The sequence below is a fragment of the Companilactobacillus halodurans genome, assembly GCF_009600985.1.
In the GTDB taxonomy this organism is placed as follows: Bacteria; Bacillota; Bacilli; order Lactobacillales; family Lactobacillaceae; genus Companilactobacillus; species Companilactobacillus halodurans.
Genome location: NZ_VDFP01000006.1, coordinates 57,672 through 111,319 on the forward strand (window position 1 = coordinate 57,672; position 53,648 = coordinate 111,319).

At 35.7% G+C, this 53,648-nt stretch carries 70 protein-coding genes, 3 tRNA genes, 1 rRNA gene and 1 riboswitch (1 of these 75 only partly in view); of the genes, 13 read left to right on the forward strand and 61 right to left on the reverse strand.

Translation table 11 applies throughout. The annotated features are described in order from the left end of the window. The 8 genes from FHL06_RS04335 to lysA form a co-directional block, all read right to left on the reverse strand. Positions 1-994, reverse strand: the 5' portion of a protein-coding gene (locus FHL06_RS04335) for a hypothetical protein (RefSeq protein WP_153385015.1). It extends 317 nt beyond the left edge of the window; only the first 994 of its 1,311 coding nucleotides appear in the window; it begins with the start codon at positions 992-994; its stop codon lies off the left edge, out of view. Positions 995-1,153: 159 nt separating this feature from the next. After that, the gene (locus tag FHL06_RS04340; RefSeq protein ID WP_153385016.1) at positions 1,154-2,215 is read right to left on the reverse strand and encodes an aspartate-semialdehyde dehydrogenase; all 1,062 of its coding nucleotides are present in this window, start codon (positions 2,213-2,215) and stop codon (positions 1,154-1,156) included. Positions 2,216-2,240: 25 nt separating this feature from the next. Beyond that, entirely contained in the window at positions 2,241-3,425 is a 1,185-nt protein-coding gene (locus tag FHL06_RS04345) for an aminotransferase class I/II-fold pyridoxal phosphate-dependent enzyme (protein ID WP_153385017.1), read from the reverse strand. Positions 3,426-3,515: 90 nt separating this feature from the next. Continuing rightward, the gene (gene dapB / locus FHL06_RS04350) at positions 3,516-4,289 is read right to left on the reverse strand and encodes a 4-hydroxy-tetrahydrodipicolinate reductase (protein ID WP_153385018.1); all 774 of its coding nucleotides are present in this window, start codon (positions 4,287-4,289) and stop codon (positions 3,516-3,518) included. 10 nt (positions 4,290-4,299) lie between these two features. Beyond that, entirely contained in the window at positions 4,300-5,169 is an 870-nt protein-coding gene (gene dapA / locus FHL06_RS04355; RefSeq protein ID WP_153385019.1) for a 4-hydroxy-tetrahydrodipicolinate synthase, read from the reverse strand. After that, positions 5,170-6,327, reverse strand: a complete 1,158-nt coding sequence (locus FHL06_RS04360; protein WP_153385020.1) for an N-acetyldiaminopimelate deacetylase — start codon at positions 6,325-6,327, stop codon at positions 5,170-5,172. Positions 6,328-6,329: 2 nt separating this feature from the next. Then, complete coding sequence (gene dapD / locus FHL06_RS04365) at positions 6,330-7,034, reverse strand: 2,3,4,5-tetrahydropyridine-2,6-dicarboxylate N-acetyltransferase (RefSeq protein ID WP_153385021.1); 705 nt, start codon at positions 7,032-7,034, stop codon at positions 6,330-6,332. A 15-nt stretch (positions 7,035-7,049) separates the two neighbouring features. Continuing rightward, the gene (gene lysA, locus FHL06_RS04370; RefSeq protein WP_153385022.1) at positions 7,050-8,333 is read right to left on the reverse strand and encodes a diaminopimelate decarboxylase; all 1,284 of its coding nucleotides are present in this window, start codon (positions 8,331-8,333) and stop codon (positions 7,050-7,052) included. Between the two features lie 78 nt (positions 8,334-8,411). Beyond that, positions 8,412-8,595: riboswitch (Lysine riboswitch) on the reverse strand. Positions 8,596-8,741: 146 nt separating this feature from the next. On the opposite strand from lysA, the gene FHL06_RS04375 reads away from it, so the two are divergent. Both FHL06_RS04375 and dapF read left to right on the forward strand, forming a co-directional pair. Further along, positions 8,742-10,100 carry an aspartate kinase gene (locus tag FHL06_RS04375; RefSeq protein ID WP_153385023.1) on the forward strand — a complete coding sequence of 453 codons (1,359 nt, stop codon included), beginning with the start codon at positions 8,742-8,744 and terminating at the stop codon, positions 10,098-10,100. A 14-nt stretch (positions 10,101-10,114) separates the two neighbouring features. Next, the gene (gene dapF / locus FHL06_RS04380; RefSeq protein WP_153385024.1) at positions 10,115-11,086 is read left to right on the forward strand and encodes a diaminopimelate epimerase; all 972 of its coding nucleotides are present in this window, start codon (positions 10,115-10,117) and stop codon (positions 11,084-11,086) included. 52 nt (positions 11,087-11,138) lie between these two features. Here dapF and FHL06_RS04385 read toward each other — a convergent pair. The 48 genes from FHL06_RS04385 to FHL06_RS04610 form a co-directional block, all read right to left on the reverse strand. After that, positions 11,139-11,212, reverse strand: a tRNA-Arg gene (locus tag FHL06_RS04385). 1,199 nt (positions 11,213-12,411) lie between these two features. Next, entirely contained in the window at positions 12,412-13,440 is a 1,029-nt protein-coding gene (locus FHL06_RS04390; RefSeq protein ID WP_153385025.1) for a GH25 family lysozyme, read from the reverse strand. Position 13,441: 1 nt separating this feature from the next. Beyond that, a complete protein-coding gene (locus FHL06_RS04395; protein WP_162000143.1) occupies positions 13,442-13,720 on the reverse strand; it encodes a phage holin in 279 nt (92 codons plus the stop codon). Continuing rightward, positions 13,710-14,024 (reverse strand): hypothetical protein, encoded by a 315-nt coding sequence (locus FHL06_RS04400; RefSeq protein WP_162000144.1) that lies wholly within the window; start codon positions 14,022-14,024, stop codon positions 13,710-13,712. The genes FHL06_RS04395 and FHL06_RS04400 overlap by 11 nt, the downstream gene beginning before the upstream one ends. Positions 14,025-14,064: 40 nt before the next feature. Beyond that, positions 14,065-14,205 (reverse strand): XkdX family protein, encoded by a 141-nt coding sequence (locus tag FHL06_RS04405; protein WP_153385028.1) that lies wholly within the window; start codon positions 14,203-14,205, stop codon positions 14,065-14,067. Then, the gene (locus FHL06_RS04410; RefSeq protein ID WP_153385029.1) at positions 14,205-14,597 is read right to left on the reverse strand and encodes a hypothetical protein; all 393 of its coding nucleotides are present in this window, start codon (positions 14,595-14,597) and stop codon (positions 14,205-14,207) included. The genes FHL06_RS04405 and FHL06_RS04410 overlap by 1 nt, the downstream gene beginning before the upstream one ends. Positions 14,598-14,608: 11 nt before the next feature. Beyond that, positions 14,609-15,844 carry a hypothetical protein gene (locus FHL06_RS04415; protein ID WP_153385030.1) on the reverse strand — a complete coding sequence of 412 codons (1,236 nt, stop codon included), beginning with the start codon at positions 15,842-15,844 and terminating at the stop codon, positions 14,609-14,611. Positions 15,845-15,858: 14 nt separating this feature from the next. Continuing rightward, entirely contained in the window at positions 15,859-16,149 is a 291-nt protein-coding gene (locus FHL06_RS04420) for a hypothetical protein (RefSeq protein WP_153385031.1), read from the reverse strand. Beyond that, complete coding sequence (locus FHL06_RS04425; RefSeq protein ID WP_153385032.1) at positions 16,136-17,182, reverse strand: BppU family phage baseplate upper protein; 1,047 nt, start codon at positions 17,180-17,182, stop codon at positions 16,136-16,138. Before FHL06_RS04425 ends, FHL06_RS04420 begins: the two co-directional genes overlap by 14 nt. Further along, the gene (locus FHL06_RS04430) at positions 17,183-17,902 is read right to left on the reverse strand and encodes a hypothetical protein (RefSeq protein ID WP_153385033.1); all 720 of its coding nucleotides are present in this window, start codon (positions 17,900-17,902) and stop codon (positions 17,183-17,185) included. Then, positions 17,902-19,686 (reverse strand): prophage endopeptidase tail family protein, encoded by a 1,785-nt coding sequence (locus FHL06_RS04435; protein ID WP_153385034.1) that lies wholly within the window; start codon positions 19,684-19,686, stop codon positions 17,902-17,904. The genes FHL06_RS04430 and FHL06_RS04435 overlap by 1 nt, the downstream gene beginning before the upstream one ends. Further along, positions 19,686-20,609, reverse strand: coding sequence for a phage tail domain-containing protein (locus FHL06_RS04440; protein WP_153385035.1), 924 nt, complete (start codon positions 20,607-20,609; stop codon positions 19,686-19,688). Before FHL06_RS04440 ends, FHL06_RS04435 begins: the two co-directional genes overlap by 1 nt. Further along, positions 20,609-25,201: a tape measure protein gene (locus FHL06_RS04445; protein WP_153385036.1), complete on the reverse strand. Its 4,593-nt coding sequence runs from the start codon at positions 25,199-25,201 to the stop codon at positions 20,609-20,611. Before FHL06_RS04445 ends, FHL06_RS04440 begins: the two co-directional genes overlap by 1 nt. Further along, the gene (locus FHL06_RS04450) at positions 25,202-25,381 is read right to left on the reverse strand and encodes a hypothetical protein (protein WP_153385037.1); all 180 of its coding nucleotides are present in this window, start codon (positions 25,379-25,381) and stop codon (positions 25,202-25,204) included. A 164-nt stretch (positions 25,382-25,545) separates the two neighbouring features. Further along, positions 25,546-26,013 (reverse strand): hypothetical protein, encoded by a 468-nt coding sequence (locus FHL06_RS04455; RefSeq protein ID WP_153385038.1) that lies wholly within the window; start codon positions 26,011-26,013, stop codon positions 25,546-25,548. Positions 26,014-26,084: 71 nt separating this feature from the next. Continuing rightward, positions 26,085-26,363: a hypothetical protein gene (locus FHL06_RS04460; protein WP_153385039.1), complete on the reverse strand. Its 279-nt coding sequence runs from the start codon at positions 26,361-26,363 to the stop codon at positions 26,085-26,087. A 26-nt stretch (positions 26,364-26,389) separates the two neighbouring features. Then, entirely contained in the window at positions 26,390-27,178 is a 789-nt protein-coding gene (locus FHL06_RS04465; protein ID WP_153385040.1) for a hypothetical protein, read from the reverse strand. A gap of 60 nt (positions 27,179-27,238) precedes the next feature. Then, on the reverse strand, positions 27,239-27,643 hold the full coding sequence (locus tag FHL06_RS04470; protein WP_153385041.1) for a hypothetical protein: 405 nt from the start codon (positions 27,641-27,643) through the stop codon (positions 27,239-27,241). 8 nt (positions 27,644-27,651) lie between these two features. After that, positions 27,652-28,131: a hypothetical protein gene (locus FHL06_RS04475; RefSeq protein ID WP_153385042.1), complete on the reverse strand. Its 480-nt coding sequence runs from the start codon at positions 28,129-28,131 to the stop codon at positions 27,652-27,654. Further along, the gene (locus FHL06_RS04480) at positions 28,131-28,454 is read right to left on the reverse strand and encodes a hypothetical protein (RefSeq protein WP_153521769.1); all 324 of its coding nucleotides are present in this window, start codon (positions 28,452-28,454) and stop codon (positions 28,131-28,133) included. Before FHL06_RS04480 ends, FHL06_RS04475 begins: the two co-directional genes overlap by 1 nt. Next, a complete protein-coding gene (locus FHL06_RS04485; RefSeq protein WP_153385044.1) occupies positions 28,451-28,807 on the reverse strand; it encodes a phage head-tail connector protein in 357 nt (118 codons plus the stop codon). Before FHL06_RS04485 ends, FHL06_RS04480 begins: the two co-directional genes overlap by 4 nt. Before the next feature lie 112 nt (positions 28,808-28,919). Further along, positions 28,920-29,948 (reverse strand): major capsid protein, encoded by a 1,029-nt coding sequence (locus FHL06_RS04490; protein ID WP_153385045.1) that lies wholly within the window; start codon positions 29,946-29,948, stop codon positions 28,920-28,922. A 4-nt stretch (positions 29,949-29,952) separates the two neighbouring features. Next, positions 29,953-30,270 (reverse strand): hypothetical protein, encoded by a 318-nt coding sequence (locus tag FHL06_RS04495; protein WP_010019148.1) that lies wholly within the window; start codon positions 30,268-30,270, stop codon positions 29,953-29,955. Positions 30,271-30,281: 11 nt separating this feature from the next. Further along, positions 30,282-30,953 (reverse strand): DUF4355 domain-containing protein, encoded by a 672-nt coding sequence (locus FHL06_RS04500; protein ID WP_153385046.1) that lies wholly within the window; start codon positions 30,951-30,953, stop codon positions 30,282-30,284. A 153-nt stretch (positions 30,954-31,106) separates the two neighbouring features. Further along, positions 31,107-32,078, reverse strand: a complete 972-nt coding sequence (locus FHL06_RS04505; protein WP_153385047.1) for a minor capsid protein — start codon at positions 32,076-32,078, stop codon at positions 31,107-31,109. Then, a complete protein-coding gene (locus tag FHL06_RS04510) occupies positions 32,078-33,733 on the reverse strand; it encodes a phage portal protein (RefSeq protein WP_153385048.1) in 1,656 nt (551 codons plus the stop codon). Before FHL06_RS04510 ends, FHL06_RS04505 begins: the two co-directional genes overlap by 1 nt. Before the next feature lie 16 nt (positions 33,734-33,749). Next, positions 33,750-35,189, reverse strand: coding sequence for a phage terminase large subunit (terL, locus tag FHL06_RS04515; protein WP_153385049.1), 1,440 nt, complete (start codon positions 35,187-35,189; stop codon positions 33,750-33,752). Next, on the reverse strand, positions 35,176-35,760 hold the full coding sequence (locus FHL06_RS04520; protein ID WP_153385076.1) for a helix-turn-helix domain-containing protein: 585 nt from the start codon (positions 35,758-35,760) through the stop codon (positions 35,176-35,178). The genes terL and FHL06_RS04520 overlap by 14 nt, the downstream gene beginning before the upstream one ends. A gap of 635 nt (positions 35,761-36,395) precedes the next feature. Next, positions 36,396-36,848 (reverse strand): ArpU family phage packaging/lysis transcriptional regulator, encoded by a 453-nt coding sequence (locus FHL06_RS04525; protein WP_010019135.1) that lies wholly within the window; start codon positions 36,846-36,848, stop codon positions 36,396-36,398. A gap of 86 nt (positions 36,849-36,934) precedes the next feature. Then, a complete protein-coding gene (locus FHL06_RS04530) occupies positions 36,935-37,117 on the reverse strand; it encodes a hypothetical protein (RefSeq protein ID WP_059074304.1) in 183 nt (60 codons plus the stop codon). Continuing rightward, a complete protein-coding gene (locus FHL06_RS04535) occupies positions 37,104-37,325 on the reverse strand; it encodes a hypothetical protein (protein WP_152999975.1) in 222 nt (73 codons plus the stop codon). The genes FHL06_RS04530 and FHL06_RS04535 overlap by 14 nt, the downstream gene beginning before the upstream one ends. 9 nt (positions 37,326-37,334) lie before the next feature. Further along, positions 37,335-37,520: a hypothetical protein gene (locus tag FHL06_RS04540; RefSeq protein WP_153385050.1), complete on the reverse strand. Its 186-nt coding sequence runs from the start codon at positions 37,518-37,520 to the stop codon at positions 37,335-37,337. A gap of 102 nt (positions 37,521-37,622) precedes the next feature. Beyond that, positions 37,623-37,751 carry a hypothetical protein gene (locus tag FHL06_RS14905; protein ID WP_272950445.1) on the reverse strand — a complete coding sequence of 43 codons (129 nt, stop codon included), beginning with the start codon at positions 37,749-37,751 and terminating at the stop codon, positions 37,623-37,625. A gap of 128 nt (positions 37,752-37,879) precedes the next feature. Beyond that, on the reverse strand, positions 37,880-38,332 hold the full coding sequence (locus tag FHL06_RS04545; protein ID WP_153385051.1) for a replication terminator protein: 453 nt from the start codon (positions 38,330-38,332) through the stop codon (positions 37,880-37,882). Positions 38,333-38,600: 268 nt separating this feature from the next. Then, the gene (gene ssb, locus FHL06_RS04550) at positions 38,601-39,101 is read right to left on the reverse strand and encodes a single-stranded DNA-binding protein (protein ID WP_153385052.1); all 501 of its coding nucleotides are present in this window, start codon (positions 39,099-39,101) and stop codon (positions 38,601-38,603) included. Continuing rightward, positions 39,091-39,300 (reverse strand): helix-turn-helix transcriptional regulator, encoded by a 210-nt coding sequence (locus tag FHL06_RS04555; RefSeq protein ID WP_010019121.1) that lies wholly within the window; start codon positions 39,298-39,300, stop codon positions 39,091-39,093. The genes ssb and FHL06_RS04555 overlap by 11 nt, the downstream gene beginning before the upstream one ends. Before the next feature lie 55 nt (positions 39,301-39,355). Continuing rightward, a complete protein-coding gene (locus tag FHL06_RS04560) occupies positions 39,356-39,514 on the reverse strand; it encodes a hypothetical protein (RefSeq protein WP_153385053.1) in 159 nt (52 codons plus the stop codon). Further along, a complete protein-coding gene (locus tag FHL06_RS04565; protein ID WP_153385054.1) occupies positions 39,511-40,248 on the reverse strand; it encodes a Rha family transcriptional regulator in 738 nt (245 codons plus the stop codon). The genes FHL06_RS04560 and FHL06_RS04565 overlap by 4 nt, the downstream gene beginning before the upstream one ends. Beyond that, positions 40,205-40,675 carry a RusA family crossover junction endodeoxyribonuclease gene (locus tag FHL06_RS04570; RefSeq protein WP_153385055.1) on the reverse strand — a complete coding sequence of 157 codons (471 nt, stop codon included), beginning with the start codon at positions 40,673-40,675 and terminating at the stop codon, positions 40,205-40,207. The genes FHL06_RS04565 and FHL06_RS04570 overlap by 44 nt, the downstream gene beginning before the upstream one ends. Then, a complete protein-coding gene (locus FHL06_RS15100; RefSeq protein WP_153385056.1) occupies positions 40,668-40,946 on the reverse strand; it encodes a helix-turn-helix domain-containing protein in 279 nt (92 codons plus the stop codon). The genes FHL06_RS04570 and FHL06_RS15100 overlap by 8 nt, the downstream gene beginning before the upstream one ends. A gap of 191 nt (positions 40,947-41,137) precedes the next feature. Then, positions 41,138-42,034, reverse strand: coding sequence for a DnaD domain protein (locus FHL06_RS04580; protein WP_153385057.1), 897 nt, complete (start codon positions 42,032-42,034; stop codon positions 41,138-41,140). 11 nt (positions 42,035-42,045) lie between these two features. Further along, entirely contained in the window at positions 42,046-42,948 is a 903-nt protein-coding gene (locus FHL06_RS04585) for a PD-(D/E)XK nuclease-like domain-containing protein (protein ID WP_238333962.1), read from the reverse strand. Next, entirely contained in the window at positions 42,872-43,789 is a 918-nt protein-coding gene (gene bet / locus FHL06_RS04590; protein WP_153385058.1) for a phage recombination protein Bet, read from the reverse strand. The genes FHL06_RS04585 and bet overlap by 77 nt, the downstream gene beginning before the upstream one ends. 2 nt (positions 43,790-43,791) lie before the next feature. Beyond that, the gene (locus FHL06_RS14910; protein WP_272950446.1) at positions 43,792-43,914 is read right to left on the reverse strand and encodes a hypothetical protein; all 123 of its coding nucleotides are present in this window, start codon (positions 43,912-43,914) and stop codon (positions 43,792-43,794) included. Positions 43,915-43,975: 61 nt separating this feature from the next. Further along, on the reverse strand, positions 43,976-44,227 hold the full coding sequence (locus FHL06_RS04595) for a hypothetical protein (protein ID WP_153385059.1): 252 nt from the start codon (positions 44,225-44,227) through the stop codon (positions 43,976-43,978). A 12-nt stretch (positions 44,228-44,239) separates the two neighbouring features. Then, positions 44,240-44,473 (reverse strand): hypothetical protein, encoded by a 234-nt coding sequence (locus tag FHL06_RS04600; protein WP_010019102.1) that lies wholly within the window; start codon positions 44,471-44,473, stop codon positions 44,240-44,242. Positions 44,474-44,485: 12 nt separating this feature from the next. Beyond that, entirely contained in the window at positions 44,486-44,668 is a 183-nt protein-coding gene (locus tag FHL06_RS04605) for a helix-turn-helix domain-containing protein (RefSeq protein ID WP_010019101.1), read from the reverse strand. Continuing rightward, a complete protein-coding gene (locus FHL06_RS04610) occupies positions 44,668-45,147 on the reverse strand; it encodes a hypothetical protein (RefSeq protein ID WP_153385060.1) in 480 nt (159 codons plus the stop codon). Before FHL06_RS04610 ends, FHL06_RS04605 begins: the two co-directional genes overlap by 1 nt. Positions 45,148-45,277: 130 nt before the next feature. On the opposite strand from FHL06_RS04610, the gene FHL06_RS04615 reads away from it, so the two are divergent. Continuing rightward, on the forward strand, positions 45,278-45,907 hold the full coding sequence (locus FHL06_RS04615) for a hypothetical protein (RefSeq protein WP_153385061.1): 630 nt from the start codon (positions 45,278-45,280) through the stop codon (positions 45,905-45,907). 202 nt (positions 45,908-46,109) lie between these two features. On the opposite strand, the gene FHL06_RS04620 is transcribed toward FHL06_RS04615, so the two are convergent. Both FHL06_RS04620 and FHL06_RS04625 read right to left on the reverse strand, forming a co-directional pair. Continuing rightward, the gene (locus FHL06_RS04620; RefSeq protein WP_152999977.1) at positions 46,110-46,337 is read right to left on the reverse strand and encodes a hypothetical protein; all 228 of its coding nucleotides are present in this window, start codon (positions 46,335-46,337) and stop codon (positions 46,110-46,112) included. A 129-nt stretch (positions 46,338-46,466) separates the two neighbouring features. Further along, positions 46,467-46,679 (reverse strand): helix-turn-helix transcriptional regulator, encoded by a 213-nt coding sequence (locus FHL06_RS04625; protein ID WP_153385062.1) that lies wholly within the window; start codon positions 46,677-46,679, stop codon positions 46,467-46,469. A gap of 145 nt (positions 46,680-46,824) precedes the next feature. On the opposite strand from FHL06_RS04625, the gene FHL06_RS04630 reads away from it, so the two are divergent. The 10 genes from FHL06_RS04630 to FHL06_RS04670 all read left to right on the forward strand — a co-directional run bounded on the left by FHL06_RS04630 (position 46,825) and on the right by FHL06_RS04670 (position 53,157). After that, positions 46,825-47,223 carry a helix-turn-helix domain-containing protein gene (locus FHL06_RS04630; RefSeq protein ID WP_153385063.1) on the forward strand — a complete coding sequence of 133 codons (399 nt, stop codon included), beginning with the start codon at positions 46,825-46,827 and terminating at the stop codon, positions 47,221-47,223. Further along, complete coding sequence (locus FHL06_RS04635) at positions 47,207-47,629, forward strand: ImmA/IrrE family metallo-endopeptidase (RefSeq protein WP_153385064.1); 423 nt, start codon at positions 47,207-47,209, stop codon at positions 47,627-47,629. Before FHL06_RS04630 ends, FHL06_RS04635 begins: the two co-directional genes overlap by 17 nt. 57 nt (positions 47,630-47,686) lie before the next feature. Then, entirely contained in the window at positions 47,687-48,055 is a 369-nt protein-coding gene (locus tag FHL06_RS04640; RefSeq protein WP_010019093.1) for a hypothetical protein, read from the forward strand. A gap of 1 nt (position 48,056) precedes the next feature. Beyond that, positions 48,057-48,728, forward strand: coding sequence for a hypothetical protein (locus FHL06_RS04645; RefSeq protein WP_153385065.1), 672 nt, complete (start codon positions 48,057-48,059; stop codon positions 48,726-48,728). A 113-nt stretch (positions 48,729-48,841) separates the two neighbouring features. Next, on the forward strand, positions 48,842-50,215 hold the full coding sequence (locus FHL06_RS04650; RefSeq protein ID WP_153385066.1) for an SNIPE associated domain-containing protein: 1,374 nt from the start codon (positions 48,842-48,844) through the stop codon (positions 50,213-50,215). An 85-nt stretch (positions 50,216-50,300) separates the two neighbouring features. Beyond that, positions 50,301-50,621, forward strand: coding sequence for a hypothetical protein (locus tag FHL06_RS04655; RefSeq protein ID WP_153385067.1), 321 nt, complete (start codon positions 50,301-50,303; stop codon positions 50,619-50,621). Positions 50,622-50,759: 138 nt separating this feature from the next. Continuing rightward, positions 50,760-50,882: a hypothetical protein gene (locus FHL06_RS14915; protein WP_272950448.1), complete on the forward strand. Its 123-nt coding sequence runs from the start codon at positions 50,760-50,762 to the stop codon at positions 50,880-50,882. Between the two features lie 101 nt (positions 50,883-50,983). Beyond that, positions 50,984-51,475, forward strand: a complete 492-nt coding sequence (locus tag FHL06_RS04660; RefSeq protein ID WP_153385068.1) for a hypothetical protein — start codon at positions 50,984-50,986, stop codon at positions 51,473-51,475. Further along, positions 51,476-51,814, forward strand: coding sequence for a hypothetical protein (locus FHL06_RS04665; RefSeq protein WP_153385069.1), 339 nt, complete (start codon positions 51,476-51,478; stop codon positions 51,812-51,814). A gap of 164 nt (positions 51,815-51,978) precedes the next feature. Beyond that, positions 51,979-53,157 (forward strand): tyrosine-type recombinase/integrase, encoded by a 1,179-nt coding sequence (locus tag FHL06_RS04670; RefSeq protein ID WP_153385070.1) that lies wholly within the window; start codon positions 51,979-51,981, stop codon positions 53,155-53,157. A 177-nt stretch (positions 53,158-53,334) separates the two neighbouring features. On the opposite strand, the gene FHL06_RS04675 is transcribed toward FHL06_RS04670, so the two are convergent. The 3 genes from FHL06_RS04675 to rrf all read right to left on the reverse strand — a co-directional run bounded on the left by FHL06_RS04675 (position 53,335) and on the right by rrf (position 53,638). Further along, positions 53,335-53,425, reverse strand: a tRNA-Ser gene (locus FHL06_RS04675). 14 nt (positions 53,426-53,439) lie between these two features. Next, a tRNA-Asn gene (locus tag FHL06_RS04680) sits at positions 53,440-53,512 on the reverse strand. Positions 53,513-53,521: 9 nt separating this feature from the next. Further along, positions 53,522-53,638: ribosomal RNA gene (rrf, locus tag FHL06_RS04685) — 5S ribosomal RNA — on the reverse strand. Positions 53,639-53,648 lie beyond the last annotated feature (10 nt).

Genomic DNA, 53,648 nt, shown 5'->3' on the forward strand with positions numbered 1-53,648 from the left:
AGAACAGGCCGATAAAGTACGTATAATCAAATAGCGCCAAAATTAATCCCAGCAATAACAGAGGATAACGCAATGATTGAAATTTTTTAAGAAAGATAGGTCCTAACTGAAAACCTACTAAATAAATCGTATAAATTAAGATCAAACTATTGAATCCAAAGCGAATCGTACTATCAAAAATTGCATACAACATCACGTAATTCATCACGACGCCACGATTAATGGCAACTAAACTCACTGGAAATATTTTTCTGTGAATATCTATTTGATAATAGGCTAAAAATAAGAATAAGACGATGGCTGCTAAACTAATTAATAAATCAATCGAATTAGAAACAGCTTTTAAGCGAGTATAACGAATAATAAAAATCAACATAACTAAACTGGCTAAAAGTATCAATTTGAAAAGTGAATTAACCTTGAATTTAGGTTTTCGTTCAATCCCTTGATAAAAAGTCAATCGATGAGTTACTTGTAAGCCTCCAACCATGGAAGCAAAGAACAAGAAGGCTAATAAGATAAATGACAGATTCAAAAATTTCGTCTTTGAGGCAATCAATTGTACGATCAACAACAAAATAACTGTTAAAACAACTGACAAGGTGTGCATTCGATTGAACTTAAATTCTTTATCCATCTGACCTCTTGACCTTACTGTCAAATAATATGGCCAAATCCAACTCGAAGCTAGACCTAAGAATATTCCTCCAAGAATACCAAAAACAGGATGACTGGCTCCTAAAATAAAAAGAGAACCAATGACTCCCAATAAACTAGACATTGCCAACATGGTTGAAGCAGGCAACGTTATGAATGTCGTTACAAGCATCCCTAAAGCTCTAAATGTATAAAGCATTAGGAAAGGCAAAGCATAGGCAAATACACTCTTATTTTGATTATATAAGGTCAAACAGAAAAAATATGGTATTGCAACTCCAGCGTTGGCCAAAAGGTCCAAAACGCCTTCGTTAAATATACTCGTTATTCGCTTCATTATTTTTTTCACCTAGAATTAATGTCTTTAAATATTTTAACAGATATAAGGAAAAAATGATTCCAGAGACATCAGTTTTTTCATTAATTCCTCTACTTGGTAACAAATAATATCAAAAAAAGCTTCACTAATTCAAAAAAGAATTAATGAAACTTCATATTATTTAACGTGAACTAAATTATCAGCAACTAAACGTTCAGCAATTTGAACCGTGTTCCAAGCTGCACCCTTAAGCAAGTTGTCAGAAACAACCCACATATTAAAAGCACCGTCATTTTCCAAATCTGGACGAATCCGTCCTACAAAAGTATCACGACTATTAACTGCATTGATTGGTTGTGGATAAACCTGATGCTTAGGATCATCTTGTAAGACTGCTCCTGGAGCTTCTTTAATCAACTGTTGAATTTTTTCAGTCGTAGCTGATTTATCTTCAACTTCAATATAAATAGATTCACCGTGACTGATAGGAACTGGAACTCTGACACAAGTAGCTGTAACTTTGATTTTTGGTGAATTCATATCGCCCAACATAATCTTCTTAGTTTCATGAATCATTTTCCATTCTTCATGAGAATAAAGATTATCTTCCAAGACGTCGATTTGTGGCAATAGGTTGAAAGCTAAAGGATAATGTTCCTTATCGCCCTTAGTTGGAAAAATGTCTGCTTTCATGTCTTTACCATCAAGGTAATCTTGGGCCTGAGTATACAATTCATTCAAAGCACTTTGCCCTGCGCCACTGGCAGCTTGATAAGTTGAAACAATGATTTGCTTCAAGCCAAAGGCTTTTCTGATTGGTTCTAGAGCCACCATCATCTGAATCGTGGAACAATTAGGATTGGCAATTATTCCATGATGATTATATAAAGCAGCTTCATTAACTTCAGGTACAACTAATGGTACATCTTTTTCCATTCGAAAAGCACTCGTATTATCAACACAAACGGCTCCGCGTTTTACAGCTTCGGGTAAAAACTTTTTAGAAACAGCTCCACCTGCTGAAGCTAAGACCAAATCGACTCCATCAAAGGACTCTGGTTTAGCTTCTTCAACGGTGACTTCTTGTCCCTTAAATTGTAATTTTTTACCAGCTGAACGATACGAAGCTAGTAACTTAACTTGTTTAACTGGAATAGTCGACTGTTCCAATTGTTGAATCAAACGTGTCCCAACAGCTCCTGTGGCACCTAAAATTGCTACTGTATATTCATCACTCATAAATAACTCATCCCTTAATTCAAATTTATAAACTCTCTGTAAACTTTCTTAAACGTTTCATAGCTTCTTTAATATCTTCCATGGATGAAGCATAGGAAATTCTGAAATGACCTTCGCCACCCTCACCAAAGGCAACTCCTGGAGTAACTCCAACGAGACCCTCTGTTGCCAATTTATCGGCAAATTCAATTGAAGTTAAATGGAATTTTTCTGGAATCTTTGAAAAGGTATAAAAAGCACCCTCAGGGGTTTTTGTTTCATACCCCAAATTGTTTAATTGCTCAACTAAGTAATCACGACGTTCTTGGTAAACTTTCTTCATTGCAACTGGATCGTCGATTCCATTTTCCAAAGCTTCTTGTGCAGCGAACTGAGCCGGGTTAGAAGGTGCTGTAACCGTAAAGGCATGCATCTTTCCAGCTTGGGTAATGAAATCTTTAGGACCGGCTACGTAACCGATACGATACCCTGTCATTGCATGTGATTTTGATAGACCATTAATCAAAAGTGTTTTTCCAGGTAATAATTTGGCTAAAGAAATATGTTTATGACCATAAGTCAATTCGGCATAGATTTCATCAGAAATAACGAACATATTCTTATCCTTAACGACATCAACTAGTTCTTGCAATTGAGCTTGCGAATAAACAAATCCTGTTGGATTACCAGGGAAATTAAGCATTAGGGCTTTGACCTTATCAGGTCCTTCTTCTTCAATAACTTCTTCTAATTTTTTACCTGTTAAACGAAAACCATCAGCTGTGGTATTAACTTGGACGGGAATTCCACCAAGAATCTTTACGATAGGAATGTAAAGAGCAAATGTTGGTGTAGGAATAATTACCTTATCGCCAGGATTAATAATGGCAGCAAGTGAATCAAAGATTGCTTCAGTAGCACCAATTGTCACTATAATTTCAGTTGCCGGATCATATTGTAAGTCGAATTGCTTATCCAAATACCCAGAAATAGCTTTACGTAAACTTAGAAAGCCCGTTTGGTCAGAATAATGCGATTTATTCTCTTTAATACTTTCAATGGCGGCATTTTTTACATGTTCTGGAACATTGAAATCTGGTTCGCCTAAAGTCAATTTAATCAAACCAGGGATTTTTGCAAATTTTTCAGCAAAGATTCTAATTTGTGATCTTCCCATTGGGGCAAGGGTCTCATTTACTACATTTTTTACTGATGAATCTAATTCTGGCATTGTGCAACACTCCTTAAAATTAATAATAATCTAATTCTATAACAAACTCCGTCAAATTATTAGAGCTTTTGTAATTTTTTTAAATAATTTCTAAATGATTTGTTCTAAACCAATTACTAGTTGGTTTCGTTTCATAACTTCATGGATTGCTAATTTAACGCCAGTCATAAATGATTCACGGTCGCTTGTACTTTGAGAAATCGTCAATGTTTCACCGACGCCGCCAAAGATGACCTCTTCATCGGCTACAAAACCTGGCAAGCGAAGTGCATGAATCTTAGTTCCATGATAATCTCCACCTCTTGTATGAAGTGGATCTTCACTACTATGTTGTTCTTGATCTTTACCTCGAGCTTGATAAATCAAGCGAGCCGTATTCATGGCCGTACCAGAAGGTGCATCGATTTTATCTTCATGATGCTTTTCAACAATTTCTGATTCCGAGAAATATTTTGCAGCTACCTGCGCAAATTTCATCATTAAAACAGCTGAAAGTCCAAAGTTTGAAGCAATAATTCCACCTAATTCTTTTGAATCAGCCAATTTTTTTAATTCAGAAGTTTGATCTTCACTCATTCCACTAGTTCCAATCACAGGTCGAATCCCCTGTTCGATTGCAAATTTAGTATTTTCAAAAACAGCACTTGGAACTGAAAAGTCAATCCAAATATCAGCTTCAATATTAATATCAGCTAATTTATTAAACACTTTGACATCATCCGATAATCCATAGGTTTTCGGATCAAGATCAGTAATAATTGAATTATATCCAGCAACTAGTTGCATATCAGACGCTGAATTGACCATATTGACAGCCTTTTGACCCATTGAACCATTGAAACCAGAAATAATAACTTTTATCATACGAAAGCTCCTATAAATCTAATTTTTTGAATAAAATATTTTTTTCTTCATCATTCAAAGAAACAATTGGCAAACGACAGCCACCAACTTCATAACCCAACTGGTTCAAAGCTGCCTTAACAGGCGATGGTGATGGATACATAAATAAAGCACTCATTTTAGGAGTTAATTGACGTTGAATCTTGCCAGCAATTTGATAATTTCCTTCATCAAGATCCTTATACATCTCTGTCATTTCGTTTCCATAAATATGAGAAGCTACAGAAACAACGCCATTAGCACCAATCACCTTAGCAAACAAAGCTTGAGCATCTTCACCACTGTAAACTGCAAAATCTTTATCGGTATGTTCAACAATGTATTCCAAATCTTCCAGGGTATTGCACTGCTTAACTCCAGAAATATTGCTATTTTGAGCTAATTTAACGACGGTTTCTTTTTCCATCAAGACGCCTGTTCGACCAGGAATGTTATAAATCATAATTGGTAAAGGTGAATTCTTGGCAACTGTTTCAAAATGGGCAATCATCCCTCGTTGATTAGGCTTGTTGTAATAAGGAACTACTACTAAAGCCATATCAATACCATCAATTTTTGACAATTTATTAATAAAATCAATCGTCTGTTCTGTATTATTACTGCCGGCACCCGCAACTATTGGAACTCGGTGATCTACAATCTTAACGAACTCTTGATATAAGTCTAATTTTTCTTTTTCAGTTAAAGTAGGAGTTTCACCAGTCGTTCCACCAATGACGAATCCTTGGCTTCCTGTAGCCAATAAATGCTCTGTCAATTTCTTTAGAGCTTTATAATCTACTTCTCCATTTTGTGCAAATGGCGTAATAATAGCCGTCATCAAATCAACATCGTTAAACATTTATTTCTCCTCCAAATTCATTCGATAATTTAAAAAGCCAACCATTGCTTTGACTCCTTGTTCAATCGCCTCTTCGTGAGGCAAAAAGTCAGCTGAATGTAAAGCACCAGGGCTTTCCACCCCTAGCCAAAACATTGTTCCGGGAATTTTATTCAACAAATATCCAAAATCTTCACCTGTCATAGCTGGAGCTGTCTCTTCAAAATCAACAGCTTTATTTTGTTGCATATATTCGATAAAACGTTTAGTCAAAACTGGATCGTTTTCAACTGGGTAATAACCGCCCTGATTGAAATTGATTTTGATTGAACAATTAAATGACTTCTCCAAGCCTTCAGCAATTTCGGAAATCCTTAAACGCAAGTATTCAATCATACTTTGCGTCAAACCTCGAATCGTTCCTTCTAAATGAACTTTACCAGCGATAACATTTCTAATTACACCGGCTTCAATTTTTCCAAAAGTAATTACTCCACAACGAGTTGGATCAATATTTCGTGAAATAATAGTTTGAACTTGCTCAATGAAATTAGCAGCAATAACAATCGAATCATTAGCTAGCTGTGGATATGCAGCGTGACCGCTTTTTCCTTTAATATCAACATTTACTTCCGTTGTCCCGGCAAACAAAGTACCGTTACGACAACCTATAACGCCAGTTTTTAATTGGGCATTATCGTGCAATCCATAAAATTCATCGACCTGGAAACGTTTAGAAAAAGCTCCCAAATCATAAGCTTTTCTACCGCCGCTTTGACTTTCTTCGGCTGGTTGAAAGAAGAATATCAAATTATCCTTTGGTTGATGCTCAGCATAATAACTTAGAATGCCTAAAGCCACGGTCATATGAATATCGTGTCCACAGGCATGCATCACACCCTTTGTTTGAGATGCATATTTTAAGCCGTTTGTTTCGTTAACAGGCAACGCATCCATATCACAGCGATAACCGATATTTCTCTTAGGATTGCTCCCTTTTATCAACACCAACAGAGCAGTTGGAAGTTCTGGTAGCTCTTTAATTTCCATATTGACTTGAGAAAATTTACTTATCACTTGTTTGAGGTAGTCATGCGTTTTGAATTCTTCTAATGAAAGTTCTGGAATCGTATGTAAATGACGTCTAATATCAATTAATTCAGTTTCACTTAAGACCATGATTATAACTTCCTTAAAGTACTCTCTATTTTTGTCTTATCAGTTGTTTTTTGATCTTTTTCTTTAAGAATCTTAGCAGGAACACCAGCAACGACGGTTCCACTGGCAACATCTTTGGTAACGACGGAACCAGCACCGATAACAGCATCATCGCCAACTTGAATTCCCTCTAGAACAACTGCATTGGCACCAACTACAACATTGTTGCCGATTCTAACTGGTTGAGCTGAAGCTGGTTCAACGACACCGGCTAAAACGGCATTAGCACCAATATGTGAATTTGTTCCAACGATTGCACGACCACCGAGAACAGCTCCCATATCAATCATTGAGTCATTTCCAATTTCAGCACCGATATTGATAACAGCACCCATCATGATAACTGCTCCATCACCAATTTCAACTTGATCTCTAATGATTGCACCTGGTTCAATTCGTGCATTGATGTTCTTGATATCAAGCATCGGTACGGCTGAATTTTGGGCTATTGTTTCAACATAATAATCGGTTAATTTATTTTGCTCTAAAATAGGATAGATTTTTTTAAAATCACCAATAATAATTGCTAAATCATTGCTTTTAAAAACATTTACTTCTGAAGGAAAACTTATTTTAGTAACATCCCCTTGTAAATAAACTTTGACTGGGGTCGTTTTTTTTGAATTTCCAATAAAATTAATAATTTCTTCTGCACTCATTTTTGACATCTAATTTTCCTCCAATTAATAATCACAATCTAAACTAATTAAATCTTGATAAGTTTCGCGCTTAACCACTAACTTGGACTGACCATTTTCAACAAAGACAACTGCGGGTCTAGGATTGCGATTATAATTCATCGCCATTGAATATCCGTAAGCCCCAGTATCTAAAATTGCTAAGATATCGCCAGGTTTTGTCTTTGGCAAAGCTTGCTTATCAATTAAGATATCACCAGACTCACAATATTTGCCAGCGATATGAGCAGTTTCTACATCTTTTTCATCCATCTTATTGGCAACGACTGCTTCATATTTAGCTTGATATAAGGCTGGACGAATATTATCTCCCATGCCGCCGTCGACTGAGACATATGGTAGATGCTGAGGAATATCTTTTCTAGAGCCTATCGTATAAAGCGTGTAGCCACTAGCACCAACAATCGAGCGTCCAGGTTCAATCCAAATCTCTGGAACATTTTCATCAGATTTTTTTAATTCAGCAGCAATTTTAGAAATAAACTCTGAAGCTGAAATTGGGTCGTCATCTTGGTTGTAGCTGATTCCAAAACCACCGCCTAAGTTAATAACTTGAGGCCAATAATTAAATTCTTCCTTTAATTGTTTAGCGATTTCCATCATCTTCTTGGCCAACATAATGAAGCCTTCAGTACCAAAAATCTGTGAACCAATATGAGCATGGATTCCTAATAAATTCATCTGCTTATTATTTAAAACCGCCTTAGCAGCTTGACTAGCTTGACCAGATTCAACATCAAAGCCGAATTTACTATCGGTCTGACCAGTTTGATCGTATTTATGCGTGTGAGCTGAAATACCAGGGGTCAAACGCAGCATCACATTTACGGACGCATTATTACTTTGTAAAACATCTGACAATAATTCTATTTCGTGAAAGTTATCTAGAATAATTACACCGATATGATTTTTCACAGCCATTTCCAACTCGGCATAGGACTTATTGTTACCATGAAAACTTATCTTATCGCTTGGAAAGCCTGCTTCAAGAGCGGTGAATAACTCGCCTCCAGAAACTACATCGATATGAGCATTTTCCTGTTTCATAACTTGGTAAATGGCTTTAACTGCGAAAGCCTTGCTAGCATAGCTGATTTGATAATTTAAATCATTTTCTTCAAAAGCAGCTTTAAATTTTCTTATTTGGCTACGAATCATTTCAATATCAAATACATAAAGCGGCGTACCATATTTTTTGGCTAAGTCAACGCTATCCACGCCGCCAATAATCAAATGTCCATTTTTGCTGGTCAATTCATTTCTTATCATCTCAACTACTCCTTTTTACCAAATAAAAAAGGATCTCTTTGCATATAACAAAGAGATCCACACGATATCTGCATCAATTTTGTCATAAGCTCAACGTGACTGACAGTTTAGCCACGACAGTCCGTATTCTTTTGTTAATACGTCCCAGCTCGCTAAATTCTGTAAAATTTAGTGCTTCGGCAATCTTCCCTTTCAAATAAGTTCTTAGCTCTTACAGAAGCTCCCTCATTTACTGATGTTGATTGCGACCTCTTTTATTGGTATTAAGATTATAACAACACTCATTATTCGTCAAGCCAAATTAGTAATATTCTCATATTTCTAATATTTTAATTTTTTTTCTTGTCATGACAGCAAAAAATGGTACACTCATCATTAAAATCTATTTAATTTTTAGAGGTGTATTTTATGAAGGTCATCAAGTTTGGGGGCAGTTCTCTTGCAACCGGTGAACAATTTGACAAGGTCATTAAGATTATTAATGAAGATTTTGAAAGAAAAGTTATCGTTACATCGGCTCCAGGTAAACGCTTCGCAGGTGATACAAAAGTTACCGATCTTTTGATCGACTATGCAAAAACAGTTATCGCCCACGAAGATTATACAAACTATATAAAAGAAATTATCTCAAGATATCATGAAATCAGTGACCACTTTCAACTTGACGATAAAGTTATTCAGAAATTAAAGAAAAAACTGACTGACCTAGCAAAAGCCAAATATTCAGATGAAGAACACCTAATGGCCACATTTAAAGCTCACGGGGAATTTTTAAATGCCATTTTACTAAGTGAAATTTTAAATAAAGAAGGAATCAAAGCTAAATTTGTTGACCCTAAAGATGCAGGTATTATCGTTCATGGTCAACCTAATGACGCCGATATTTCACCAGAAACATATTTAAATCTAGACAAACTGTCTCTTCCTAAAGATAGTCGTTTAGTCTTTCCAGGCTTTTTCTGTTACAACCAAAAAGGAGAAATTTATACTTTCTCAAGGGGCGGCTCAGATATCACTGGAGCAATGCTCAGCAAAGGATTGCATGCCGATATGTACGAAAACTTCACTGATGTCGATGCAATTTATGCAGCCAATAACCACGTAGTTAAAAATCCCCAGGCAATCAAAAAAATGTCTTATCAAGAAATGCGTGAATTATCATATGCCGGCTTTTCGGTTTTCCAAGACGAAGCCATTATCCCAGCTATTCAAGGTCAGGTACCTGTTAACGTTAAAAATACTAACAATCCTGCAGCTGATGGTACCTTGATCGTTCCGGAACAATTTTTATTCAACCCATCCAATCAAATTACCGGAATCGCTTGTTCAAAAAGATTTTCAGCTTTATACTTACATCGTTATTTGCTAAATAAGGAAGTGGGCTTTACTCTTAAACTACTGAAAATTTTTTATAAGTACGGCATTTCTTATGAACACATGCCATCTGGAATTGACGATTTGACTGTCATTTTTGACCGGTCTAAGCTTAACAAGACTACCATTGAGCATTTATGTCACGATGTCAAAGAAGTCTTACAACCCGATTATTTGGAATGGATTGATGATTATGCAATTATTATGGTGGTAGGCGAAAGTATCGCTCATAATGTTAATACTCTTGGTGAAATCATTGATTCCTTAACTCAAAATAATATTGCAATTCATATGATTAACCAAGGCGCTTCACGGATTTCAATCATGATTGGTGTTCAAGAAGCTGATGCAGATGATGCTGTCAGACAGATTTATAAAACTTTTTTTAATTAACTGAGGTGATCAAATTGGTAAAACTACTCAAGGTCCATGGTTCTGAAAATAAATTTTTTATCCTCGACCAAACTTTACTGGAAAAAGCTTTGAATGATGAAGAACTAAAAAGATTAGCAATCAACTTGTGCCAGGATGTCTTAGATGGTGCTGATGGTCTTTTGGTAATCGACACTAGTGAAAATTGCTTAGGCAAAATGCGAGTTATTAATGCTGACGGCAGTGAAGCTAAGATGTGTGGCAATGGATTGAGGACTGTCAGTCGTTATCTTTGCGAAAAATATCACTTGGAAGATTTCAAAGTTGAAACGATGTCGGCAGATTTAAGCGTGTCTAAAGCTGACGATTTTTATGAAAACGTTCCAGCCTTTAGCGTTGAAATTTCGCCAATTAGTTTCCAAAAAGATACATTACCATTCGCCTATAAAGATTTAGATCAAATGATTGATGAACACGTACCAGAATTTCTACCTGACCAAAGTTTTTCTGCCGTTGCTGTTCCTAATCCGCACTTGATTAGCTTCGTTCCTGAAGTTAGTCAATTAGAATTGGGTGATTTGGGACAAAGATTGAATCGGAAAAATCCTTATTTCCCAGAAGGTGTCAACGTCAGTTTTGCACAGATTTTGAACACCAATAAATTATTTGTACAAACTTACGAACGTGGCGTTGGTTTTACTAATGCTTGTGGCACCGGGATGTCAGCAACTAGTTTGATGTTTGCAATGCTTCACTCTGACCAATTTGACCCTGAAAAAGATATTGAGGTTTATAATCCTGGTGGAATGGTCAAAACTCATATTACTTTGGAAAGTCAGCCAGAAAACAGTCAAATCAGATTGATCGGTAACGCTACCTTTACTCACGAATTGGAAGTTCCTGAAGATGAACTTCATCAAAATAAATTACAAACGATTCAAGTAACCATTACTGGCGAAGAAGATAATTATCGACAATTTGTTAACAGTATCAATAATAAAAATTAGATATAAAAAAAAGACTTTCGAGAACTTAATCTCAAAAGTCTTTTTTATTTGATGCGCCTAGTAGGAGTCGAACCTACAACCTTCTGATTCGTAGTCAGACACTCTATCCAATTGCGCTATAGGCGCATAGCACTAATAAATCAACAAAAATAATTATAGCATACACTCTGTATATATGTATATGTTTTAATAAAAAATATTAAATATATTACAAAGATAATTCAATTTGATTCTCATTGTGGTTCTAAACTATAAAAAATATCCTTATTTGCTCAAAGGAAACTGCTTACGAATTACAATGTATTAAATTATACCGTATCTTTATTACTGTAACAACATCAAAAGACATATTAACTTATTTTATAGAAATAGTAACTCACCATATTTATTGGAAAAATAATTTCTTTGTTACTAAATAACTATCTTTGTTCTTCAAAATGAAGTTGTTGAGAATATTTATTTGAATTTTTGGACGTAAAAAAACCTCCATTATTCAGGACTTACCTGCCACAAAAGTGGGAATGGAGGGATTGACTTCTACAAATGAAACTCTATCATGCATTCTGTTTTTTATCAAATTTTTCATATACATTTTTTGATTTTATGGCCGTATATTATATATATTTTACATTAGTTGTATTTAAAAAGTTTTCTTTCTATCCTGTATAATAATATTATTCTTCGTTTCATCACTAATCATCACTAATAACTATAGCAACTTTAAAATAAACAGAGTTGATCCAAGCTTTTATTTGGAAAAACTAAACTATTAAATAAAAAATATTTAATTTATAAAATAATACTGATAATAATCAAATGATTACTGCACAAAAATCCATATGGTGAAAGACCAAAACTATATGGTAACTAAATAATATGTTTTAATAAAAGTTTGTGAAATTAAAGGTAATAAAAAAGACTGCCATATCATTGATATAACAGTCTTTTTATATGTTCAGAAATTAAAATGAACAATCATGAATTTATCAAAGCGGAGAGTAAGGGTCTCCACAAGAAATGCCCAACGGCTTACTGCAACAACTAGTATAGCGTACTTTTATTCTCGTGACAACACCAATGACAACAAAAGGCTATTTTTTGTTTGTTTCTTCCTATTATATTGTGTTTTTCATTTTTCTAAGTGAAATATCTTAATTTCATTCATTCTAACATTTAGACTTCAATCAATCCATTATCATCTTTAACAAATAGATAATAAGTAGTTCCAAAATAAAAAAAGCTCTCACCCAATATTGAGTGAGAGCTAATTGTTCTGAATCTTGATTATTATTTACTTTATGCATTAGTGTATACATTAATTCTATCTAGCCTTTAAAACCAGATCCAGAAGTGTACTCGAACGGAATGTATTCATCCGTAGCTATTCTAGCCATCGGAATGCCGTTAATAATCTTGAATCCATCAATTTTAAAAGATTTGGTAGTGCTGACAGACGCATTCTGTACACGCTTTCCTTTCTTATTGAAGACCGGTGCCGGTGAATCATCAATATATTTAACGATAATAAAATCCTTAAAAGTCGTCTTTGAAAGAGGAACAAAAATATCAGTAGCGATTTGGTAATGTGGTTCACTATTGATCATGACAATATCTGAACTCTTCCAAGTTGATCCCACATTATACGTTTCAGGTCGTTCAATACCTAATCTATCCACTGGACGTGTTTGTTCAGTTAATTTGATAACATTTTCTACTTTAGGCTTTTGGGGTTCAACTTTAGGTTGCGTGGTTGCTTCAGTTTTAGCTGGCTGCTTATCAAAGATGCCCCAGTCATAACTCATGTCTTGAGAGCCACCGCCCCAGCTTGATGTGTACTGCCAAGCGACAATGTTACCTCTTGCTCCACAATCGCTTGATCCATAGCTAGCTACCCAAGTCGGGTACTTATTAGCATCAAGAATACCTTGGTTGAACCAACTAGCCATACTATATTGGAATACATTTGTATAGCCTTGTGTTTCAAGGTAATTAATGAAAGTATCAACATAACTAGCAACTTTTGAAGTATTTAATGATGGATCCTCAACATCTACGCAAAGTGGAGTATCTTTTCCATATCCTAAATTAGTAACCGATTGTTCAAAGAATTTTGCTTCATTGATTGCATCAGTAACACTAATCGCTAGAAAATAATGGTAAAATCCAACATTCATACCAGACTTGATAGCATTTCTTGTTTGATTTAATGCTTTAGGGTTTAGATAATTTGAACCATTAGCACTACCTTGAGTTGTTTTGATCAAAACACTTTGAACACCGGCACTAATAAAATTCTGAAAAAATGCTAAATCGTCTCTTTGATAACTTGATATATCAGCAAAATATTTAGTCATGTTAGTTCCTCCTCAGATTAGTAGAATTTGAATATGTTGGTGTTTGTACTTCTGTGGGAGTATTACTATCCGTATTACCTTTTGATGTGTCGGTAATCAAACCAAGAGAACCACCAATTAATAAAATGGTATTAACTATTCCCATAATTTGATTGATTTGTTCAGATGTAATTTCCCAACCAAACAAATGACCAATTTGCTGGCCAAATACTAAAATTAAAGAAATTAACGATACCCACCACGCCTTTGAATGAATATCTAATGTTAACTTATTTTTCATAGTTATCTTTTTCCTTTCTATTAAATAATGTTTTGATTTCTTCATTATCTCGAGTCAATTTCAATTCATGCTCTTCTAGCTTTTTATCAAGTTTTTCGAAATGATCTTTAAATTCTCTATGTTCTTCTTTTGAAGAGTTTTTAAAGTCTTGAACCGTATTTGCTAAATTATTAATCGAATCTTGAAGGGGCCTAGTTATGAAATGATTGACTAGCCAAATAAACCACCCACCAAATCCAGTTATTAAAAGGAATATACTTCCAAGTTCTGAAAGTGAGTAGCCCAGGAATGCATGTGGTGGCATAGTTCGCCTTCTTTCTTTTATATCAAAAAAAGAGCAGCCATTAGGCTGCTCCCTTCTTATAATCTTCACCAGTGATTTCCTTGTATTGATCAGCATCAATATTTCCTATCCCAACAAAATCAGCTACATCTTTATTTCGATATCCACCAATTGAATACATAAATTTAATAAAATCAAACATTATTTAGTACCTCCGTCATCTGTATTTGAACTTGACTGTGCAGTAGCTAACAAAGGAGCAACTAATTTCCCAAATTGTGCTAATCCTGCAACAGCGTTATCTGCTTTTTTATCCGCACCTTGTGCTGCTGCCAAAGCAGTGCCTACATTTTTTCCTAATAATGCATCAGCCTGTGTTTTTTCTTCATCTGGTGTCATACCGGTTGAAATATGAACTAAAGTATTATCTGTTTCTCTGACCGTCCAAAGTTCTTTATTCTCAATAGAAAAGGCTGGATCACTTTCAATTAGTAACCAGCCTTTAATTTTGGATTGAGTTTCCGCAGCAGAATCATTCGTATTATTGATACCAATAATATTTCTATTAGTATCTAGTTTAATTGATATTTTCATTTTTACCTCCTCTAGTTTTTGTAAGGCGTTATTTTTGTGACCAAAAATGTGTAATTAACCTTTCCATATGAAGAATCGTTTAAATTATTAAAACTGCTTTGTGACGTTTTAACAGCAATATTAACGGTAATCGCATTTTTTAATATTTTTATAGTATTAGCTGAATATCCCAAAAATTGAAGATACCCAGGAGTTTGATAAATAGGATTTTTAACTGCTAAAACTGTTGGTGTTAATTTATCAAATCCATTAAACTCAAAATTTTCTATTAATTTTGCTTTAGGTACTTTAATACTAGTTGGCACTCCAATATCTGTAAGATTATAAGAAACTTCTTTTCTATCCTTATCTACAATATTTGTATGAAGTAAAGGATCAAATGTTATTTCTAACCCATCCATAACATTATCAAAGAATTCATTGGCTCCACTTAATGCAATTTCGCCACTTGCAGATCCACTAAACAAATTAACCGATGGAGGCAATTGAGCTATCGGATCTTGAATCGAATAGTTATTAATATAATCCAATACAAAAGTATAGAAGGCTCCATTAGTTTTAACGGTACCAGTATCATCTTTAGTACCAGCGTCTAAATCATGTCCTTCCGTTGGCAAAACAGTCAGTGTTTTATCTTGATTAAAAGTAAATGAAATTGTTGGTGAAACATGGTCTACTATATTATCTAATCCTTCCCCAACACCATTCAAAGTTATGGTCACCTTCTTAGCAGTAGGAAGCTTATCTCTACTGATAGAGAAAGGTATAGGACTGGTCGTTGTATAGTAATCATTCTTTTTAACATTTTTAGGGTCGAAATTTAATGGAACTATATCAGCATCAGCCTTGACACCATCAGTAACTTTAATTCGTTGCATGTGACCCCAAAATTGTAATCCATCACCGACCTGGTTCAGATTCAATCCGACATCATTCATGAAAGTAATATTAGTTGCTTCAGTAGTTGAAGTGGTACCTGACCATTCTAATCTACGACTTGTTATTGAGCCATCATCTAATGAACCAGGAATAATATTAACTCCGTCTGAAGTATCTGTACCATCATCAGGGGTTATATCTCCACCTGAAAAACTAGAACCACCAGCAACGATATCTCTTAAATCTAAAAGATTATCATCCCCAGTGGGTTTTACGGTTTTAGCATTACCATCTTTATCTTTAACCTTTGCACCCATAACAGCCTGTGCAACAAGACCGGCGACTTCGGTTAATTTATTTGTTGCCATTTATATCCCTCCTCTTAATTAGTTGAAGCTGCAGCATCAGAATCGAGTGCAGCAGTCATAGTTTCGATTTTTTTCAAAATGTCTGGATCCTCAATCTTATCCGAGGTATCAATTTTATCGATTTGTTTTTGAATAACACTTTGAGCAGAGTCTGCTGCTAGAAAGGCATTGGTTCCATCAATTTTGCTATCTTTTGGATCAAGTGGTGCAGTCGAATATTCACCTTGAGCATTTTTATATTTGATACCAATTGGCATCTTAGTTACCAATACTGCAACTTTCTCTAAATCATTATTTGCCGCCATTTGAATCATCTCCACTATCAGAATCTAATGCTTTACTCATAGCATCAATTTTTTCTTCAATTTTAGGATCTAAAATCACATCATTCATATTCAAAACAATATCCCCCGTATTAATCCCAAGTTGAACATCTGAATAGAGTCCATCATGAGTTACTATATTTGAACCTTTGATTTGCTCAGTTAATCCATCCATTCGAGTCTGAGCATCATCAACAGATTTATTCAAAGTAACAATTTTCTCCTTGTTCTCTGCTACATAGCCGTCAATTTTATCGTTGCCGGTTTTTAAATTTTCATCTAACTCATCAGAAATTTCTTGCATCTTTTGACGAACCGATGCCAAATTATCCGCAATGATTGCAGCATATGAATTAAGAAGGTAATTTAATTGATGATCGGCTGAAAGTTGCATTTCTTTGATATGGAACAAAGCTCTTTGATATTCAGACACATAAAAAGCCATTGCCCGTGGATAAGCCACATCGTTAGCAATGACATTTAGTGAGAAATCTAAAGTCGTGTAAATCTTAGTTCTGTCTGGAGATTCAATTACAAAGTGACAATTCTTATAATATCCAGGTGTTTGAGCCACTTCAGCCGGTGGTGACCAAATGATTTGACCAAGTTTAGCTTGAACACGATTGAATCCCTCATCATCATATATTTCAGCTCCAGCATGGTCATTACCTTCAAATCGAATCAAACAATTTGTCATGTCCACAGGGCCGTTTTTAGTCAAAAATAGTATTGGTGATTTAAGCATCCCTGATTGGCCTTGACGGATACTGATTTCTTGAAAGATTCGTTTATTGGTTAGTGTATCAACCACACCTTGAGGCAGATTATGAATATGTTCATCGTCTGTATCTTCGTGTGGAAGATAGAATGTCTTAGAACCATCTAGGTAGAAAATCATTGGTTGTTCTAGTGGAATGTCAGTTTTTAGAGTACTGTATTGACTTCCAACAGGAATATGTAATTCAGGGATATTGGCTTCCTGATTAGTTGGATCCGTATTAGCTGTATCTGCCATCTAATCTTTCTCCTTTTCTAAATTTTGTTTAAGTGAATCAATCTTATCCTCGATATTTGCATCTTGAATTTCATCGTTAATATCTACTTGTTTATCTCCTGTGTATGAAGGTGGAAATACACTATTAAGACTGCTGCTATCTGGCTTGTATTCAACAGCATTGTTCAGGTTGTTGATTTGTTGTTGAAGATACTTCAATTTCCCATCTACTTCAGACTTAGAATAATATCTTTCATCGATTAATTTAGAAATTGACTGAGTTAATTCAGATAATTGTTCATCAGTTAATTGTTTGAAAAATTTAATAATTGAATTTTCGTTATCGGATTGAATTGCCTGATTCTTTAGCAATAAATTAATTGCCTTTTCGACTGTCTCAATGTTGTAGCTGTTTGAATGAAACATCGAAGGCCCTACTAATTCTTGAGTTAGTCGGTCTAAATGAACTTGATTGCCGTCAAATCCGGTAATGTTTTGTAGATTTGGAAATTTCAATACTTGCTTCAAATCAATCAATTTGTAATGCTTTACTACTGTTCTACCAGCTTGATCATTACCAATAACTTCAGTAATTTGATTATTAGCCTGATCGATGTAAGTAGTGCCAGTCTTAGATGTTGGCGTTATTTGATTGTTAGGCAGTCTACCATACTCAATCAATTGGACATCCTGATGTAAGTCTGGAGAATAAAATTGACTTGTTCCATCATATCCTTGCATTAACTCCCCTCCTGACTTTCTAATTTTCTTATTTTTGCTGATAATTTTTGAACTTCTTTAGTAAGAAGCTTATTATTTCTGTTTGATAATCGTATCTTGTCCGACATGTCATAATTGATATTGGTTCTGGACACTGTTGAATTATCCAGAGTCAATGTCATAGGTGAATCGTTTGTTAAAGGATTACCGCTCACACCATTCAAAGTAATCATTGTTTGAATTCCTAAAGGCTCTGCATTCAAATAGCTTGTGTCACCTAATTTCAACGTATCATCTTGAAAACTCACGTTGATTGTTAGTTCAACAATTGGCTCCGTCTGCATAACTGAATCAGCATATTTTTTCATCGCAGCTGCATCTTTAATTTGGTCATTAGTAATATCTTCACCGATTATCAAACCGTGTTTAGCACTAGATTTAGCGTTGTAGTAAAAAAACGGCTCGAAGTAGTATTTAACTTCGTCTGTTTCTGTCTTAGCTGTGTCATCCGTTGCAGTTTCTACTGCAGTCGGTTCAACATCAGTATCACCATCGAAATTGATATCATCGGCACATACCCATTCATTTGTAGCAACCTGGTACCAAGTTTTCCCACCGTATCCATCTGATACAGTTCCATTGATTTTCCACTGTGTACCATTGTCCAAAACTCTACCAGTAATCTCATGTTGTCCGGAATATGGGGAATCATATATCTTAGCTGAGGTTGGTGCTGTGGTAGTTTCATCATCCCCACTGCCAGTTGTTATGTCAGCGGCTTTGATAGTACCTTGCCCCCAAGTTTGCTCAACAACATGGCTTTCTGGTTTGATATCGTCAGACTTATTAAAAGGCATATATTTCGAATTGATCCATGCATTAATTCCAACCCGATACCAAATTACGCCATCAATAGAAACCTGTTCATCAACTGCCCATTTAGAGCCGTTTGGCAGTTTTTGACCTGTTAAAGAGCTATTTCCAACTGGTGAACTATAAACGGGAGCACCGCCATCTTCCATCGTTGAGATAGTCCCTCTGGTGTTACCGGTTGAGGTAGCTGCTGAAGTACCTCCACCACCGCTAGTAGTACCCGTGGAATCAGATGAGGCACCACCATCAGCGGTAGTGTTATGTTCATCATCAACCGTAGCACCGTAAAGCATGGCACCATTAACAATTGAAGTAGAATCAACAGATAATTCGATGTCATTCGTGTTATGCGACCAAATATATTGTTTATTATTAATATTCTTATAACTATTGCTATCAAAAATCATGACTGTTTTACCGTCCGGATACCACTTGGCACCATAAGAATCGACAGCCTTCTGAACTGCATCAAGTCCGGAACAATTACCCCAATCGGTGATATCAACATTGTTGAAGTTACCATTGATTTGATAGGTAAAACCGTTTGTATTGTACTGACTACCAAAGATAAAACTCAGCATTGAATCAATAGAATAGCTTTGACTTCCCTTATTGACCTTGAATTGTCTGAAATTCTGAATATTGAAGATCTCATGTGTGGCAGTGACATCTTTAGTAACAAGGTCATCAATGTATTTAGGTACACTCTGCTTGATTTGATAGCGTTGGCCATCAAATACGATATACGTATCATTTTCCAACATATCGAAAGACACGCCGTCATGATCATTAAGATAGGCAGTGAAAGACACTTGAAAACTAGAACTCACTTGCCAATCGACTTGAAAAGAATCTTCATTTAGACACGTCAACCATTCTTCTTTCTGGCCATCAAATGATTGAATGTAAATTTTGTGTCCGTTAAAAGCCATTAGAAATAAATGAAGTAAAACTCAAAAGAGATATCTGAATTTGATAGGCCAGAAATTTCAAACTCGTTATCGCCTTTTGCAAGTGAAATTGTTCCATGATTGCTGTTAATCCCATCGGGTTGGCCATTAATATATGGATTAACACCATTAAGAATCAATTCATCATTTGTACTTAAAACTCGATTATAGGTAAATACTTCTCCTGTAGTCTTATTGGTAAGGGTTGGCGAACCAACGCCTGTAATGTGAATTTTTAGTACGTGATCTTGCCCTAATGGGTCAATTATCACAGAACTAGGATTATAAATAGAAAACTTCTTTTCTTTGGACTCGAAGGAAATATCTTTATTAGGTATTCCCATGCCAAATGAAAAGAAGTTTTTATTTTTAAATATTTCTAGTGACGTTCCAACACTCTCACGCATTCCAGTGTAATTATTAAATGTAATAATCAAGCTGGCTTGATGTTCATTGAAATACGTTGGAGCAAATACTTTAGTTTTAACCCGATATTTGAAAGTCGGTTCGTTTCCGAATACAATCCAAAAGCCACTGCGAGTCATAAAGAAATTATGCAATTCAGAATATAACATTCTGAATTCTGTTTCATTTTCTCCATCTACCATCCAGGTAGAATTGATATCTCTACTATCAAAATTAGATGATGTTAAATGTTGACCATCTCTAGTATTAATTTTCTGGAAGTTATCAATAGGATTTGCTTGAGCAACATCCCAATCATAGCAATGAACCCCAAACAAATCTTGAACGTCATAATATGATTTCCAATTGACACCGTCACTACTAATGGCCACTTCAATTGGATCTTCAGGTAAAGATGATAGACTATCTCGCCCATGGCTGAATCCGTATGCATGTGGCTTTGGATTAGTCAATTCATCCTTAAATACTTGATTTGTCATTATTGTCTCATCACTCTCTGATAAGCATAAATATCAGTGTCACGTCTGTTTTGTCGATTTAAGTTGCTTGAAGTTCTTGCAATATTGACTTCTGGTTGGAAGTCCTTTCCATTGATTGAACCAAGCAAATTGATAACACTATCCAGCTTTCTACCAATGTCTGAAGAAATATTACTTGTTATGTTTGATGACATTCTAAATTCTGGATGGAAGTCTGCCATTCTACCAATCAAATCGCCAAGAAGTGGAATGGCGGAAGGTTTAGATGGATTAATAGCAAACTCATCACCATCTTCACCGATAATGGCACTTGTAGCATTAAATACATGACCACCGTTGGCCATTAATCTTGGACCACTAGGTCCTGAAGCTTGCCCACGCCATTCGCCATATTTTCCGTTATATCCCATACCCATATCGCTGCGCCAAGTTGCATCATTAAATAACGCAATCAATTGATCAAAGGCACTGTGAATATTGGTATGTCCTGGCATTGCATAATGCATAAATGTTGGCTCAATATATTGCAAAATACCAGTAGATGGGTGTCCGGCCTTGGCATTACTATCCCAATTATTTGTGATATTAGGATCACCACCGGACTCATTAGCAATAATTCTTTCAATCATATCGACATTAAAATCAGTAATTGATTGATGCATATAAGCAGCAGCAGCTTTAATCATTGGACCATATGCAGTGGCTGGCATTTTACCAGAAACTGTGACTGATTGAAGTTGTTTCTTAAAACTTTCAGCCAAGCTCTTAACCCTATCGGCGACAGCTTTAACAATTCCATGACCAGTAGCAGGTCCCATTTTGCTTGAAAATTCTTCTTTAGCAAATTTACCATTTGTGACTGATTCGAATGCCTTAGATAAATTCCCAACAGGGTCTTTAATAAAGTCCTTAGCAAATTTAATACCTTTTTCGATATCTCCACCAATTTCTTTCATCTTAGAAGATACCCAAGAGCCTACGCCACTAGCCGCATCAGATATTCCGCTTTTGGCCATATCAAAGAAGTTAGATAAACTATCTCCAATACCATTTTCGTAGTGAGGAATTAAACCAGTTTCGACATATGGTCTTGCTGCTTGAGCAGGTAAAACTGATGAACCTTGTGGCAATGGCAATACAACATTTCTTTGTTGAGGCGAGAACATATGTCCATTTGGTAATTTAACAATTTCACGATAAACACTTGAGTGAGCATCATTAATCTTTGCTAATCCACCTCTATGGTAATTAGATCCAGTTTCAAGAGTCTTGATTTTTCCTAAGCTCTTTCCACCGAACATCTTGATAACACCGTTGATAGCTCCAATACCTGAATTAACGATTCCAATGATTCCATTCCAGGCATTTTTAGCAATATCCTTTAATCCATCAAAAATATTTTTGAATGTGTCAGATATTCCTTTCCAGACTGAGTGCCAAGCTGATTTGAAGTTAGAACTAAAGTCAGACCACCATGATTTCATACCACTTGAAAAATTGCTATACCATTTAGATAATCCACTAAACTTTTTGCTAAAGTAAGAACCTACGCCAGACCAAATTGAGTTCCAAGATTTTGAAAATCCAGAGCTAAATCCTGACCACCAGTCGTTCATGCCAGAACTCCAAGAACCTGCATTCTTTTGAGCTTCATTGAATTTCTCTTTTAAATCCTTAGCCCATTTAGACTTTTTGACTGACTTAGACATGTTAGACATCTGTTTGCCAACATCATCTGATGATTTCTGAATAGACTTAGACATGTCTGACATAGTATTAGACATATCCTTGGAGAATTTCTTCATATCTATAGCTTTAGAAATTTTCTTCCAAGATTTTTGCCAGTTTTTAGCTATTGGATTAAAGATTTTACCGAGCCATTTTGTTAACCCATTCCAATCTTTCTTAATTGATTTAACCAATGAAGAAATCGATTTTTTAATTGGCTTAACAAGTGGTTTAGTTATCTTTACACCAATACCGACAGGAAAAGCTAACGCATAAAGCGCTAACTTGCCAAAGCCTTTCATTCCTTTAACGATGCCTTTAGAGATGCCACCGCCAATTTTTCCAGCTTTTTTATTAAAGGATTTGAAGCCCTTTTGAACATTCTTTATTGCATTAGATGCCCACTTTCGGAAATCTTTACCGACTTTGGTATCCTTTAAAATAAAGGCACCAATACCTAAAAACGGGTTGGCCAAAGTAAGAAGTATTTCTTTTTTATGCTTACCCATCCAAGTAGCGATACCCTTTGTCCAATTAACAACAGCATCGCCAGCTTTTCTTGAATAATAGCCAGCCTTCTGGATAATTCCCTTTGGTGGTTTTGCACCACGGCCTTTTTTATTCCATCCGTCAGTGAAGTTTTTAGCAGCTTTACCACCGAGCTTTCCAAGCATACGACCTAATGTAGCACCGATAGCTTCACCAGCTGGACCACCAAGCATGAAACCTATTCCACCACCGATTGCTCCACCGGCAGCTTTACCAAATCCTTCAAATTTTTTCTCTGGATTCTTGGCTTTTAATGCACCGACTACATCCATAGTAGCAACACCAGCAACAGCGGCAGTCGTTACCCCTGTACCAATCTTTGCGCCTTTTGTCATATTACCGGCACTAACTTTTGAGAATTTACCGCCTTGAGTCACTTTACCTAATAAATCTTTTAGTCCTAATAACTGTTTCTTTGTTGCTGCAATTCCTTCAGTACCGAATCTGAATACTTTCTTTTCATTTTTACCTGAACCAACAACTTTTGTAAGAAGTCCGCCACCTTTTGACTGCATACCTGCCAATTTTAGTAGTGGATCAAATGCACCCTTGGCCATCTTGAATGTTTTCATTGCTACCAGATAACCGGCAATAGCCTTGATGACCGTTTTGTGTTTTGCAATACCCTTCAAGGCATCAGCAACTGCATGTAATGGATCACTTGCATCTTTTGAGCTGTCTTTCATCAGTCCCAAACTACTACCAATAGTGGTAATGATGGAGCCGACATCTTTCCAGATAGCATTGAGAAATACTTTTAGGATTTCATTTAGACTACCGCCAACTGTCTTCAAGTCTTTAGCATGGGCAGTTATGTATCCAAAAAATACTTTGAATCCTTTATTGACCGAATCAATACCTCTATTTAAATTGGCAGCAAAGTCCTTTTGTCCACCTGTACCACCTGAGAGAGCACTCATAGCATCAGACATCCCATTAGAGATAGTTTTACCTAAGTCGCTAAATTTGTCCTTAGTGCGTTTATCTGCTACCCAATCAGATACAGTCTTGTAAATTGGGTTTTGAGCATTGAGAAATGGTTCAGTGAACGCTGATAACAAAACAGGAACTTGACTTTGGATAGTACGTTTCATTCCGGCTATTGTGGCACCAAAATTCTTAGTAGCCTTGCCGTACTTGGTTGCAGTATCTTCCAATACCTTATCCATGGTATCTGATGAAACCTTACCGGCTGAGATCATGTCGTTCAGCTGTTTCATCGTTAGATTCTTGTTACCAGTCATCTTCTGCTCGGTCTTGAGCAGTTCAATTCTCAACTTAGGAAAGACATTGACGAACGACATCATATCTTGAGCGGATACTTTCCCATTGGCAACCATTTGTCCCCACTGAGTTCCGAAGTTCTCAACTTCATCATCAGTTTTACCGAATGCATCCTGTAGTGTTAATACTGAAGTTGTTAATTTCTTAGTAGTTTCAGCACTATCATTGACTGAATAGAACTTTTGATTTAACTGGTCAACCATATGAGTAGAGTTATTAGCAGCTATAGCCATCTTGTTGGTCATATCTACCATTTTTTGACCATCTTTGGCGCTACCGGTTAAAGTCTTCCAAGTGGCATTCATGGTTTGCTGTGCATTGGCGTATTCCATAGCTGCTGAAGTTGCTGACTTCAAACCGCCAGCAATGGACATAAGTCCCGTGGTCATTATAGATCCAACAAAACTACCTGCCAGAATTGATTTAAATTGGCTTGTTTTCTCTTTAGCCTTATCAATATGATTGCTGAAGTTAACTAGTGCACTATTACCACCATTAACATCAGCATCGACTTTGGTATTAAGATGCTTAGGAATCTTCTCAGTTTCACGAAGGAAATCCTCAATATCGTGCGTATCAGCTATCGCATCGAGCTTTGTACGGGCTTCTTTAGGTACCTTTTGATAGTACTGCTCAAAAGTAGTAAATCCTTCACGCTCAGCAATTGCCCTTAATTTGGATTGTTGGGTACGTGGCAGACTATTCAAGTCGTTCTTAAATGCCTGGAATCCACCTTTTTCAACGTTAGCTTTTAATTGAGTGTACTTATCTTGGGGAACAGTCTTCATGTAACCTTCAAACGTATCAAAACCGTTCTTTTCAGCCATCGCCTTTAGAGTTGTTCGAACATCTTTAGGCAATCCTTGAAGTTTTTGTCCAAACGAAGTAATGCCTTGGTCTTCAGGAGTGGCGCCAAGTTTTACTTTCTTATCCTTGATACCGTCAATAGCCTCTTTGACCTTGTTAGCTATTGAGGTTAATTGATCAGTACCTTTGAAATTAATAATCTTATTAACAACTATGTCATACATCTATTCTCGCCCCCTTTGCATAACCAATTCGTAGAATGCCTTTGCGTCCATCTGCTTTCTTTCGGAATCGTCGGATTCTTTACCAAACTTCTCCGCATAATCTTTAATCTGACTCAATACCGTATCTATTTGCTGACTTTGACCTTGAATATCGTCAATTAGACCAACTGGCCGAACCATTGAATTGGATACACGCTGATTAGTTAAATTGTCGTATTGAGCTAGTAAAGCACCTCTACATAGGTCATCAAATTCATTAGGAGTGAGCTTCCAAAAATCATCAATGTTGGTAATTCCGATTATTCTTCTAGCCCTGGTAATTTGCTCATCTAAGTCAAACTCATTTACTTCTTCATGACTTTCATTCTGTTCTCTGCGTTCTTCATCTGTTCTTCTGCTTGATTGATTTGAATTTGAGTCGTTTCTTCGTCTTCTGGCTTGAGTGAGTCGATTTCTAAGGTCGCCTTCATACTGTCGATCACATGATTCCCGTATTTCTTGTAGGCTTCTACCTTTGATTTTAAAAAACCTGATGTGGCAAGGCCCTTAAGGATTTCATCCGTTGTTTTACGAATATCGTCAAAAGCACCTTCATTGTCCAATTGATCAACAATTGCATCTTCTCCAAGGTCACCACCAGCCGCTGCTTTAAAGAAGTCAATGATTGTATCAGGATCATCAATAAAGAGTCCATCTAGAAAATCATAAAAATTAGTAGTTCGCTTATCTTTATCAGCACCAGCAATATTCTTGTAAAGTCTGTAATTATACGATGGTTCGACATCTTTATTTTTGATTTTTAGAGTTAGCATTTTTAAATCTCCTAAAATGAATTTGATTCCAACCACCACCACTCAAGAAAGTGAGAATGCTTTTAAGTTAGCTAGTCAGCTGAGACATTTGCCCCGTCACTTGTGGCGTCTGCTTTCACGTCTGCTGGCTTGTCTGGAGCCTTTTCAACTGTAAAGCCTGGAACGTCTACCTTTTCTGATTCAAGTCCGGTTGTTGCATCCTTGAAAGAAATTTTATAATCACCATCTGCAACAGTTGTGCCACCGGTTAGGCCAGTGATTACAGTAGATAAATCACCTTTAGTTCCTTCAACAACTTTTTTGCCAGTCTTGTCGTAAATAATTTCTATTTGATTAGTTCTGTCTGCCATATTTGAATACTTCCTTTAATTATTTTTTAGCTAGATGAAACATCTGCACCTGTCCCGGTTGCCTCAGATTGAACATTTTGCGGTTCTTCTGGAGCTTTTTCACTGCCAGTATCATCGTCAACAGGCTTGTAAGCTGGTCCCATCACATCTTCACCGGTAGTTGTGTCTTGAACCTCAATAGTGTCATCGTCAACAGTGTTATCAACGAAGTCACCATTATCATCAACACCCAAATCAGTACCATGTGAGAAGTTATAGAACTTGGCTAGGTCATCCAAAATACCATCATCAAGATCTTCTTCATCAAGCTCGAATGCATTTTCATCTGAATTGATTGCACGTTCCATACCATTGACTTCGAATTGGAGATTGGATGTCATTGTTCCACCCAATGCTTCTGTGTTAGGAAGGTTGGGAACAAAACTTTGTGAGAATTGTGCTTGAATCTTACGATGCGGCTTAGTACCGTGCATTGTGTTTAGATCCATTCTCCATAGACCAATTAATTCACCCTTTTCCCAGGCTGCATATAAGTCCCAATACAAATCTTTCTTGTTCTTTTCCGGAGCAGAAAAGATTACATCTACAGTACGTTGTTGGTTGATTGAGCCGACACCTTTAATATTGGCCCTCTTAGTTGCTGTAGATTGTAATGTACGTGTATTAGTTCCTGATGTGGCACCCTGGAGTCCTAAAATATGAATCTTATTTGTTAGTGGTTCGTGCTTGATACGTTTGTAAAGATAAATAATGTTATCGGCATCACGGCCACGAACTTCAGCTTTAAACTTGTTGGATACTGCTGTATCTACCATTTCAATTCCTCTTTTCTAATAATTTACATAAAAAAAGACACCCATTTTATAAATGAATGTCTAAATAATTAATTTTTCTGTAATGTGATAATCAAATGTAATTGTTACATGTCTCAGCGATTTAGAAGTTGAATTATCAATTGTTTCTGATGATTGATTAAACGCATAAGATTGGCAATTGTAATTGGACAATCTCAAATACTTGAGATACTCACGGATACTAAATAATGTATCCATCATCAAGCCATGATCGTTATCAACATCATCAAAGTAGTCAACATAAAGCGTATATGTAGAACGCTGTTCATTCTTAGCACGCTCTGCATCAATATTTTGACCACTTGAAACAATAATTTGAGGATATTCATTACTGTCAACTGCATCTAAATCTAATATATGTATATCCGTAATAATCTCTAACGTTCTGATTGCTGATTGCAACATGTCATGTTGTGGTGAAATCAATTAATCACCTACTTTATCGATTTTTTAATAATCTCATCTGAGTACTTATCTACATCTAAATTCATCCCTGAATCATGCATAACGTGATGGGCAGGGTAATTTTTATTCTTCAAACCATATTCGAAGGCCTGGATATACTCATATCCTTCTTTAGATTCAGCATTAGCATAGATATCCGACTTCATACCGTCTTTGCTTGGATGCTTGACCACTGACTTCCACAAATTACCATGTCCTACATAGCCAGATTTTGAATGATATTGGCGCTCTTTGATTAACTTTTGAGCACCGTCAACTTCATCATTAGCAATCCTATCAACGGCCTTAGGCACATTGACTTTGAGTCGCGCTTTATCTTTAAGTACCATCTCTGCCAAATCAGAATTGCCAGATTGTTTTAGTGATCTAGCCATAGCAATTAGTGGATCGCTAAAATTATCCTTAGCTTGAACTCTGACTACCGGTACATGCTCATTATTCCAAGCCATTAGCTTTTCACCTCGGTATCACCACAATAAATGTCAGTTTTAAAATGATGTTTTCTAATTTGTGCAATTTGTAAAACATGTGAATTATTTTCTTGATAATCCTCAATAAAAGCTATCTTATCAGCGTTATAAATACCTTCTAATCTGATTACATATGAATGGTTGTATTGCCTTCCAATAGCATTATTTTGAGACTGTGAGCCATTCAATTCAGTAACTCTTGCACCTCTTACAATTTGTTCATTATAAACTACTCGATGATCTAGGATATCGGTATTCCTTTTATTTGATTTAGTCAATAAAACTACATCTCTTATAATCAATCGAACGTCACTATCCTCCCACGGTTATCACTACCCTTTAGATTGTCTAAATATCTGTTTAATTGAGGATAGAACTGTTCAATATCATTGCTGTTATAAGAATAAGATAGACCTTCTTCACTAGAAGATTTCGTACCTTCTGAACCAGCTTTAGTGAACTTAGCCTCGGCCATTTGAGTAATGATACCTTTCAAAACGTCTGGCAGAGTATCTCGTCCAATATACAATTCAACTTCTTGCATAGCTTGATTGATATATATTTTAAAGATATCGTCCATTTCATCATTCTTGATATGCTTTAAAGTTTTGAAATCTTTAAGGATTGAATCTTCAATTTTAACTTCATCAGCCATTAAATCACCCCCTACTCAGCTGAAATAATGGCACCATCTGTAGTAGCTACCGACTTCACGTTAGTTGGTTTATCCGGACTAGTTTTATCGCCATCCGAACTTGATGGCGGATCTATTTTGACTTCGTAGATCCAGATAATAGAACTTGTGCTTGGAACAATTCATCAGGACTAGCAAGAGTTGGCAATGATGTAGCAGCTGCCTTTGTCCATGTACCCACAGGATCATGTCCTTCTTCATACATTGTGGCAAAGATATTCCCAACCATCATGTCGTTACTGTTTCCTGACATAAGACGGCTTTCTTCAGGAGTTGGTCCATAAAGTGTTTCACCCAAAGTATTATCATCAAACATGACAAATTTGTCTTCTGGGAAGAATCGTTCTTTAGTATATGATCCTGTTGCGCTTTGTGCACGGTACTTTCTGTCATAAGTAACGATAACAGGTAATCCGAGGCTTTGCATAATTTGATTTAATGATCCATCAGATGGAATTACACCCAAACTCTTAAATAGTGCTTTGATTGAGCTGTTTTCTTCCAAAGCTTGGAGAACTTTTCTTGATGTCAAAGCTCTAGTTGGCACGATATCCAAAGTATTAACCCAAGCTTTAATATCTGAAATTGGATCACTTGATGGGTCATCCCATGACTTAGTAACAGTTACTTGATGTTCCTTAGGTAAGTCGTAATCAATCTTCCAGCTAGAATCAGCATCATCAGGTAAAACAACACCGTTGGCAAGTAATTGCATACGCATTAATTCAACACGAGCTTGCACACCTTCTACCATATGGTCGGTGTCGTTGTAAACCAATTGAGTTAAGTATTGTTGTTCTTGTGGGTTTCTTGGATTTCTAAGTGCTACCAAATCTTTTTCTTTAAGTTGAATCTTACGTTTGATATAGCCTAGTTCTGCATAACGTCTATCAGCTTCACGGCTTCCAATTTGTGCTTCACTATCGAATGATGACATTGGAGCTATTACAGGTGTTGTATATCTATCTTCAAGAATTTCAACATCTAGACTTAATACTTTTCTTGATGGAAATAGTGAATCGCCTAAATATGCAGGATATTGACGATTATTAACGTATGAAAGCACATCTCTTTGATTGAATAAATCTAAAATTTCTGGCATTAAATTAAGCCTCCTCTAAATTTGAAAATGTAATTCGTTTTAGCGCCGCCACTGCTTCGGCAGTTGGTGCAACTGGCAAACGTTTGGCATTAATGAAGCCATCAACGATCCCTGAAACTAATTCAGGTCCATGTGACACATCTACCTCGTTTAAAGTAACTGCGTGAGCTTTCGCATCGTTAGATGGAACAATTGAGCCAGCAGGTAGTACACCATTAACCACTCCTGGAGTAGTAGCATCTACCTTAGTGGAAAATGCTACATACTTCTCACTATCTAAAAAATTGAGTTCATCTACATGAACATTTTTTTCATAAAACATAGTTTATCCTCCTATTTTCTTAATTTTGACCAAGGATTATTGTTCAATCCTTGACCTTGCTTATTTGCCATTTCAGCAAATTTGGAGCCAATATCTTCAGTATGTTCACTACCACCAGTTTGAGGTGTCTTTCCACCCTTAGTAGCTTCGAGAACGCCCTTATGAACAGCTTCACTAAATGCCTTCTTAAATTCTTTGACATTTTTTGTACGCTTATCCTCATGAAGATCGCTCAACATACTGGCAAAACTTGTAGGTAATCCGTTCTCGGATAATTTTGTTGTCGTATCAGATAAGGCATCACGCTGATTTAAGGCTTGTTCTCTTTTATTAAGTTTGTCTTCACGTTCCTTTGTATCAGCTTCGATACGCTCTTCATCAGTCATTTTGGCTCTATTAGCGCCTTTTTGTTCTGCTTCGCTTAACAAATTAGGTAGTTTGCTAGTCTTATATTCATTAACAGCACTACCGATCAATTTTCGCAATTCAGAGCGAGTGAACATCTTGCCGTCATCTTCACCATCAGAACTGTCTTTATCATTCTCTTTGCCTGATTCATCGGAACTGTTGTCAGAATTTTCATTTTCTGGGCCTTTGCTGCCCTCGTTATCTGATCCGTTTCCGCCTTCCTCAGAAAAGAATTGCAAATTTAGTTTGATTGGTTCTTGTAATAGTGATTTCATACTTAGATTCCTCCATACTTTTAAGTGGTATAACTTTTATTCATCAGTTGTTTTTTTACGCCAGCAACCAACAAAAATGGCAATAAAAAAAGCCATACATTAGCATGACTACTCAAAATTATTTATATATATACATCAGACATATTTTGCCTTCTATAAGCTATCTAGTTCTTCACTAACATCATGATCAGAAGTATCCCAATCGTTTTTATCATTGGCTTCAATCACAGTGCATTGACAGTTATAATGCATCAAAGGAAAATTAACGCCTTCCTTTGCGTCTTTAACATCATATATATTTCCATCTAAATCAGCACAATCTTTACATGTATTAGGTGCTTCGAGTGAAATAAACTTATATTTCTTAACTTTGTCACTCTTTAGCTTTTCCAATCTTGTTCTGTTTAACGCCTGTCCAGTAGCGGTTCGAATCATGCCAGCAGCTCTGCCCATTTGACCATTAGTAGCTTTATGGCCACCAGTCAAAATATTTGCCACTTCCTTTTGCCAATTAAGAGAATCCTTTGGTGATTTAGCAGCTCTTTCAGCGACATCCCTAACCTTACGAATAGTTTGAAGTGTCTGCTTATTAATTGAGCTAAACATATCAGAATCAACGTGACGATCTAACACAGCGTTGCGTGCTGTCCGTTGCAATATAGAATCAATATTCATTGATCGTTTTGATTGACGATTATAAGTATTGATTTTTTTCTTTGCACTTTTATAGTTCTTTGAGTTAACTACATCAGGGATGTTCTGCGTGCTTACACTCAATTGCAACTTTTGAGCCACCATCTGTTTAACAAACTCTTGAGTAACCTTAGCAATTAACACATCACCGTTGGTTTTCAAACGATTACCTTTGAATGCTGTCTTAATGGTAGCCTGGTCATCTTTACCGACATTACTAAACGTGTCTTTCAAATTGGATAAGAAGTTTGCTATCTCATCAGGATTAGCTTTACCATTCCAATTTGAATTGTTAGCAATAAAGGCAGCAATCATATCAATAACATTTGATTGTGTATTTTTATAAAGCTGTTCAATCTGCTTCACACGCTCATCTTGCTTACCATAAATAGCCTGAGCAATTGCTATAGCTTGCTTTTCAGTAAGTTTCATTACTTACCACCGCCAAACAAACCTTTAATCTTATCTAAAATGGTTGAGCTTGAATTAGCTTGGTCGGGCTTGCTTTGGTCGGGCTTGCTACTGTCAATCGTTTTAATTGGATCAGGCGTTTGAACTCGATTAAATACTTTCTGCATTGGATCGCTATTGAGTTCTCGCTTGTTCTCATCATCAACACGTTGCTGCTCTGTTTCTGGTGAAATGCCTGTATACTTCTCAACAACTTCCCGAATAGTTTGATCTGACTCAGTACCCAGATTAGCAAGTATTTGAGCATTTTGAAGTGTTTCTTGGTCATTCTTAGGTAAGTTAGGTGTATATATGATTTGATAGTTCTCCACGTCTTCTGCATGAGCTATTTGACCAGTAACTTCCAAATAGTTTCCAAGGAGTCTAAGACGCCTCATAAGACCACGTGTATATAAACTCTCTTGAATGGAACGCTCTTGATCACTACCCCAAAGCTTATAAAGGATTGCAACACCAGATGAATTAGAAGAAAAACTTTCGTCTGATGTATCGGGCGTATTTGTGTCCATATGAATTTGAGCACGAATTAGGTCAACATATACTTTCCATTCGGCCACATTTAAATCCTTAGTAACGTAACCAACATCTGGCTGAATCACGGTGTTGCCATTGTCACCGATATTTTGCTGTACATCAGGTTGCAACCACATAATTGCATTCTTGCGGTCGATTTGTGGGTGCTTTGGCTCTTCACCGTCAGCATCACTAATATCAAAATTGCCAATAATTTTCAAAATAGCATTAGCAAAATCTTCTTGTGAATTGGCCATTTCCGATACAGCTTTATCAATGGCATCAATTTTGTCGAGTGAGGCTTCCCAGTCGCCCATGCGTTCGTCATTATTAATATATTCAGTCAATGGAACGCCAAAAAAGTAGTGTTCATCAACGTGATCAAATACTAAATCAGTTCCAGGAGTTTCACCATCATTGAAATAATAAATGGCGTCGTCTGTATATACTTCTGCATAATATTTTGGCTTATTCATGTACTCAATAAGATAATATCTAACGCCAAATAACGAATGCTGCTCGATTGATGAATCATAAACAATAAATGCATTAGCTGGGTCAATCGGTCTGATTGCTACATCATTTGTGCCTTCTTTGACATACTCAAGCTCATAAGCTCGACCGGTAATACTTAGATTCTTCTTCATCACTTTTTCGTGATAACTTTCATCGTTTCGACTATTAAAATTATCTAATGCATTTTTTAAATCCTCATCGTTACTATCATCTTTATTGTATTGAAACTTGATAGGATTACCGACAGAATAACCAACACGTGTATTAGTGATGAACTTAGGAAATCCAAAAGTAACACGGTTGTCAGCTCTGCTACTTGATATATTTGTATTAGCAAAATGAATGTCATTTTCACCTTTGTAATAGCGTTCAAGCTCCAATATTCTAGGCAGTTGATATTGATAATGTTGAGTAACAAAATACTGCAACACTTCTTTAATTTTCTCGGGATCGTTCTTAATTTCATTCCAATCATCAGCTGGCATTGTGTATTGCTTGTTAGCTTTGAGTAAACCGCCAACCCAACGCTTACCATTTAGCATATGGATTGATTGCCCTAGTGCATACGGGTCTGTATCTGTTGCCATTAACATCAGCTCCTTTCTAATTAATTAGTCCTAGATTTCTTAAACTCTTAATTTGTTGCTTTCTGTTTTGACTGTGGTTATTAGTTTCCATTGACATAACTGATTCAGCAACACCAGTTAAAGCATCTGAAGCATCATCATGCAGATTCTTACCAGCACGTTGATACTTCTTGATTGCATCAAAAAAGACTGGAAAACGTGACTTCCAGTCCTCAGGATAATGCATATGTTCTTCTACCCAACTCGAATTAGATAGAATACGTGCATCCTTATTTTGACTATTGTGAAACCAATTAATAACAGTACGATTTGTTTTATACTCATTCTTTAATTTGGTATCAACCTGACGTGCAAATCCTTTACCACCATTGTTAGATTCAATTCTAGCAAGGTTAACCTTATTTCGGTAATAACTTTCAGTAACCAAAGATTCAGTGACTTCCATTGGTTCCTGTGTCATGACCACATCTAATATATAGGGTTCTTGCTTGTACATCCCATATACGATTGATACAAGATAATCACTACCCTCATCAGCAGTATCACAATATGCATAGATACCACTGAACTCAGGTTGTTTCGTGTATGTATTGAACTTCTGATATAAAGTACCCTTCAAGTCAATTGGCTCTTGCTGGTAGTTAGCAGCTGCAATTTCAGGGCTCATGACCGATGTCTTTTGCTTGTATTCAGCAAGTGATAGGACATCATCACACAACATCGTTCCATCATCTTGTAGAGCCTTCATGTTAATATGTTTGACCTTGTATCCAGCTTTCGGCATCTCAGTCAGCACACGTCCAGCCAGATCGCCACTGGCCCACCGTGTCATGATGATTAAAACTTTGCCACCTTTTTCAAGACGTGAAAGCATTGTATCAATGTACCAATGATAAATATCATCTAATCGATTAGCGTTATTAGCTTCTTGAGCTGACTTGATAACATCATCAATAATAATTAGATCAGCACCAAAACCAGTGGCCGTACCACTTGGTGATGTAGCAAGGTAGTTGTTAACCGGACTGCCTTCAAGACTCCACATATTCATAGCAGCATCACCATATTTAATGTGAGTGTCTGGAAAAATATCATTATAAACAAGTATGTTGTCATCGGCTTTAACTTCTTGAATGGTATTACGAACTGACTTAGAAAATACAGTGGATAACGTTTCATTATATGATCCAGTCATGATTCTTTCAGTGCCATCCCTTCCAAGTAGCCACTCAACATAATTGGTGGCCGTCAAAGACTTTCCATGTCGTGGTGGTTCATTAACTACTAGTATTTGATCATCGCTAGTTAAGAATTCTTCCAAATCATTACATAAATCAACCAAGTATGTACGGTTGGGTTTATAAAAGTCAGGCATTCTCAACTTGCAAAAATCAAAAAAATGTCTTCTTGCTAATTCAATCTCTGCACCACGTCTGATCCAGTCACTTCTGTTCATGAGCAATCTTCTTCAATTCGGCATCAGTAAGATTTGCATATGGGTTATGAACGTTTAAGCCACCAGATAACTCAGTCTCATGCTTATCACGCCATTCTTCAGGCTTACGATTCTTTAACCAGAATATAGCAGCGGTCGTATCAGGTGGAATATCCTTTTCAACTACTCCTAACTTGATTCTTCTAGTGGTTTTCACGCCTTTGATAGCAGCATCTTCTATTTCTTGTTTAGAAGCATCTGGATGTTTCAACTTCCACTTATTAGCGTAGTCACGTCTTCTGACTTCAATTAATTCATCGTCAACTGCAACTACTTTATATTGTGTCTCAGTAGCTGTAAAACCCTTGGCACGCTTGAATAGAGCATTCTCAATCTCACGATCAACAACCGATTTTCCCTTTTTTAGGGCCTCCGATATCTCCGATTGCTTCTTTTTCCACTCATAAAGCGTAGATGGAACAATTCCAATATTATGGGCAATCTGTTCGTCAGTTAAGCCATCACGTGCCCAGCCTTCTAATTGAAGTAGTCCTTCGGAAGTTATCCATTCGCCAATGTTCGACTTAGCCAACATTATCACCTACTTTCTTGGCTTAAGTTTTTCTCTCTTTTTTTTCAAATCACGATCAATGTAATTAATCATTTTATATTCTAGTGGTGTCATGTAGCCACAAGGTGTATTAATCATCTTCATGGTTCCACATCTTTATAAGCTTTTTCTTGCCTTGCTTCATTAATTTAATTGCTTTACCAAATTTCATATTTTCCTCCAAAACAAAAAGACCAGCCATAATTGACTGATCTTCTTTATATAGTCAGGCATGGAATCGAACCATACACCATCATTTGTATTTAGCGTTACCCTTTGCGCCACCGACTACCGTTGTTGTTTTACAAAAGAATCAATTAACGTTTTCTTTTATATTTTATGACCGTTTTCCGCCGGCCAATGTGAGAATGAGGATTCGAACCTCAAGCTAAATTGGAAGGAAAAACATTTAAATATTGTTGAGGGAAATACTAATTATTTTTTTAATTTAGCCCACCCATGTGTTCTCACGAAATGAAGAGCGTTATCATAACTCTTCTAACAAATGAGCTCCTTTTAAGCGGTAGAGTAACCGCATATCTCTTAATCTTTCGATAATACTAATATAACACGTAAAGTGGTCGCTTGTGTAACGCTCTTTCATCACTAAAACATCGCTAATACGTCGGCATTACATCGCTTTTTTTATTTTCTGGAATATAAACATGCAAATCGTAATAATCAATAAAAGCATCAGCAAAGTATAGCAAAGCCATATTCTTTAGCTCATTACATCGCGTTTGTCCATAGCCTAATAATTCTTGCAAATCAATGTTCGTCATATTATGGATATAATAATTTTTCAAAATAACCATATAATCATGCGGACAGTTGCTAATAAGTTTCATCGTTATTTGGATATATTCCTTTGCACCTAATTTACCCACAATTTTATCCTCTTGAGTATTTCTTGTATTAATTCCACTCCCAATACAATCAAAACTTGGAGACTGCACATACGTGAGGCTCATGTGAGATTGAGCAATTAATCTTGGAAATTCATGCTCAAAATAATTTTTAACATTCTTAATTGTTTTTTCTTCATCAATATCTGGTAATAGTAATCCCACGATATATACAGCCTCCACTTATGATATAATTGATTTGCTGGAATCAATTAATTAGCTGCTCACTTTGTGGGTGGCTTTTTTGTTGTCTAATTATGATTCTTTGACTTGCTGATCTTAATCAATCGTCTCTGCTTTGGCCCACTATGTTTCCATTTATCTAACATTTTATCCAATGGATCATTGACCCACTCATTCTTAACTTCGTCGCTCATTGAAATATCTGTCGTATCAACGTTAATATTCACTTTGATGTCTTTAAGATTTACCATTACTTAACGCCTCATTCCTATGTTTATTCCTTCTAGCATTCAACCGCTGCCATTCATCGTCTTCTCTATATAATTTTTTACCGATCCTGTTATTTTGACGTATTATGTCTTCTATATAAAAAAGCTCTTTATGCATAGCAGCTGCTATTTCTTTATTCTTATATCTATTTTCACGCATTTGATAGACTGCTAAATTATCATCTGTCATTTTCATCATCTAATTAAAATCGCTAAGATTTAACCTTCCTAATCTAATCATTTCTAATTTTGCCAAATGTTCTTGATTGGCCTTGTCAATAAACTCAACATCTTCATCGCTAATATGTAAAGCATCAGCAATTTCAACACACGGATACTTATTGCAACGCATTTCATACACGGCACAATTTAAATCTTTTAGCAAGCTCGTCCTCCTGTAAAATTGATTGAATTATTTTGTTCTTGGTCTCATCACTTGATTCGATTGCTCCCATTATTTAACCCCTTTACATTAATCTTCGAAACTTTAATAGTCTATTTCCTCAGCAATTTCATAAACTTCTCCCATGCTTTGAGGTGGGACTTCACTAAAGTCTTCATATCCTAATTGTTCTGCAGCTATTTGTAATGCCCATGCTGATACATCATCAATCATTATTACAAACCATCCTTTTCATATTGTCAGCAAGCCATTTGAACGAGTCTATCTTTGCTATTGGCTTTTTCAGCCATTTCTTGAATCTTCTCAATCGCTTCATAAGTTAAATCCGCCATTTCTATCACCTATGCCATATTAGTATTTTGTTTTTGTAAATCGATTACTCGAGCAGCTTTTTTTGAACTATCTTTTTCCTTTTTGTCTTCGACATCTTCAACTTTTTCACCAGTATCAGTACGAACATCCCCATTTTCATCGAAATAAGTTTGTCCTTTGGCCCCAGATTTAAGCTCATTAGCTTCGATTGAGCCTGTATTAGAGTTCCTACCAACGAGTAACGTAGTTGATACCCCATCTTGTGGAACGAGCTTAGACTTAACTTCAGAGTAAACCGCGATAGCATCCCTGTTGTCATTTGGAAGATATGTCAATGTAATTGTCACGGTACGTTTTTTCTTCGCATCGGTATTTGGATCCAAGATATTTTCAGCAACCTTTTTTAATTCTTGTTCAAACTTTTCTTGTACTCCACCATCCGACATCGTGGATAAATTGAAATTGATTAACTTTTTTGTCATGTGTTTAACCTCTTTGTTTAATAATCAAATCCGACATAATTTATATTTACTTGCTAACTTGTCATCCTTTAAAATTCCTAGAATAATCTCATTTTTAATATCATCGTCTAATTCTCTATCGGCCCGTTGAAATGACCTTGGTGTTTTATAAAAATTTCTATGAATATAAAGAATTGCACGAATGATATTGTGAGACTCATCTACAAATCTCTCTCTAACAAAATCCCTGTAAATCTCCTGGTAATTCATATCATTCACACCACCTTATTTAAAATGGCAAATCATCATCCGAGATATCTATTGGTTTGGAATTATTAGCAAATGGATCACCGCTCCTTGAATTTGCTACATCACTTTTTGTGTTTACTGCATCGTTTCTACTTTTTTTCGGCGGTTGATGGCTGTAGTCGTTGGTATTACTGGAATTTTGCTGCTGATTTTCTGCATCTTTTCTGCTTTCCAAAAGTGAGAAGTTCTCAACGACCACTTCAGTGACATATACACGCTGTCCTTGCTGATTCTCATAGTTACGTGTTTGAATTCGTCCATCAATACCTACAAGTGAACCTTTGTGAGTGAAATTGGTGAAATTCTCGGCAGCTTTCCTCCAAATAACACAATTTATAAAATCGGCTTCACGTTCACCTTGAGAATTAGTAAATTGTCTGTTTACGGCAATCGTGAAACTGGCAACTGCTGCACCGTTCGTCGTATATCTAAGTTCTGGATCACGTGTTAGGTGACCTACTAGGACTACTCTATTTATCATTTGTATTATCACCTCTAAATTCATCTAAACTAATATTAAGTGCATCAGCAATCTTAATCATCAATCCAATAGTTGGATTCTTTATTTTACCGTTAATAATAGAAACTATATTTGTCCGTGGCACATTGGCAATTCTTGATAACTCACTTTGATTAATATTTTTAGATTTGAGTATTTTTTTTAAGTTATTTTTGTACATTTTACACTCCATCTTGTATAAGAACTTTCGTTCTGCACAATATTAATAATTTGGGCTAATTGTCTAATCCAACATCAATCTCATATTTATAACCACTTTTCAATATTATCTGATTGTCTGAAATTACGGCAATTGGCTCTGAATCATTATTTACAATCACTATATTCTGCCAATTCTTAATTGAATTGGCCTTTTTTTTATCAATATTTATCATTGTTGCCCTCCAATAGTCACAGTAGTAATATCTAGCTTTTCAATCATAGGAACAATATCGTGAGCTTTTAATAGGTTGTATAGTCCTACACGACCTTTTTGTGTCCATTTGGTTAAGGTACGTGGCTTGCCATCAATCATTCGTGTTGATGAGCTAACCCAGCCGTTATCTTGATATTTAGAATATAAATACCAGATGCCACCCAATTTGTATTGAATCTTGAGTTTTTTAAGTAGGTCATTAAATGCTTTGGCACTCATTCCATAATCCTTTGCGATTGTCGTAGTAATCATTAATGATTTACTAGCCATGATTTTATCAAAATAATTAGCTTTTGGCTTCATAGTTTCAATTTGTTCTTGCTGATCTGCAGCTAGACGTAAAGCTTCTGCCATTGTTGATGGAACTTTGAAACCGCCAGTTTTAATGTGACTTTCCATTTTGTTGAAGGCTTCAATGTATTTAAGCTTAAATTTAATTGCTTTTTTGCCGGTGAATCCCATAGCCAATAGCGTAAATCCATCACGATTCATATAAATAATTCGATATTGCTGTTTATTTTGAGGATGAGTATATGTATCTTCGTAAAATAGGTCTGCCCAATTTTGCGCAACCCCCTCTTTTAAATCATCAACTGCTCTCAATACATCTCGATGGTTCTTATTAAATGTTTTCGCTACTTGTAAGCTGCTAGTTACTGCTTGCTGATCTTTCATAATTACTAAATCGTCCATTTTTCCACTCCTCAATTAAAATTTCAGTACGTGGGTGCTCGTCGTAATTCTTTTCAGTGTCGTGTTTCCAAATTTGCCCATCATCGAACCAAGCCTTTGCTAAGCCATCAAAAATAGCTTTCTCGTAGTTGTCCAAGTCGGGCTTCACAGTCGGCTTTACCTCATGATTAGCACGCCTCTTATGCTCTGCTTTGGATAATCCTTTTTGGATTCTTCTGTAAAAGCGTATGTGTGCAACGAGAGGAGCACCTTTTTCAAAAAGCTGTTTGTTATGATACTTATCCCAGTACAGCATTTTGATTCCATTTTTGTAAATCCGATATTTTTTGTCGATATAGCCTCTCTTTTTGCCACCTTGTGAGCTAAAACGAGGACGTGAGGCTGGTACTGGTTCACCATCGATTATTAATTTCAATTGATTACTCACTTGCTATCTCTCTCTTACTTTCGTATCCGAATAATTGATTTGGCATGATGTCTAAAGCCTCGCAGATTTTCTCAACATCAGTGATCTTTATTGACTTGTACGTTCTCTGTGACATGTGTACTACGGTCCAATAATTGATCCCTGATATTTCAGAAAACTCTCTTAATGTCAAATTTCTTGGAATTAGCAAATCTCTTAGATCAAACTTAACCATTTTCAGCCACCAACTTTCTAAGCTCAGCATCGTAGCATTTCCGTAAGCTGTACGCATTGAGAAGTGAATTTTCAAGCTTCAGCATGAGAAATGGACTTGAAAATAAATCAGAGTGATTATTTCTCAAATAATCCATGTGCTCAAATTGATGTTGTAAATTGTCAATTACTCTTTCCAGATACACGCTTTCTCTGGATATTTCGTCTATAACTGTCCGTCTATCATCTGAAACAGGTGCCTGTGGACGCCTATATGACAGTGTTTTTGTCTTGCCTTGTAACATTTTTTTCATCCCTTAATTTTTTTAATCTATCTTGTAAATTGCTCGAGTTATCCAAAGGTTCTTTAGCTTTTAACTTGTCCCAATCAGTTGCCTGTTCTTTAGGCTTATGATTAAAATTCTTGTAGCTGCCTTTTGGATTATGTGGTTTATTTTGATAAGCTTTGATGTTGTCCAGATCAAATAAACTATGATTAACCCAGTCATCAAGTATTTTGCTGGTGTAATTCCAATATCGCTTGTTATAACTAACAGCAATGCTAATGGCATACTGGATAATTTCAGAAGCTTGTTGATCGGTAGCACCGCCCTTAGTAAAGTCACTGACTGAATCAAATACTTGTTGTTTGGCTGTCGGTGACATGATTCCAAACTCTTGCTGGTACATGTTGATCAATGGCACGAATGGATTAGGATCATCTTGATTATTATTAGAGTTACTAGTTAGGTTATAAGTACTAGTACTAGTAAGTTCTTTGGAGCTACCAGTTGAGCTACTAGTAGGGTTACTAGTTGAGCTACTGTTTGGGGTACCAGTTGAGCTACTTTTACTGTTTGTAGTGTCCCAACTGGTACTGTAAAGCTTGATTATTTGGTATTTCGGTTTTTGTTGGTTTCTCTTACCAGGGACGTATTTGATTAATCCAAGTTGAACTAATTCATTCCTAGCCTTTTTCATTCCGGCTTCGGATAATCCAGTAAGATCAAGCAACGCAGAATTCTTTAAGGTAAATAGCGTATCCAGCTGGTACTCATCGTTCGCATAGTCCAATAACTCGCGATACAGATTATTTTGACCAGTTGAGATGTCTATTTGGTCCCGTTTCAGCTTTCTGTAAGCTCGTCTTTGCTTGAAGTAATCCAAATTTGCACCCCCTATTCTATTAAGTCATCCATGCTGACAATCTTTCCTAGTTTTGCGGTTGACTTACAATAATCACATTTGCCACATCTAGTTGGTTCAACACGTCCGGCTTTAACATCTTCAATATGGTCCTGCATTTCATAAATCTGATCTTCAGCTTCCAGCATTCTTTCTTCTGGAATCGAAATAATAGCCTTGGCAGGAATCTTTTCTTTAGTTACGGCAATTATGTATGGTGTACATAAAACTCCATACGTTTGAAGTATTAGCTGTTGATAGACGTACATTTGAAGTTGATAATTCCAATGAGCTACAAATGAATCCCATCCATGTTCCTCAACATTCCAATATTTTTTATCAAGTTGCTGAGTAGTTTTTAGATCAATGAAGTAACCTTTATCAAGATTTAAACAATCAACTTTGCCCTTCCAGTTAACACCGTCAATTTGACCTGTAACGATAACTTCTTTATCACCTTGATAGTTATCAATAAAACCTTCATCAGTTGCCAGAGCCTGTATCATTCTCTCAGCTTGTTCAAATGGCGCAGTAATACTGTTCTTTAGAACCTGCCCATTTCTATCTAAACCATCAGCAGCATCCTTCTTAGTGGCTTTCTTTTTTGAAAAGATATCCCACTTGTTATCAAATACAAACTTCAAATGTGCTTCTGGACTTTCAAAATAAGTATGTAGATAATTTCCAACTAACAGCGCTTCTTTAAAATCTGGCTTGTATTCTTTGTTAAGTTCTGCCATAGTTTCAGCTTCACATGCTAAAAACTTTTTGAAGAAAGTTGGCGATTGCCAAGAAATATCAGTAGATAAATCGTAGTAATTATTTTGTGTCAAAGAGTTCTGTTTGATTTGGGTCTTCTTTAACTGGCTCTGATCCATTTGTTTCAGCATCGTCATCAATTCCTCCTTCTTTAGCTTGTTTCAAAAACGCTTTTTGTTCTTTTTCAAATTTATCTAGTTGATTTAGATCAACGGGCTTACGTACTTGAACCTTTTGAACAGGCTTTTTATCTTCAGCTTTAGGGGTGACATCCTTAGGGTCGTTAGCTACTTTAATTTGTTCCTTTTTGGTCTTTGCCAAATCATTGATATTTGTTATATTGCCTTGAGATGCTTGACTTGCATTTTTAGGTGTTTCACTAGCTTCTTGTTTATCGTCCTCTGTGTACATGTTTCCTAAATCTTGTGGGAATGCCTCACGTAAAGCATTTACCATAGCGGTCTTTCTTATCATATTGGCCGGCATGGAAGCCCAGGTTGATGATGGACGTCCATTTTTTGTTTTTTGAAACTCAGTTAATGAAATTTCAATTCTTGTAGGTATTTTTCTATCTTTGCGATAAACTTGTGCCCAACCACCAACTAAGGTCTCATCTAAAAGAATAAAAGCACCCTTGGTATATCTAGGCTCGTCATCATCTTCATTGATAGCAATACAACCTGCTTCAATACCGTCATAGTCTGGATTCGATTCAGCCCTTTTCATAAAGGCCTCTTTGGAAACAATAATTTGAGCTGGTGCTGATCCATATTTGATGATGTAAGCTTCATTAATAAATGGATTCAATTTTTGATATTTGCACAATGATAAAAACATCATGGTTTCTTGTGGTGTAATCTTTGAATTACCATTTGTTAGAAAGTTCTGGACCATGTTGCCCGTCAATTTGATGTTTTGACCATTGACTTTATATTCAACTTCCATTTTGTCGTCTTTTCTACTAACTTCATTTGTCATGATTAATATTCCTCTCCCTTATCTGCTAAAATGTCCCATTCTTCTTGCTTACGTTCATATAAGCTATCTTCATCAATCTTGCTTTGTTCATCGGATAAATGAACATCATAATTAAAATCAACCATAGTGTGATTCTCCTTTTGTGTTAAAATAAATGTATAAATTATTAGTAATACCTTGGACTCTCTATTTAGTGGATAGAGAGTCTTTTTTTATGGCTTCAGGTGTACGGTCTGTATAAGTATCAGTAGTGACCTTATCTGATTTGCCAAACAATGAATCAAGATGCTTGTGCCAAAACTTTTGAACTGATTTACGTTTCTTATCATCAATATCAAACATATTTAGGAAACCTCCTTCTTCTTCGGCAACTGAACCAATTCCTAAACCAATTACAATAAACATCCCAAAACCAAAGATTGCATCTGATGTAAACATCTGTATCACCTCCTAAAATGTGAATCTGTACGTATATTTATCCTTTTCTGAACGAATCAAGCTTGCATTTAAATCAGCTTCAGACCATTCGTAAATGAGTTCTTCAGGTATTTGCGTATCAAATGATTCCTCCATGTTTGAGAACCCTTGTTTGATTAGTAATAGTGTCTTTTCTGGAACCTGTTCAATTTTGAAAGAGCTCTTTGCTAGTTTTCTTTGTCTCTTGTATTCCTCTGGATCAAACATAATCAAAACTCCTTAAATTAAAATATTTTGTTTTTTCTTACTGATGAACTCATCTAAATCATCTGGATCAATACGACGTCTGCCTAACTTGTAACTTGGTAAGCCTTGATGTAACCAGTTGTAGATGGTTCTACGCTTAACCAATGCATATGCTGCAGCTTCATCGACGGTTAAGAATTCATTTGCTTTTGCCATTATTTTCGACCTTCAATCATTACTAGTTTTGGTGTCATGTGTCGTTCATATCCCAATTGAATCGAGATTATAAAGGATATTGCTGCTGACTCCGTTACTTCTTTAACATCCCTGGAATATCTAATATTGTCATCATCTTCGACTTGGCTAAGGATTTCTTCTAAATCAGTAAAGGCTAAATCACTTTCATGAGCTTCCTTCACACAAGCGAGAATCATTGATAATGAATCACTTCGGTATCTCTTTCTAAAATCAATAAACGGATAATTGTATTTGTAGCAAATTACAGCGTAAGTAAAGAATCCATCTTTAAAATATGAAGTGATTGAATCCAAATACTTGTCTGGAATATGCTTGTTATACATCCAATCGTATGTACTTCGTTCACTGACGCCTGCGGCATTTGCTAATTGCCCAGGACTTATATTTTTCTCATATTTCATTGTTAAAAACTCTGCGAAAATATCCACATCGTTCAAAACAATCACCTCCTTTTTTGCCTTTCGTATCTGTACATAACGTCTATAATTTGAATAAGAAAGGTGGTGAATAACATGAATCTAACTAAGATAAAACAATTAAACCTTTTCCCATTTAACGAGGTAAAAAATGATTGATTGGCTTATAAAACAAATATCTACTCAATGGATTGCGATTATTACTGCAATAGCTGGCTTTATAGCTTGGAAACAGGAACATTCAAAGCTAATTGTGCGAGCTGACGAAAAAACTCAACGAATCTCTGAAATTGGCCTAAATAATGGAACTTCCCTAGTTAATAAAAAATCAAGTACTCAGCGTTTATCTGTGTGGCTTATTAATCCTTCAGAAGATGATGTAAGTTTTTTTGATCTCAGAGTAACTTTAAATACTCATGAAGTTTTTTATTACACAAATCTCACATTTAACAGCATGAATAACTTAAACGGTATAAAGGCTGAATCAATTACTTCCGTTAATGCCGACGGAATATCCAATGAACCAATTGCAGTATGGCTGCCACAGGCCAACTATGGAACCGTACAATCACACGGTTTTGTTCAACTGGATTTAATTTTTCATTCCAAGGAACCATGCGAAAATGGGATAGTTTTGATGAAGCTTGCTCAACCTCATAATTTACTTGGTCGCCTTCGTCATTCACGTTTCGTTCCAAAGTGTTTACGTCCAAAGCGTGGTTTTGTTTTTTCCGAGACAAAAGAAGTTTCTCTGCCTTTTCACGTGAAAGAAGTGTCATAACTGGCTCTCCAGGAAAATATTTATCTCGGAAATCACTTGCGTCCTCATATGTTTTGAATCTTCTTGCTGATGAAAATATAAAGTATTCTTCACCTTGGTCTATCATCTCTACTACCTCCTTAGAGAATCTGAAGTAGCAACCCTTTTTGTTCATCTAAAGAATTTAAACGAACATCAATATTAATTTTCGGTTTACTTGTTTTCATTTTCTTGATTCCTTCTGATAGTTGTAAATATCTTTGTCGGTATCTAAATTGATACCGACTTTTTTTAATTCTTCAGGATCAACTTCATATAGTGCATCAGGATAAATACCATATTTATCGTAATAATTTTGACAATGTATAAAGAAAATCATTCTTCGAGTTTTAATTAATTCATTCTTTAATTCTTTTAATAACTCGATTTCTTCATTTTTCACCGTTATCATCCCCTTCTCGTTTATTTGTCTCCATATCCTATCTATAACTGAAACAGCTTATTAGTAAACTTGAGTTAATGATTAGACATGGATGTGTTAATCGGTGTTTGTGTACTATTAGTGTGTAAATATTATTCACTACATTTTGTAGCTAAAAGCTGTAAAAAAAATATCTTCTTTTGGAACGTTGAAAATATCTTCAATTTGTTGCATGAATTTTGGGGACGGCGTACGTCTCCCTGTTTCCCATGCACTTATGGTTCTTTGTGATACACCAAGCATTAAAGCAAGATCAATTTGTTTCATATCTTTATTTTCTCGGATCTCTTTTAGCTTATTCGTATTATTCATTGAATCACCTCCTAACTACGTTTTGTAGTTATTACAGTTATTATAATAAACTACGTTTTGTAGTATGTCAACACGAAAACACTACTTTTTGTAGGTTCTTTTTATACTACATATTGTAGTATCATTAATACTAAGAGGTGACAATATGTTCGGTAAAAAACTAAGAGAACTTCGTGTTCAAAATGGATATACCCAAGAGACACTTTCAGATAAAATTGGGGTGTCCTCTAAAACAATTGGTGCTTGGGAACGTGGCACAAGAGAGCCATCTCTATCCACAGTTGACAAACTAGCTGATATATTTAATGTCTCTACTGATTATTTATTAGGTCGTAATCAGACCCCCGAATGGGCAACAAAAAAAGATACTCTTGAGCTTAGAAACTTCATTGATGAAAATTCCCAGGGTGGAATGACTTTTGATGGTGAGGACTTAACTAAAGAGGAAAAAGAAAAAGTTGAAATTGCCATGACTCAAATTTTTTGGGAAAAACTTAAAAAGATTAAGGCAAAGGAAGCAAAGAAAAATGGGGAAAACAAGTGATTTAAATAAGCTTGTCTTCACCATCGGCCAAAGGTATGGCACCTTTGATCCTTTCACTTGGGCGGACAAGCTAAATTTAGATATTCAATGGAAAGAACTATTACCAAAGCCATTGGCCAAAACGGTCTATTTCTTTGATGTACCAGTAATAATGATGTCAAATAATATCAAATATTCAAATCAACGTTATTTTGTTTTGGCTCACGAAATTGGACATGTTCTTGAGCATAATGGCCTAGCAGCCTACTACATATCAAATAAGGTTCATGAACGTAAAACTGAGCGTGAAGCAGATACCTTTGCTATGGCTGTGGTCACTAATCTTTATATTGAAGAGAATGGTCATTTACCTGATACTTACAAGGATTTAAGATATAATTACGGATTACCATTTTTAGGAAACTAATTTTTGTCCAAATACTGACGACATTAAAAGCTGAAATTTAGGGGGGATTTTTTTATTATGAAAAATCTAAAAATAAACATCTGGACTGGGATTCTAGATATTATTAACTGTGTTTTGTTTGCAGTTTCATGGCCTGTTATTTTTAGTACGGCTGCAAGTGATGCATTTGATGGTACAAGTATGACAAACGGTGCAGGAACATTCTTCTATGTTATGGCCGCAATCGGTTTAATTATTAATGTTATTGCTCTAATTCAAAGTAAACAACACAATATTTCAATTGTTGGACCTGTTCTAGGAATTATTGGTAACGCTCTATTCTTCTTGTCAGGTGCTATGGCATTCCCTGCTATGGTTGTATTAATCGTTGGAACTGTATTCGTATTCCTACATCACCCATCAAAAAATGCTAAGGGGGTGAACTAGGATGAAAAATAATAAACCATTCTATAAAATTTGGTGGTTTTGGCTTATTGTTGTTGTCTTAGTTGTTATTATTTTTGGAATGATTGGTAGTGGTGGAAGCTCATCCGATGACGATACTTCTAATAAGGCATCTGGACACACTACAACACAAACAGAAAAAGGTACAAAATCATCTTCAAATAAAGATACCTTGGATATCAATTACGATAATCACAAGATTTTAGATCAAAAATCTTATGACGTTTCATTTAATGATAATTCTTGGCAACCAGCCAACATTAAAGTCTCAAAGGTATCTATCTTTAAATTGAATCCATACACTTCAGATGATGACTCAAATACTAAAGCTGAGGGCTATATTATCATTCATATGAGTGTCGCAGCTAACAGAGACATTACGACTTATCCTGATCAAGGTACCTTAGTAACAAACGACGGACAACAAGTAGATGCTGTTCTTGATACCGTTAAAGGGTACAAAGAAAATTGGGCGGGAGAAATCTCCAAAGGTGTTACAAAACAAGGTGATATCCTCTTCCCTATTGAAAAGCTAAGTAAGATTAGTGATATGAAGACATTACGTCTTAAGTTTGATGCTTACTACGATACAGACAATTATGAAGATGAAAATGCTCAACATGATTACGACATAACTTTAAATTTAAATCAATAATTAGCCGGAAACGGCTTTTTATTTTAGACAGTTCCAAGAAGAAGCAAATTCTAGGTATATAAAATACATTCAAGATATGAGGACAAAAAAACTATTTTGTAAGGGGTAAAATGATGTCACTTTCTGACTTATTCAAAACACAGCAGTACAAAGAAACTATAGAAACACTTAAAAATGAAAACGCCGAACTCACAAATAGGAACAATGAACTTACTCAACAGGCCAATTTAAAATTAACTGCTAGTCAAATGAAACCGGCTGAATTAAATGAACTAATTAAAAAGAAACAAGATGAATTAAGCTCAAAAAAATCTGAACTTAGTAACATAGTGAAAACGCATGAAAGCACATTGTCTAAATTAACCACCGAAGAGTCCAATTTACGTAATGAAATTTCGAATTTAACTTCACAAATATCATCACTGAAAAAGGAATTGGATGACACTGAAGATAAATTGAACATGCAGTCATACGGACTCTATAAACCACGGTATGATTTTGCAAATTCTCTTGGATATAAGGCTCGTCTTGATGAGGTCCGTCAAACACAAAAAAGAATGATTCGTAGCTTTGAAGCATACTCTATTTTCACCCCAATGACCTTAAACAACTCAGAAGCAAAAGGCCGCTCAATGCAAAAGAAAAACGGAAAACAACTGATTAGAGCCTTTAATGGTGAATGCGAAGCTGCAATCAACAAAATAACTTATTCTAATATAGATCGTATAGAGAAACGTATACATAAATCCTACGACCAATTGAATAAACTAAATGATCCGAATGGAATTTCTATTGCGCCTGAATACTTGGACAGCAAGATAGATGAACTACATCTAGCATATGAATACTCTGAAAAGAAACAAGAGGAAAAAGACGAATTACGTGAACAGCGTGAACGTGAACGAGAAGATAAAAAAGCACAAAAGCAAATCCAAGACGCTCAAAAGAAATTAAATAAAGAACTTGATCATTATAAAAAAGCACTCGTAGAACTTACTGCTAAATTATCGACTTTAGAGGGAAAAGAACGTGACGACGTTCAGCAAAGCATTGATGAACTAAATCAAAATATCTCTAAAGGTGAAGCAGAGAAAAACGATTTGGATTATCGACAAGAAAATGCCACGGCTGGTTATGTCTATATAATTTCAAATATCGGCTCTTTTGGACCAGATGTAGTAAAAATTGGCGTTACAAGGAGACTTGATCCTCAAGAACGGATTGATGAATTAGGATCCGCATCTGTTCCATTCAAATTTGATGTTCATGCATTTATATTCTCATATGATGCATATTCACTAGAAGCCGAATTACACCAACGTTTTAATGATAAACGTATCAACAAAGTTAATAATAGAAAAGAATATTTTCACGTATCAATTGATGAAATTGAAAAAGTCTTAGAAGAATATAAGGATTTGACGGTTGACTTTCATGAGATTCCAGAAGCAGTTGAATATAATCAATCATTGGCTTTGGAATATTAGGGTTTATATTTTATTAATTTATATAACACAAAAATAATTAACAGTAACTCTGGAATCTATTATTCACGATATGGGGGATATCGAAATGAAACGTATTATTACTTCTGCTCTACTAATTGTTACTACTCTTTCACTAGTAGCATGTTCAAATAACAAGTCATCCAGTTCTTCTGCTGACAAAAATGATAAAACAACAGCGGTGGCTAAAAAGAAAACCACAAAAAAGAAGACCCTTTCTAAAAAGAAAAAGTCTTCTAATAAGTCTAATCAAAAGAATACTGATAACGGCAATCAACAAGAATCAAATCAAACTGATTCACAACAAACTAATAATGGCCAACAGGCTCAAAATCAGACTTCTCAGCAATCTCAACAAGCATCAGGTACAAATACCAACAATCAGTAAAGCCAGCAACAACCTGCTCAAAGTAATCAGAATACACAACAACAAGCAAGTAACGGTATCTCATATGATGAGAATACTTTAACAGGATTTGTTAACAAATATGGTGAGTCCCCTGCTGCTTATAAAGCTGACCACGGCATGTCTACTTTACAAGCATTGCAAAGTACACCAGAGAATATGAAAACATTTGGCGAACAACAGCTTCAAACAGGAATGGAACAAGGCTATATTGATGAGAATGGTAACTATACTGGACAATGATTCTTTTATACAAAAATTATGTTGATGCGAATATTTTGCAAATATTTGGATTTAGATAAAATTGAAATTTATAAAAAGTACGTTTTTTAGGAGGAATTTACATGAAAAACCCTTTCGATAAATATACTGTCAATTATGACGCCTGCATTACAAAATTTGAAATCAAACTATTAGAAGGAGAAATATATACTTCTGACAATGATAATTCAAAAATAAAAATCAATTTAAAAGTAGATACTTATATACCCATGGGAACAAATATAATACAGTCCCTAGATTTTAATTTATACGCTATGAATAACAGATCGGATACACCCAGCCCTGACGGCTTTGAACGTATAAAACCAGCAGCCGGAATAAAGGCTAATGTTAATGAGTTAATTAATTCCGATAATCCAAAATTGCAATCAAACAACGGGGTTTTTCAGTTAGATTATACCTTTGAACTTAAATCACCTTTCATTGGTACTAATTTTAATTTATTAGGGGTGAATATTGTTATAAATAGAGAATCATTAAAGGATGGAGAAATGAGCAGAGAAAATCTCTTTAGTACGGTCATACCTGCTTATTATCTTCAACAGGGCAAATAGATGGATAATAAAGTAATACCTATTAATAATGAAAAAATTAAACGCGTTCCACTTGAAGATATAAATTTCTTCGATAGTGATACAATTGGTAAGAGTAGTTCAGATCACTATAATAATGATGGAGGTGGATCTGATATGGATAAATACGCTACCAAAGAGGAACTTAAACACACCCAAGAATTATTATCCGAAAAAATTGATCATCGATCAGATGTCATCGAAGAAAAAATAACTAGTATGAAGTCTCAAATTGAATCAAGCAATAAGATATTATATTGGATTCTAGGAATTTTTGGAGCGGTTTTCACTAGTCTACTAGTCGCATTACTAACAAAATAAAGCCTTAATTGGCTTTTTATTTTTAACGTCAAAAGAACATACGTGCCCCTAAATTTCAAAATATCTCCTGTTTTCTCGAAAATTAATTATTTAAGTGTACCAATTACATACATATAAAATTAAAAAAACGTGATTTCTTACGTTTTTATGAAAGGTTGCATTTTATGCCTAGAAAACGAGTTTCAAAAACAATAAAACCCTATGTTCTAAAGAATGGCCAAACTAGATATAAATTTGCTATAAGGGTCGACGACAAGCACACAACTACCAAACGTGGTTTCTATACACCTAATGAAGCAGAGATTGCCTACATCAATCTGAGGGAGGAAATACTTAATAATGACTTTGACCGCCATGGTGGCCATATTAAATTCCAAGAGATATATGAAGCTTGGCTTAGTAGTTACATGAATACAGTTAAGCCAACAACTTTTTATAAAACTAAAAAAGTATTTGAACTTCATATAATCCCCTTTTTCGGCGAAAAGTATATTAAAGATATTGATGTGAATGACTGTCAAAGAGCCCTGGATAATTGGGTAGCCAATCTGATTCATTACAAAATTGTATGCAACTATACTAATAGCGTGTTTAAAGAAGCTATTAGACGTGATTACATATCAAGAAATCCAATGGATCGTTTATCTATTCCAAAGCGTAGCAACAGAATGGATGAGGTTGAAAAGAAAAGAAATCGAAAAAATTTCTATACTATTGAAGAACAAGAACGATTTTTAAAAATGGCTAGAAAATCCGACTATGAAAAATATGCTTTCTTTAGACTCATAGCATTTACTGGTTTAAGACGTGAGGAAATCCTTCCTTTAAAGTGGAAAGACCTCAATGGTAATAAGATTATGATCAATAAAGCCCTGGTATTCATCGATAATCAAGGCTACAGCATTCAATCTACTAAGAATGAAGATATCAGGAACCTGATACTTGATTCTGAAACAGTATCAGTCCTAGAAAATTGGAAAAAGCTGCAACAAAAAAAGGTCTTCCTGAAGGACCAGGAAAACCAATATATTTTTTACAGCACTACGACTGATGATCACTATTCCATCAATACACCACGAAGATGGCAAAAAGTAATAAATAATGCAATCGATTTAAATCACAACGTAACACTTCACGGATTCAGACATACACATGGAACATTGCTACTTGATAACAATCCTAATCTAACTGTTAAGGATTTGCAAAAGCGATTAGGACATAAGGACTTATCGACAACAATGAATATCTACCTTCATGCTACTGATAAATCTGATAATAAAATTTTAGATGCTTTAAATAATTTAGATAAGAAATCCAAAAAAAGTAATGATGATGATAAATAATGCTGTTTAATTCCGTGACAACATCGTGACAACAAAAGACTTCATTTAGGTGCATTTTAGTTCATACAGTTGCACAAGATAAAAATGAATATACAAAAAAAGAGCCGCTATATCATTGATATAACAGCTCTTTTTCATTTACGTGCATCACTCTGCACAACGTTGCCTGACCTCTAACGGAGAGTAAGGGGTTCGAACCCTTGATACAGGTCAATACCCGTATACATGATTTCCAATCATGCTCCTTCAACCACTCGGACAACTCTCCAAGGTAAAAAAAAACTCCGGATGTCAGACTCGAACTGACGACACCCTGATTAACAGTCAGATGCTCTACCAACTGAGCTAATCCGGAATAATAACAGCGTGGCAGCTCCCTATCCTCGCGGGTAGTTTCCCACCAACTACTTTCGGCGCGGAGAAGCTTAACTTCTGTGTTCGGCATGGGAACAGGTGTATCCTTCTCACTATCGCCACCACACTATTTTCGC

Excerpts from the sequence above, each read along its gene's own strand:
- FHL06_RS04340 (WP_153385016.1), bottom strand. The coding sequence starts at position 2,215 with ATGAGTGATGAATATACAGTAGCAATTTTAGGTGCCACAGGAGCTGTT.
- FHL06_RS04345 (WP_153385017.1), bottom strand. The coding sequence starts at position 3,425 with ATGCCAGAATTAGATTCATCAGTAAAAAATGTAGTAAATGAGACCCTT.
- dapB (WP_153385018.1), bottom strand. The coding sequence starts at position 4,289 with ATGATAAAAGTTATTATTTCTGGTTTCAATGGTTCAATGGGTCAAAAG.
- dapA (WP_153385019.1), bottom strand. The coding sequence starts at position 5,169 with ATGTTTAACGATGTTGATTTGATGACGGCTATTATTACGCCATTTGCA.
- FHL06_RS04360 (WP_153385020.1), bottom strand. The coding sequence starts at position 6,327 with ATGGTCTTAAGTGAAACTGAATTAATTGATATTAGACGTCATTTACAT.
- dapD (WP_153385021.1), bottom strand. The coding sequence starts at position 7,034 with ATGTCAAAAATGAGTGCAGAAGAAATTATTAATTTTATTGGAAATTCA.
- lysA (WP_153385022.1), bottom strand. The coding sequence starts at position 8,333 with ATGATAAGAAATGAATTGACCAGCAAAAATGGACATTTGATTATTGGC.
- FHL06_RS04375 (WP_153385023.1), top strand. The coding sequence starts at position 8,742 with ATGAAGGTCATCAAGTTTGGGGGCAGTTCTCTTGCAACCGGTGAACAA.
- FHL06_RS04390 (WP_153385025.1), bottom strand. The coding sequence starts at position 13,440 with ATGACTAAATATTTTGCTGATATATCAAGTTATCAAAGAGACGATTTA.
- FHL06_RS04395 (WP_162000143.1), bottom strand. The coding sequence starts at position 13,720 with ATGAAAAATAAGTTAACATTAGATATTCATTCAAAGGCGTGGTGGGTA.
- FHL06_RS04400 (WP_162000144.1), bottom strand. The coding sequence starts at position 14,024 with ATGCCACCACATGCATTCCTGGGCTACTCACTTTCAGAACTTGGAAGT.
- FHL06_RS04405 (WP_153385028.1), bottom strand. The coding sequence starts at position 14,205 with ATGTTTGATTTTATTAAATTTATGTATTCAATTGGTGGATATCGAAAT.
- FHL06_RS04410 (WP_153385029.1), bottom strand. The coding sequence starts at position 14,597 with ATGAAAATATCAATTAAACTAGATACTAATAGAAATATTATTGGTATC.
- FHL06_RS04415 (WP_153385030.1), bottom strand. The coding sequence starts at position 15,844 with ATGGCAACAAATAAATTAACCGAAGTCGCCGGTCTTGTTGCACAGGCT.
- FHL06_RS04420 (WP_153385031.1), bottom strand. The coding sequence starts at position 16,149 with ATGGCGGCAAATAATGATTTAGAGAAAGTTGCAGTATTGGTAACTAAG.
- FHL06_RS04425 (WP_153385032.1), bottom strand. The coding sequence starts at position 17,182 with ATGGCAGATACAGCTAATACGGATCCAACTAATCAGGAAGCCAATATC.
- FHL06_RS04430 (WP_153385033.1), bottom strand. The coding sequence starts at position 17,902 with ATGCAAGGATATGATGGAACAAGTCAATTTTATTCTCCAGACTTACAT.
- FHL06_RS04435 (WP_153385034.1), bottom strand. The coding sequence starts at position 19,686 with ATGGCTTTTAACGGACACAAAATTTACATTCAATCATTTGATGGCCAG.
- FHL06_RS04440 (WP_153385035.1), bottom strand. The coding sequence starts at position 20,609 with ATGACAAATCAAGTATTTAAGGATGAATTGACTAATCCAAAGCCACAT.
- FHL06_RS04445 (WP_153385036.1), bottom strand. The coding sequence starts at position 25,201 with ATGTATGACATAGTTGTTAATAAGATTATTAATTTCAAAGGTACTGAT.
- FHL06_RS04450 (WP_153385037.1), bottom strand. The coding sequence starts at position 25,381 with ATGGTTCGGCCAGTTGGTCTAATTGACGATATTCAAGGTCAAAGTCAG.
- FHL06_RS04455 (WP_153385038.1), bottom strand. The coding sequence starts at position 26,013 with ATGCTAACTCTAAAAATCAAAAATAAAGATGTCGAACCATCGTATAAT.
- FHL06_RS04460 (WP_153385039.1), bottom strand. The coding sequence starts at position 26,363 with ATGGCAGACAGAACTAATCAAATAGAAATTATTTACGACAAGACTGGC.
- FHL06_RS04465 (WP_153385040.1), bottom strand. The coding sequence starts at position 27,178 with ATGGTAGATACAGCAGTATCCAACAAGTTTAAAGCTGAAGTTCGTGGC.
- FHL06_RS04475 (WP_153385042.1), bottom strand. The coding sequence starts at position 28,131 with ATGGCTTGGAATAATGAGCATGTACCGGTAGTCAGAGTTCAAGCTAAG.
- FHL06_RS04485 (WP_153385044.1), bottom strand. The coding sequence starts at position 28,807 with ATGGCTGATGAAGTTAAAATTGAAGATTCAATCCTTAAAGATTTCAAA.
- FHL06_RS04490 (WP_153385045.1), bottom strand. The coding sequence starts at position 29,948 with ATGCCAGAAATTTTAGATTTATTCAATCAAAGAGATGTGCTTTCATAC.
- FHL06_RS04495 (WP_010019148.1), bottom strand. The coding sequence starts at position 30,270 with ATGTTTTATGAAAAAAATGTTCATGTAGATGAACTCAATTTTTTAGAT.
- FHL06_RS04500 (WP_153385046.1), bottom strand. The coding sequence starts at position 30,953 with ATGAAATCACTATTACAAGAACCAATCAAACTAAATTTGCAATTCTTT.
- FHL06_RS04505 (WP_153385047.1), bottom strand. The coding sequence starts at position 32,078 with ATGAAACTTACTGAAAAGCAAGCTATAGCAATTGCTCAGGCTATTTAT.
- FHL06_RS04510 (WP_153385048.1), bottom strand. The coding sequence starts at position 33,733 with ATGGCAACAGATACAGACCCGTATGCACTAGGGCAATCAATCCATATG.
- terL (WP_153385049.1), bottom strand. The coding sequence starts at position 35,189 with ATGAACAGAAGTGACTGGATCAGACGTGGTGCAGAGATTGAATTAGCA.
- FHL06_RS04530 (WP_059074304.1), bottom strand. The coding sequence starts at position 37,117 with ATGGTAAATCTTAAAGACATCAAAGTGAATATTAACGTTGATACGACA.
- FHL06_RS04535 (WP_152999975.1), bottom strand. The coding sequence starts at position 37,325 with ATGACAGATGATAATTTAGCAGTCTATCAAATGCGTGAAAATAGATAT.
- FHL06_RS14905 (WP_272950445.1), bottom strand. The coding sequence starts at position 37,751 with ATGATTGATGATGTATCAGCATGGGCATTACAAATAGCTGCAGAACAA.
- FHL06_RS04545 (WP_153385051.1), bottom strand. The coding sequence starts at position 38,332 with ATGACAAAAAAGTTAATCAATTTCAATTTATCCACGATGTCGGATGGT.
- ssb (WP_153385052.1), bottom strand. The coding sequence starts at position 39,101 with ATGATAAATAGAGTAGTCCTAGTAGGTCACCTAACACGTGATCCAGAA.
- FHL06_RS04555 (WP_010019121.1), bottom strand. The coding sequence starts at position 39,300 with ATGTACAAAAATAACTTAAAAAAAATACTCAAATCTAAAAATATTAAT.
- FHL06_RS04560 (WP_153385053.1), bottom strand. The coding sequence starts at position 39,514 with ATGATAAATATTGATAAAAAAAAGGCCAATTCAATTAAGAATTGGCAG.
- FHL06_RS04565 (WP_153385054.1), bottom strand. The coding sequence starts at position 40,248 with ATGGACGATTTAGTAATTATGAAAGATCAGCAAGCAGTAACTAGCAGC.
- FHL06_RS15100 (WP_153385056.1), bottom strand. The coding sequence starts at position 40,946 with ATGCGTACAGCTTACGGAAATGCTACGATGCTGAGCTTAGAAAGTTGG.
- FHL06_RS04585 (WP_238333962.1), bottom strand. The coding sequence starts at position 42,948 with ATGACGATGCTGAAACAAATGGATCAGAGCCAGTTAAAGAAGACCCAA.
- bet (WP_153385058.1), bottom strand. The coding sequence starts at position 43,789 with ATGACAAATGAAGTTAGTAGAAAAGACGACAAAATGGAAGTTGAATAT.
- FHL06_RS14910 (WP_272950446.1), bottom strand. The coding sequence starts at position 43,914 with ATGGTTGATTTTAATTATGATGTTCATTTATCCGATGAACAAAGCAAG.
- FHL06_RS04595 (WP_153385059.1), bottom strand. The coding sequence starts at position 44,227 with ATGTTTACATCAGATGCAATCTTTGGTTTTGGGATGTTTATTGTAATT.
- FHL06_RS04600 (WP_010019102.1), bottom strand. The coding sequence starts at position 44,473 with ATGTTTGATCCAGAGGAATACAAGAGACAAAGAAAACTAGCAAAGAGC.
- FHL06_RS04605 (WP_010019101.1), bottom strand. The coding sequence starts at position 44,668 with ATGGCAAAAGCAAATGAATTCTTAACCGTCGATGAAGCTGCAGCATAT.
- FHL06_RS04615 (WP_153385061.1), top strand. The coding sequence starts at position 45,278 with ATGATTGATTGGCTTATAAAACAAATATCTACTCAATGGATTGCGATT.
- FHL06_RS04620 (WP_152999977.1), bottom strand. The coding sequence starts at position 46,337 with ATGATAACGGTGAAAAATGAAGAAATCGAGTTATTAAAAGAATTAAAG.
- FHL06_RS04625 (WP_153385062.1), bottom strand. The coding sequence starts at position 46,679 with ATGAATAATACGAATAAGCTAAAAGAGATCCGAGAAAATAAAGATATG.
- FHL06_RS04630 (WP_153385063.1), top strand. The coding sequence starts at position 46,825 with ATGTTCGGTAAAAAACTAAGAGAACTTCGTGTTCAAAATGGATATACC.
- FHL06_RS04635 (WP_153385064.1), top strand. The coding sequence starts at position 47,207 with ATGGGGAAAACAAGTGATTTAAATAAGCTTGTCTTCACCATCGGCCAA.
- FHL06_RS04640 (WP_010019093.1), top strand. The coding sequence starts at position 47,687 with ATGAAAAATCTAAAAATAAACATCTGGACTGGGATTCTAGATATTATT.
- FHL06_RS04645 (WP_153385065.1), top strand. The coding sequence starts at position 48,057 with ATGAAAAATAATAAACCATTCTATAAAATTTGGTGGTTTTGGCTTATT.
- FHL06_RS04650 (WP_153385066.1), top strand. The coding sequence starts at position 48,842 with ATGTCACTTTCTGACTTATTCAAAACACAGCAGTACAAAGAAACTATA.
- FHL06_RS04655 (WP_153385067.1), top strand. The coding sequence starts at position 50,301 with ATGAAACGTATTATTACTTCTGCTCTACTAATTGTTACTACTCTTTCA.
- FHL06_RS14915 (WP_272950448.1), top strand. The coding sequence starts at position 50,760 with ATGTCTACTTTACAAGCATTGCAAAGTACACCAGAGAATATGAAAACA.
- FHL06_RS04660 (WP_153385068.1), top strand. The coding sequence starts at position 50,984 with ATGAAAAACCCTTTCGATAAATATACTGTCAATTATGACGCCTGCATT.
- FHL06_RS04665 (WP_153385069.1), top strand. The coding sequence starts at position 51,476 with ATGGATAATAAAGTAATACCTATTAATAATGAAAAAATTAAACGCGTT.
- FHL06_RS04670 (WP_153385070.1), top strand. The coding sequence starts at position 51,979 with ATGCCTAGAAAACGAGTTTCAAAAACAATAAAACCCTATGTTCTAAAG.